55 protein-coding genes (1 of these 55 cut by a window edge) are annotated in these 50,379 nt (G+C 57.3%); 20 read left to right on the forward strand and 35 right to left on the reverse strand.

Features of this window, described 5'->3' with window-relative positions; all coding sequences use genetic code 11:
• The 6 genes from metG to panC form a co-directional block, all read left to right on the forward strand.
• On the forward strand, positions 1–112 hold the final stretch of the coding sequence (gene metG / locus RMR24_RS02460; protein ID WP_310613507.1) for a methionine--tRNA ligase. It extends 1,976 nt beyond the left edge of the window; the window shows 112 of its 2,088 coding nt (coding positions 1,977–2,088); its start codon lies off the left edge, out of view; the stop codon is at positions 110–112.
• Positions 112–1,782 (forward strand): SulP family inorganic anion transporter, encoded by a 1,671-nt coding sequence (locus RMR24_RS02465; protein ID WP_310613508.1) that lies wholly within the window; start codon positions 112–114, stop codon positions 1,780–1,782. The genes metG and RMR24_RS02465 overlap by 1 nt, the downstream gene beginning before the upstream one ends.
• Before the next feature lie 40 nt (positions 1,783–1,822).
• Positions 1,823–2,026: a DUF3460 family protein gene (locus RMR24_RS02470; RefSeq protein WP_310613509.1), complete on the forward strand. Its 204-nt coding sequence runs from the start codon at positions 1,823–1,825 to the stop codon at positions 2,024–2,026.
• Positions 2,027–2,108: 82 nt separating this feature from the next.
• The gene (locus tag RMR24_RS02475; protein WP_310613561.1) at positions 2,109–2,906 is read left to right on the forward strand and encodes a ScpA family protein; all 798 of its coding nucleotides are present in this window, start codon (positions 2,109–2,111) and stop codon (positions 2,904–2,906) included.
• 64 nt (positions 2,907–2,970) lie between these two features.
• Positions 2,971–3,843, forward strand: coding sequence for a 3-methyl-2-oxobutanoate hydroxymethyltransferase (gene panB, locus RMR24_RS02480; RefSeq protein WP_310613510.1), 873 nt, complete (start codon positions 2,971–2,973; stop codon positions 3,841–3,843).
• A 1-nt stretch (position 3,844) separates the two neighbouring features.
• Positions 3,845–4,708, forward strand: coding sequence for a pantoate--beta-alanine ligase (gene panC, locus RMR24_RS02485; protein ID WP_310613511.1), 864 nt, complete (start codon positions 3,845–3,847; stop codon positions 4,706–4,708).
• Between the two features lie 326 nt (positions 4,709–5,034).
• On the opposite strand, the gene RMR24_RS02490 is transcribed toward panC, so the two are convergent.
• From RMR24_RS02490 to RMR24_RS02505, 4 genes are all read right to left on the reverse strand, one after another.
• Positions 5,035–6,084 carry an NAD(P)H-dependent glycerol-3-phosphate dehydrogenase gene (locus tag RMR24_RS02490; RefSeq protein ID WP_310613512.1) on the reverse strand — a complete coding sequence of 350 codons (1,050 nt, stop codon included), beginning with the start codon at positions 6,082–6,084 and terminating at the stop codon, positions 5,035–5,037.
• A gap of 17 nt (positions 6,085–6,101) precedes the next feature.
• Positions 6,102–6,551, reverse strand: coding sequence for a protein-export chaperone SecB (gene secB / locus RMR24_RS02495; protein ID WP_310613513.1), 450 nt, complete (start codon positions 6,549–6,551; stop codon positions 6,102–6,104).
• 80 nt (positions 6,552–6,631) lie between these two features.
• Complete coding sequence (gene grxC, locus RMR24_RS02500) at positions 6,632–6,889, reverse strand: glutaredoxin 3 (protein WP_310613514.1); 258 nt, start codon at positions 6,887–6,889, stop codon at positions 6,632–6,634.
• A gap of 33 nt (positions 6,890–6,922) precedes the next feature.
• Entirely contained in the window at positions 6,923–7,330 is a 408-nt protein-coding gene (locus tag RMR24_RS02505) for a rhodanese-like domain-containing protein (RefSeq protein ID WP_310613515.1), read from the reverse strand.
• Between the two features lie 104 nt (positions 7,331–7,434).
• On the opposite strand from RMR24_RS02505, the gene gpmA reads away from it, so the two are divergent.
• From gpmA to RMR24_RS02520, 3 genes are all read left to right on the forward strand, one after another.
• A complete protein-coding gene (gpmA, locus tag RMR24_RS02510; RefSeq protein WP_310613516.1) occupies positions 7,435–8,178 on the forward strand; it encodes a 2,3-diphosphoglycerate-dependent phosphoglycerate mutase in 744 nt (247 codons plus the stop codon).
• Between the two features lie 76 nt (positions 8,179–8,254).
• On the forward strand, positions 8,255–9,718 hold the full coding sequence (locus tag RMR24_RS02515; RefSeq protein ID WP_310613517.1) for a S41 family peptidase: 1,464 nt from the start codon (positions 8,255–8,257) through the stop codon (positions 9,716–9,718).
• A gap of 18 nt (positions 9,719–9,736) precedes the next feature.
• Positions 9,737–10,498 (forward strand): molybdopterin-synthase adenylyltransferase MoeB, encoded by a 762-nt coding sequence (locus RMR24_RS02520; RefSeq protein WP_310613518.1) that lies wholly within the window; start codon positions 9,737–9,739, stop codon positions 10,496–10,498.
• Here RMR24_RS02520 and RMR24_RS02525 read toward each other — a convergent pair.
• A complete protein-coding gene (locus RMR24_RS02525; RefSeq protein ID WP_310613519.1) occupies positions 10,458–10,919 on the reverse strand; it encodes a thermonuclease family protein in 462 nt (153 codons plus the stop codon). The genes RMR24_RS02520 and RMR24_RS02525 overlap by 41 nt on opposite strands.
• A gap of 194 nt (positions 10,920–11,113) precedes the next feature.
• On the opposite strand from RMR24_RS02525, the gene RMR24_RS02530 reads away from it, so the two are divergent.
• Positions 11,114–12,796 carry a SulP family inorganic anion transporter gene (locus tag RMR24_RS02530; RefSeq protein ID WP_310613520.1) on the forward strand — a complete coding sequence of 561 codons (1,683 nt, stop codon included), beginning with the start codon at positions 11,114–11,116 and terminating at the stop codon, positions 12,794–12,796.
• Here RMR24_RS02530 and RMR24_RS02535 read toward each other — a convergent pair.
• Positions 12,793–13,125 (reverse strand): type II toxin-antitoxin system HicB family antitoxin, encoded by a 333-nt coding sequence (locus RMR24_RS02535; RefSeq protein ID WP_310613521.1) that lies wholly within the window; start codon positions 13,123–13,125, stop codon positions 12,793–12,795. The two genes, RMR24_RS02530 and RMR24_RS02535, sit on opposite strands and share 4 nt — an antisense overlap.
• Positions 13,122–13,406, reverse strand: coding sequence for a type II toxin-antitoxin system HicA family toxin (locus tag RMR24_RS02540; RefSeq protein WP_310613522.1), 285 nt, complete (start codon positions 13,404–13,406; stop codon positions 13,122–13,124). The genes RMR24_RS02535 and RMR24_RS02540 overlap by 4 nt, the downstream gene beginning before the upstream one ends.
• A gap of 44 nt (positions 13,407–13,450) precedes the next feature.
• On the opposite strand from RMR24_RS02540, the gene RMR24_RS02545 reads away from it, so the two are divergent.
• On the forward strand, positions 13,451–14,776 hold the full coding sequence (locus tag RMR24_RS02545; RefSeq protein WP_310613523.1) for a DNA-directed DNA polymerase: 1,326 nt from the start codon (positions 13,451–13,453) through the stop codon (positions 14,774–14,776).
• Between the two features lie 5 nt (positions 14,777–14,781).
• Here the strand turns inward: RMR24_RS02545 and RMR24_RS02550 are convergent, their stop codons facing one another.
• The 6 genes from RMR24_RS02550 to RMR24_RS02575 are packed head-to-tail and all read right to left on the reverse strand — an operon-like array spanning position 14,782 to position 19,617.
• On the reverse strand, positions 14,782–15,648 hold the full coding sequence (locus RMR24_RS02550; protein ID WP_310613524.1) for a DUF429 domain-containing protein: 867 nt from the start codon (positions 15,646–15,648) through the stop codon (positions 14,782–14,784).
• A complete protein-coding gene (locus RMR24_RS02555; protein WP_310613525.1) occupies positions 15,645–16,505 on the reverse strand; it encodes a DMT family transporter in 861 nt (286 codons plus the stop codon). Before RMR24_RS02555 ends, RMR24_RS02550 begins: the two co-directional genes overlap by 4 nt.
• 19 nt (positions 16,506–16,524) lie before the next feature.
• Positions 16,525–16,950, reverse strand: a complete 426-nt coding sequence (locus RMR24_RS02560) for a BLUF domain-containing protein (protein ID WP_310613526.1) — start codon at positions 16,948–16,950, stop codon at positions 16,525–16,527.
• Positions 16,951–16,954: 4 nt separating this feature from the next.
• Positions 16,955–17,653, reverse strand: a complete 699-nt coding sequence (folE, locus tag RMR24_RS02565) for a GTP cyclohydrolase I (RefSeq protein WP_310613527.1) — start codon at positions 17,651–17,653, stop codon at positions 16,955–16,957.
• 45 nt (positions 17,654–17,698) lie between these two features.
• Positions 17,699–18,895: a cardiolipin synthase ClsB gene (gene clsB / locus RMR24_RS02570; protein ID WP_310613528.1), complete on the reverse strand. Its 1,197-nt coding sequence runs from the start codon at positions 18,893–18,895 to the stop codon at positions 17,699–17,701.
• Positions 18,880–19,617: an endonuclease/exonuclease/phosphatase family protein gene (locus RMR24_RS02575; protein ID WP_310613529.1), complete on the reverse strand. Its 738-nt coding sequence runs from the start codon at positions 19,615–19,617 to the stop codon at positions 18,880–18,882. Before RMR24_RS02575 ends, clsB begins: the two co-directional genes overlap by 16 nt.
• A gap of 63 nt (positions 19,618–19,680) precedes the next feature.
• Here RMR24_RS02575 and RMR24_RS02580 point away from each other — a divergent pair, with 63 nt between their 5' ends.
• Positions 19,681–20,808: a class I SAM-dependent methyltransferase gene (locus RMR24_RS02580; protein ID WP_310613530.1), complete on the forward strand. Its 1,128-nt coding sequence runs from the start codon at positions 19,681–19,683 to the stop codon at positions 20,806–20,808.
• Here RMR24_RS02580 and RMR24_RS02585 read toward each other — a convergent pair.
• Entirely contained in the window at positions 20,774–21,865 is a 1,092-nt protein-coding gene (locus tag RMR24_RS02585) for an alpha/beta fold hydrolase (RefSeq protein WP_310613531.1), read from the reverse strand. The genes RMR24_RS02580 and RMR24_RS02585 overlap by 35 nt on opposite strands.
• A 155-nt stretch (positions 21,866–22,020) precedes the next feature.
• Between RMR24_RS02585 and RMR24_RS02590 the strand changes: the two genes are divergently transcribed.
• Positions 22,021–22,329, forward strand: coding sequence for an ATP-binding cassette domain-containing protein (locus tag RMR24_RS02590; protein ID WP_310613532.1), 309 nt, complete (start codon positions 22,021–22,023; stop codon positions 22,327–22,329).
• Here RMR24_RS02590 and katG read toward each other — a convergent pair.
• From katG to RMR24_RS02650, 12 genes are all read right to left on the reverse strand, one after another.
• Positions 22,326–24,494 (reverse strand): catalase/peroxidase HPI, encoded by a 2,169-nt coding sequence (gene katG, locus RMR24_RS02595; RefSeq protein ID WP_310613533.1) that lies wholly within the window; start codon positions 24,492–24,494, stop codon positions 22,326–22,328. The genes RMR24_RS02590 and katG overlap by 4 nt on opposite strands.
• 178 nt (positions 24,495–24,672) lie before the next feature.
• Positions 24,673–26,487, reverse strand: coding sequence for an aspartate--tRNA ligase (aspS, locus tag RMR24_RS02600; RefSeq protein WP_310613534.1), 1,815 nt, complete (start codon positions 26,485–26,487; stop codon positions 24,673–24,675).
• Between the two features lie 2 nt (positions 26,488–26,489).
• On the reverse strand, positions 26,490–27,125 hold the full coding sequence (locus tag RMR24_RS02605; RefSeq protein ID WP_310613535.1) for a DUF502 domain-containing protein: 636 nt from the start codon (positions 27,123–27,125) through the stop codon (positions 26,490–26,492).
• 24 nt (positions 27,126–27,149) lie between these two features.
• The gene (locus RMR24_RS02610) at positions 27,150–27,488 is read right to left on the reverse strand and encodes an FmdB family zinc ribbon protein (protein WP_310613536.1); all 339 of its coding nucleotides are present in this window, start codon (positions 27,486–27,488) and stop codon (positions 27,150–27,152) included.
• A gap of 66 nt (positions 27,489–27,554) precedes the next feature.
• The gene (locus RMR24_RS02615) at positions 27,555–29,000 is read right to left on the reverse strand and encodes a sodium:solute symporter family protein (RefSeq protein WP_310613537.1); all 1,446 of its coding nucleotides are present in this window, start codon (positions 28,998–29,000) and stop codon (positions 27,555–27,557) included.
• A 20-nt stretch (positions 29,001–29,020) separates the two neighbouring features.
• Complete coding sequence (gene ubiB, locus RMR24_RS02620) at positions 29,021–30,589, reverse strand: ubiquinone biosynthesis regulatory protein kinase UbiB (protein WP_310613562.1); 1,569 nt, start codon at positions 30,587–30,589, stop codon at positions 29,021–29,023.
• On the reverse strand, positions 30,589–31,158 hold the full coding sequence (locus RMR24_RS02625; protein ID WP_310613538.1) for a hypothetical protein: 570 nt from the start codon (positions 31,156–31,158) through the stop codon (positions 30,589–30,591). The genes ubiB and RMR24_RS02625 overlap by 1 nt, the downstream gene beginning before the upstream one ends.
• Positions 31,159–31,215: 57 nt before the next feature.
• On the reverse strand, positions 31,216–32,187 hold the full coding sequence (locus tag RMR24_RS02630) for a Tim44-like domain-containing protein (RefSeq protein WP_310613539.1): 972 nt from the start codon (positions 32,185–32,187) through the stop codon (positions 31,216–31,218).
• Positions 32,188–32,214: 27 nt separating this feature from the next.
• The gene (ubiE, locus tag RMR24_RS02635; protein WP_310613540.1) at positions 32,215–32,946 is read right to left on the reverse strand and encodes a bifunctional demethylmenaquinone methyltransferase/2-methoxy-6-polyprenyl-1,4-benzoquinol methylase UbiE; all 732 of its coding nucleotides are present in this window, start codon (positions 32,944–32,946) and stop codon (positions 32,215–32,217) included.
• Between the two features lie 13 nt (positions 32,947–32,959).
• Positions 32,960–33,379: a DUF971 domain-containing protein gene (locus RMR24_RS02640; protein WP_310613541.1), complete on the reverse strand. Its 420-nt coding sequence runs from the start codon at positions 33,377–33,379 to the stop codon at positions 32,960–32,962.
• A 14-nt stretch (positions 33,380–33,393) separates the two neighbouring features.
• Positions 33,394–37,266: an FAD/FMN-binding oxidoreductase gene (locus tag RMR24_RS02645; protein WP_310613542.1), complete on the reverse strand. Its 3,873-nt coding sequence runs from the start codon at positions 37,264–37,266 to the stop codon at positions 33,394–33,396.
• A gap of 248 nt (positions 37,267–37,514) precedes the next feature.
• Positions 37,515–37,799, reverse strand: coding sequence for a hypothetical protein (locus tag RMR24_RS02650; RefSeq protein ID WP_310613543.1), 285 nt, complete (start codon positions 37,797–37,799; stop codon positions 37,515–37,517).
• Positions 37,800–37,824: 25 nt separating this feature from the next.
• Between RMR24_RS02650 and hemA the strand changes: the two genes are divergently transcribed.
• From hemA to grxD, 4 genes are read left to right on the forward strand one after another with little or no spacing between them, the layout of a single operon-like run.
• Positions 37,825–39,084, forward strand: coding sequence for a glutamyl-tRNA reductase (gene hemA, locus RMR24_RS02655; protein WP_310613544.1), 1,260 nt, complete (start codon positions 37,825–37,827; stop codon positions 39,082–39,084).
• Between the two features lie 11 nt (positions 39,085–39,095).
• Entirely contained in the window at positions 39,096–40,202 is a 1,107-nt protein-coding gene (gene prfA / locus RMR24_RS02660) for a peptide chain release factor 1 (protein ID WP_310613545.1), read from the forward strand.
• A complete protein-coding gene (gene prmC, locus RMR24_RS02665; RefSeq protein ID WP_310613546.1) occupies positions 40,199–41,038 on the forward strand; it encodes a peptide chain release factor N(5)-glutamine methyltransferase in 840 nt (279 codons plus the stop codon). Before prfA ends, prmC begins: the two co-directional genes overlap by 4 nt.
• A gap of 24 nt (positions 41,039–41,062) precedes the next feature.
• Positions 41,063–41,380 (forward strand): Grx4 family monothiol glutaredoxin, encoded by a 318-nt coding sequence (grxD, locus tag RMR24_RS02670; protein ID WP_310613547.1) that lies wholly within the window; start codon positions 41,063–41,065, stop codon positions 41,378–41,380.
• A gap of 52 nt (positions 41,381–41,432) precedes the next feature.
• Here the strand turns inward: grxD and RMR24_RS02675 are convergent, their stop codons facing one another.
• From RMR24_RS02675 to RMR24_RS02685, 3 genes are read right to left on the reverse strand one after another with little or no spacing between them, the layout of a single operon-like run.
• Positions 41,433–41,837, reverse strand: a complete 405-nt coding sequence (locus RMR24_RS02675; RefSeq protein ID WP_310613548.1) for a hypothetical protein — start codon at positions 41,835–41,837, stop codon at positions 41,433–41,435.
• Positions 41,834–42,439 carry a transglycosylase SLT domain-containing protein gene (locus RMR24_RS02680; RefSeq protein ID WP_310613549.1) on the reverse strand — a complete coding sequence of 202 codons (606 nt, stop codon included), beginning with the start codon at positions 42,437–42,439 and terminating at the stop codon, positions 41,834–41,836. Before RMR24_RS02680 ends, RMR24_RS02675 begins: the two co-directional genes overlap by 4 nt.
• A 47-nt stretch (positions 42,440–42,486) precedes the next feature.
• The gene (locus RMR24_RS02685) at positions 42,487–44,232 is read right to left on the reverse strand and encodes a proline--tRNA ligase (RefSeq protein WP_310613550.1); all 1,746 of its coding nucleotides are present in this window, start codon (positions 44,230–44,232) and stop codon (positions 42,487–42,489) included.
• Between the two features lie 106 nt (positions 44,233–44,338).
• Between RMR24_RS02685 and RMR24_RS02690 the strand changes: the two genes are divergently transcribed.
• Positions 44,339–44,959, forward strand: coding sequence for an RNA pyrophosphohydrolase (locus RMR24_RS02690; protein ID WP_310613551.1), 621 nt, complete (start codon positions 44,339–44,341; stop codon positions 44,957–44,959).
• 43 nt (positions 44,960–45,002) lie between these two features.
• Here RMR24_RS02690 and proB read toward each other — a convergent pair whose 3' ends face one another.
• The 4 genes from proB to rplU all read right to left on the reverse strand — a co-directional run bounded on the left by proB (position 45,003) and on the right by rplU (position 47,858).
• Positions 45,003–46,136: a glutamate 5-kinase gene (proB, locus tag RMR24_RS02695; protein WP_310613552.1), complete on the reverse strand. Its 1,134-nt coding sequence runs from the start codon at positions 46,134–46,136 to the stop codon at positions 45,003–45,005.
• A 6-nt stretch (positions 46,137–46,142) separates the two neighbouring features.
• A complete protein-coding gene (gene cgtA / locus RMR24_RS02700) occupies positions 46,143–47,213 on the reverse strand; it encodes an Obg family GTPase CgtA (protein ID WP_310613553.1) in 1,071 nt (356 codons plus the stop codon).
• Between the two features lie 63 nt (positions 47,214–47,276).
• The gene (gene rpmA, locus RMR24_RS02705; RefSeq protein ID WP_310613554.1) at positions 47,277–47,534 is read right to left on the reverse strand and encodes a 50S ribosomal protein L27; all 258 of its coding nucleotides are present in this window, start codon (positions 47,532–47,534) and stop codon (positions 47,277–47,279) included.
• Between the two features lie 12 nt (positions 47,535–47,546).
• Positions 47,547–47,858 (reverse strand): 50S ribosomal protein L21, encoded by a 312-nt coding sequence (rplU, locus tag RMR24_RS02710; RefSeq protein ID WP_104796975.1) that lies wholly within the window; start codon positions 47,856–47,858, stop codon positions 47,547–47,549.
• Positions 47,859–48,050: 192 nt separating this feature from the next.
• On the opposite strand from rplU, the gene RMR24_RS02715 reads away from it, so the two are divergent.
• Positions 48,051–48,980, forward strand: coding sequence for a polyprenyl synthetase family protein (locus RMR24_RS02715; RefSeq protein WP_310613555.1), 930 nt, complete (start codon positions 48,051–48,053; stop codon positions 48,978–48,980).
• 17 nt (positions 48,981–48,997) lie between these two features.
• Entirely contained in the window at positions 48,998–49,399 is a 402-nt protein-coding gene (locus RMR24_RS02720; protein WP_310613556.1) for a hypothetical protein, read from the forward strand.
• An 18-nt stretch (positions 49,400–49,417) separates the two neighbouring features.
• On the opposite strand, the gene RMR24_RS02725 is transcribed toward RMR24_RS02720, so the two are convergent.
• Both RMR24_RS02725 and RMR24_RS02730 read right to left on the reverse strand, forming a co-directional pair.
• Positions 49,418–49,744, reverse strand: coding sequence for a hypothetical protein (locus tag RMR24_RS02725; protein WP_310613557.1), 327 nt, complete (start codon positions 49,742–49,744; stop codon positions 49,418–49,420).
• A gap of 24 nt (positions 49,745–49,768) precedes the next feature.
• On the reverse strand, positions 49,769–50,152 hold the full coding sequence (locus tag RMR24_RS02730; protein ID WP_310613558.1) for an H-NS histone family protein: 384 nt from the start codon (positions 50,150–50,152) through the stop codon (positions 49,769–49,771).
• Positions 50,153–50,379: the final 227 nt, after the last annotated feature.

Consider the following 50,379-nt stretch of genomic DNA (forward strand, 5'->3'; position numbering starts at 1 on the left):
TGTGTCTGAAGGCATGGTGCTGGCCGCCAGCCACGCAGACGACAAGGCCGATGCAGGCATTTACGTGCTGCACCCATGGCCCGGTGCTAAACCTGGCATGCGTATCCATTGATGCTTCACTTCTTCCGCCCCCATGTTGTTGATTCGCTGAAGGGCTACACCCGTCAGCGGTTTTACCAAGATGTGGGCGCGGGCATCACGGTGGGTGTAGTGGCTTTGCCACTGGCCATGGCGTTTGCCATTGCGTCGGGACTCAAGCCGGAGGCGGGTTTGTTCACCGCCATCATTGCGGGCTTTTTGATTTCCGCTTTGGGAGGCAGCCGCGTGCAGATTGGCGGGCCAGCCGGTGCGTTCATCGTCATCGTCTATGGCATTTTGGAACGCTACGGCTTGGCCAACCTCATCATCGCCACCGCCATGTCGGGCGTGATCTTGTTTGTCATGGGCTTGCTGCGCTTGGGCACGCTGATTCGCTTCATTCCCGTGGCGGTAGTCATTGGTTTTACCAACGGCATTGCGGTGCTCATCATGGTGTCGCAGCTGAAAGACTTTTTTGGCTTGCAAGTCAAAGCCATGCCAGCGGACTTCTTTGGCATCTTGCGCACACTGAGCGACAGCTTTGGCACGCTCAACGGCGAAGCTTTGGGTTTGGCTGTGGTGTGTTTGGCGGTGTTGGCATTTTGGCAACTGGCCTTGCCGCGCATGGCAAGCGGCATACCCAGCACCAAGAGTTTTTCTACCATCCCCGGCTCCATCGTGGTGTTGGTGGGTGCCACAGTCGCCACAAAAATGATGGGGCTTGAGGTCGACACCATCGCCTCACGCTTTGGCAGCATCCCCAGCAACCTGCCTGCCTTGGCATGGCCCGCCTTCAGCTGGGACACCGCCAAGTTTTTGCTCATCCCCGCCACCACGCTGGCCTTGCTGGGCTCGATTGAATCCTTGCTATGCGCACGCATTGCCGACCAAATGATGGCCGATGGCCCCTATGGCGACCGCCACGATGCCAACCAAGAGCTGATGGCCCAAGGCATTGCCAACATCATCACGCCCTTCTTTGGCGGCATGCCCGCCACGGGCACGATTGCCCGCACCGTGACCAACGTGAAAAACGGTGGCAACAGCCCCGTGGCCGGCATGGTTCACGCTTTGACATTGTTGGTGGTCATGCTGGTGGCCGCGCCCTTGGCAGGTGATGTGCCTCTGGCGGCGCTCTCAGCCATATTGATGTTCGTCGCTTGGAACATGGGCGAGTGGCACGAGTTTGTGCATTTGCGCCAGTTTCGCCTGCCTTACCGCGCTACGCTGCTGTCGGTGTTTTTGCTCACCGTCATTGTCGATTTGACGGTGGCGGTCGAAGTCGGCCTCATTGCGGCCTGCCTGACATTCATCTACCGCATCTCTAGCCTCAGCCGCGCTGAGCATATGCAAGCCAATGCGTTTCCTGAACTGGCAGGCAATGAAGCAGCAGTGCACGCCCACCGCTTGTATGGCGCTTTGTTCTTTGGTGCGGTCAAGCTGGTCGAAGCCATTGAAGAAAGCCTGCCCGCGCAAGCCGTGGTGTTGGATCTGAAAAACCTCATTTATGTGGACTCGTCAGGCGCTGACGCGCTGCTGGCCTTGGCACGCACTTGCAAGAAAAAGCATGTCCGCCTCATCGTCTGTGGCCTGGGCCACCAACCGCTGGACATGGCGCAACGCAGTGGCCTGTTGCACGCCTTACCTGACACAGACCTTGTGCCAGATTTGAGCCACGGTTTGGCCTTGGCCCTCGGTCGTTAAAATCTACGCAATCTCAAGATATCCAATTAGGAAGCCCACCATGTCGATTTTTCAACGTGACAACTACACCTCAGAAGCCACTCAGTTCATCGAGTCGCTCAAGGTCAAAAACCCACTGCTCGAAAAAGCCCAACGCGATGGCCGCGCTTTGCTGTGGGACAAGCAAGTGAACACAGAAATTCAGCAAGACGTGCAAGCTGGCCGCGTGGCGCAAAAGCCTTACCCTTACCAAACGAACGCTTAAAGCGTTCAGTTTGTTTTAAGCGCCCAACGTGCATCCTGCCGACTCCACCCTGCCTAACGACGAGGCACACATCGCCTCTGTCATGCCAGAGGTGATCGACAACGTGGCCGTGGCCCGCCTGTATGGCGAGCCGCTGTTTGCCATGCCGCAGGATTTGTATATCCCGCCAGACGCGCTGGAAGTTTTCTTAGAGGCTTTTCAAGGCCCGCTGGATTTGCTGCTGTACCTCATCCGCAAGCAAAACTTCAACATCCTCGACATCCCCATGGCTGCGCTCACGCGCCAGTATTTGAGCTACGTGGACGAGATTCGCAGCCGCAACCTTGAATTGGCCGCCGAATACCTGCTGATGGCTGCCATGCTGATTGAAATCAAATCACGCATGTTGCTGCCGCCTAAAAAGGTGGCCGAAGGCCAAGAGCCCGAAGACCCACGCGCTGAGCTGGTGCGCCGCTTGCTCGAATACGAGCAAATGAAGTTGGCTGCTGCCAAGCTCAACGAAGTGCCGCAGTTTGGCCGTGACTTTTTACGGGCACAGGTCTACATCGAACAATCGCTGCAGCCCCGCTTCCCCGATGTGCATGTGGTCGAGCTTCAACAAGCTTGGGCCGATATCTTGAAGCGTGCCAAGCTGGTGCAACACCACAAAATCAGCCGCGAAGAACTGTCGGTGCGCGAACACATGAGCATCGTGCTGCGCCGCCTACAAGGTCAACGCTTTGTGGAGTTTGAAAAACTCTTCGAAGCCGAACAAGGCGTGCCTGTGTTGGTGGTGACCTTCATCGCCCTGCTTGAGCTGGCCAAAGAAACGCTGATTGAAATCACGCAGGCCGAGGCTTTCGCACCGATTTATGTGCGTTTGGCCTATACCCCCACATAGAAGACCCGCGTAAACTTCACCTCCTCTTGGCAACACAGGACTGGCTTTGCGCCACACACGTTCTATGAGCAACACACACGCTTCGCCCTACGGCACTTTGCCCCCTGCCTCCCCCGTCGCCGCCCGCAAACCCATCAGCCTGCCAAGGTTGAACGAGCTGCGCGCTCGCGGCGAAAAAATCACCATGCTCACCGCTTACGACGCGACCTTTGCGGCTGTGGCCGATGCGGCGGGTGTGGAATGCATCTTGGTCGGCGACTCGCTGGGCATGGTCTGCCAAGGCCTAGGCAGCACCGTGGGCGTGACACTCGACACCATGCTCTACCACGTGGAAAGCGTGGCGCGTGGCATTCGCCGCGTGCAAGGCACGGCATGGATCATTGGCGACCTACCCTTTGGCAGCTACCAAGAATCCAAAGAGCAAGCCCTCCGCAGTGCAACGGTTCTGATGCAGGCGGGCGCTCACATGGTCAAGCTTGAAGGCGGTGGTTGGACGAGTGACATCGTGCATTTTTTGGTCGAGCGCGGCATTCCTGTCTGCGCCCATTTGGGCCTCACCCCACAAACCGTGCATGCCCTGGGCGGCTACCGCGTGCAAGGCCGTGGCGACTCGGCCACCCAACTGCGCCAAGAAGCCCTGGCCCTGCAAGCCGCAGGCGCCTCCATGCTGGTGCTGGAAATGGTGCCCGAGCCCCTGTCCACCGCCCTGACGCAAGAGTTGCCCACCTGCCACACCATTGGCATTGGCGCGGGCAACGGCACGGCGGGCCAAGTGCTGGTCATGCACGACATGCTGGGCGTCAACTTGGGCAAGAACCCAAAGTTCGTGCATAACTTCATGGAAGGCCAAGCCAGCGTGCAAGCCGCTATGAGCGCCTATGTGGCCGCCGTCAAAGGCGGCACTTTCCCCGACAACGCCAAACACGCGTGGGCCTAATTTGCAAATTGTTCACACCCTCGCGGACCTGCGCAGCGCTTTAAAGCCGGCCGCCCTGCGCGCCTTTGTGCCCACCATGGGCAACTTGCACCAAGGTCACTTAGAGCTGATGCTAATGGCCCGCCAAGAGGTCGATCAGCGCGCCTTAACCGGCGGCATGACCGTGGCCAGCATCTTCGTGAACCGCCTGCAATTTGGCCCCAACGAAGACTTTGACACCTACCCCCGCACCCTAGAAAACGACTGCGCTTTGCTAGAAGCCAACGGCTGCGACGTGGTGTTTGCGCCCAGCGAAAAAGATCTCTATCCCGAGCCCCAAGTGTTCAAGGTGCAACCACCCAACGAGCTGGCTGATATTTTGGAAGGCGCGTTCCGCCCCGGCTTCTTTGTGGGCGTGAGCACAGTGGTGCACAAGCTCTTCAACATCGTGCAGCCAGACTTGGCCGTATTTGGCAAGAAGGACTACCAACAGCTCATGGTCATCCGTCGCATGGTGGAGCAAATGTCGCTGCCCATCGAGATCATCGGAGGCGAAACCCGCCGCGCTGAAGACGGCTTGGCCCTGAGCTCACGCAACGGCTACCTCAGCGTCGAAGAACGCGCCGAAGCCGTGCAACTGTCGATGGCTTTGAAAGGCTTGGCTGCTGCGGCACGTTCTGGCAATACGGCTGGGAAGCTGGATGTGGCCGCTGCCGAGGCCGCTGCGATGGAAGCCCTGCGCCAACGCGGCTGGGCCCCTGACTACATCACCCTGCGCCGTCAACACGACTTGTCACCCGTGAGCGGCCCCTGCGCTGAGCCTCTGGTGGTATTAGGTGCAGCTAAGTTGGGTAAGACGCGGCTGATTGATAACCTCGAAGTTTGAGGTTTTTGTTTGGCTTGGGTTTTGGTGTTTGTGGTGGTTTTCTCCGGCTGAGGTCGTGTGCGTGAGGCACGGCGGCCGCCTCATGCTGGCGTACCAGAAATCGTTGGCCGCCGCACCTCACGCACACGATATCGTTAGATAGAAAAATCTCGGCTCAAAAAACGCAATATCAAAGCAATTGCATTCCGCCAAAAACAGTCAAACCACACGTCTGCAAGCCGCAGTCTTCTTGTCTAGGGATTGAGCGGGTGACGATTTCTGGTACCCCAGCATGAGGAACCCGCTCAATCCCTAGGCGAGAAGCGAGCACAGCAAAAAAGCGACGCTTATTCGCCCTTAGCCCCACGCCCCATCAGCAAGGCCACAGCTTGCGCAGGTGTGATGCTGCCATCAAGCAGCGCCACCACAGCCTGTGCAATCGGCATGTCCACACCCAAGTGCTGCGCACGTTGCACCACGGTGCGGGCGCAATACACACCTTCAGCCACATGACCGAGTGAATCCACCGCTTGTTGCAGCGTCAGGCCTTGCGCCAGGGCTAGGCCCACTCTGCGGTTGCGGCTCAGGTCCCCGGTGGAAGTCAGCACCAAATCGCCCAAGCCCGACAAGCCCATGAAGGTTTCGGTCTTGGCACCCAGCGCCAGACCGAGGCGGGTAATCTCGGCCAAGCCGCGTGTGATGAGTGCGGCGCGGGCATTTAGCCCTAGCTGCAAACCGTCGCACAGACCGGTGGCGATGGCCAGCACGTTTTTGACTGCGCCGCCCACTTCCACGCCAACGATGTCGTCGTTGGCATACACGCGCAGGCTGGTGTTGTGAAAAGCTTGCACCATGGCGTCTCGCGCCGCAGCGTCGCTGCTGGCGGCCACCAAGGCGGTAGGCATGCCGCGTGCGACTTCTTGCGCAAAGCTCGGGCCGCTAAGTGCACCACCACGCAGCTCGGGGGCCACTTGGGCTTTGACTTCGTGGGCCATTAAACCCACGTTGATTTGTGACGCGCCTGCCTGCAACCCGATAGCAGGCAACGCTGCATTCGTTTGAGCTTGGGCCGCTTCAAAGCCTTTGCATAGCCACGCCACTGGCACGCTGCTGCCCAAGATGGGCGCGAGTTGCGTGAGCATGCCGCGCAAGCTGCTCATGGGCGAACCGATGACCACCAAGTCTTGCTCGGCCAACCAAGAACCCAAAGGGGCTGAAGACACGTGCACGCCTGCGGTGAAAGGCAAGCCAGGCAAGTAGCGCGTGTTCACGCGCTCGGCTTGCATGGCTTGAGCCTGTGGCACATCACGTGCCCACAGCGTCACGGTGTGGTGTGTGCCAGCGTTGATCGCCAGCGCTGTGCCCCACGCGCCTGCACCTAAAACGGCAATCTTCATGGCCAAGCCCGTGCGCTTTATTGCTTGGTGGCTTCAGCCGCTTGTTGCTGCTGTTGTTCGTACATGGCTTGGAAGTTGATTTCAGCCAGGTGCACGGGTGGGAAGCCAGCGCGTTGGATCACGTCTGCCACGTTGCCGCGCAGGTAGGGGTAAATGATTTGTGGGCAAGCAATACCGATGATGGGGCCCATTTGATCTTCAGGCAAGTTGCGCACTTCGAAAATGCCAGCTTGTTTGGCTTCGACCAAGAACACCGCTTTGTCTTCAATCTTGGTGGTCACAGTGGCAGTCACCGTCACTTCCACAATGCCGTCAGCCACTTGTTCCATACCCACTGCCAACTGAATGTCAACCGACGGTTGCTGGGTGCTGGTCAGGATGGCGGGGGAGTTGGGTTGCTCCAAAGACAGGTCTTTCAAATAGACGCGTTGAATTTGAAACACGGGTGTTGCTTGTTCTTCTGACATGGGTTTTTCCTAAAACAAAAAATGCCCGCATCGGACACGCCGAAGCGGGCAACAAATCGGGATGGCTGAATTATGTCAGCTCAAGATTGCAACAAAGGCAGCAAACCACCTTTGGCATCCAAGGCCACCAAATCGTCACAACCGCCCACGTGCGTGTCGCCAATGAAGATTTGCGGCACCGTGCGGCGGCCCGTGATTTCCATCATGTGAGCACGCGCTGTGGGGTCGGTGTCGATGCGGATTTCTTCGATCTGCGCCACGCCCTTGGCGTTCAACAATTGTTTGGCGCGAATGCAATACGGGCAAACGGCGGTGGTGTACATCTTGACGGCGGGCATGGCGGGTTCTCCGAAATAATTCAAGCCAAAAAATTAAGCTTTAGCAACAGGCAGGTTAGCTTCTTTCCAAGCTTTCAGCCCGCCGTGCAGCGAATGCACCTTCTCGTAACCCAGTTTTTGCGCGATACCTTGGGCACGCTTAGAGCGCGCACCTGCGGCGCACACCATGATGACCGGTGTGCTTTTGTTTTTCACAGCCTTGTCCAAACGGGCTTCCAGCTCATCCAAAGGCACGTTCACTGCGCCTTTGATGTGGCCTTGGGCGTATTCGTCTGCACCGCACACGTCAATCACCACGCCTTTTTCGCGGTTCATGCATTGCACCGCCTCTGTGGGCGAAATACCGGTGGCTGCGGCGCCTTGCACCACGGGCAGCAGCAAAAAGAAGCCAGTGCTCAGCGCAATGGCAATCAACATCCAGTTGTCGAGAATAAATTTCACAGGGGAATCCAGTTCAAAAAAGCAAAAAGGGAGATTAAAAGTATCGCGTCAGGGCAGCATTCTAAAATCACGATCAATCTTTCACTGACTTTGTTTGAATCACCATGTACAAACTCGTATTAATCCGCCACGGCGAATCCACTTGGAACCTTGAAAACCGCTTCACCGGCTGGACCGATGTGGACCTCACCCCCACCGGCGTGGAGCAAGCCAAAAACGCAGGCAAGTTGCTCAAGGCCGAAGGCTACGAGTTTGACGTGGCCTACACCAGCGTGTTGAAACGCGCCATTCGCACCCTTTACCTCGCCTTGGACGAGATGGACTGCACTTGGTTGCCCGTCATGAAAAGCTGGCGTCTGAACGAACGCCACTACGGTGGCTTACAAGGCTTGAACAAAGCCGACATGGCCAAACAATACGGCGACGACCAAGTGCTGATTTGGCGCCGCAGCTACGACACCCCACCGCCTGAACTCGAAGCACACGACCCCCGCAGCGAACGCGGCGACGCCCGCTACGCCAAACTCGACCCCGCGCAAGTGCCACTGACCGAGTGCCTCAAAGACACTGTGGCTCGCGTGATTCCGTTCTGGAACGAATCCATGGCACCTGCCATCAAAGCAGGCAAACGCATTGTGGTGGCTGCACACGGCAATTCGATCCGCGCCTTGATCAAGTACTTGGACGGCATCAGCGACCAAGACATCGTGGGTTTGAATATTCCCAATGGCATCCCGCTGGTGTATGAGTTGGACGAAAACCTCAAACCCATTCGTCACTACTACTTGGGCGACGCAGAAGCTGCTGCAAAAGCCGCCGCATCAGTAGCCACACAAGGCAAGGCCTAATCGTCCCTTCACAGCGCGCCTTCAGGGCGCGTTGTATATTGAGCTCCTACCAAATTTGTCATTCCTCGAAGGCCACATGCGTCAAAAACTCAAGATTGCAGGCTGGGTCGCCATCGGCGCCCTGACCGGCGCACTGACCACCGTTTCGCTGCAAACTGCCGCACGCGCCAACATGGCGCCTTTGCCGCTGGAAGAGTTGCAACAACTTGCCGCTGTGTTCAGTATGGTCAAGAGCGATTACGTGGAGCCCGTGGACGAGAAAAAACTCATCAGCGACGCCATCACTGGCATGGTGGCCAGCCTTGACCCCCACTCGCAGTACTACGACAAAAAGTCATTCAAAGAATTCCGCGAAGGCACCACCGGCCGCTTTGTGGGTGTGGGCATTGAGATCACCCAAGAAGAGGGGCTGATCAAAATCGTGTCGCCCATCGAAGGCTCGCCCGCTTTTCGTGGCGGCATCAAGTCGGGCGACTTGATCACCAAGATTGATGACACCGCTGTCAAAGGCCTGTCGCTCAACGACGCCGTCAAACGCATGCGTGGCGAACCCGGCACCAAGGTGCTGCTCACGATCTACCGCAAAGACGAAAACCGCACTTTCCCCGTGAACATCGTTCGCGAGGAAATCAAAACCCAAAGCGTCAAGGGCAAAGTGATGGAGTCCGGCTTGGGCTGGATTCGCCTGAGCCAGTTCCAGGACCGCTCGGTGGACGACTTCACCAAGAAGCTCGAAGAAATTTACAAACAAGAACCCAAGCTCAAAGGCTTGGTGTTGGACCTGCGCAACGACCCAGGCGGCTTGCTGGATGCAGCCGTGGCTGTGTCTGCCGTGTTCTTGCCCGAAAACATTGCCGTGGTGTCTACCAACGGCCAATTGGCTGAAAGCAAGTTTGTTTACAAAGCCTCTCCCGAGTTTTACCGCCGCAACGGCAGCAACGACCCCGTGGCTCGTTTGCACCAAAACACCAAAGGCATTTACCGCACCGTGCCCTTGGTGGTGCTGGTGAACGAAGGCTCAGCCTCGGCCAGCGAAATCGTGGCCGGTGCTTTGCAAGACCACAAACGCGCGACCATCATGGGCAGCCAAACCTTTGGCAAAGGCTCGGTGCAAACCGTGCGCCAATTGGGCCCCGATACCGCTTTGAAAATCACCACCGCGCGTTACTACACGCCAAGCGGCCGCAGCATTCAAGCCAAAGGCATCGTGCCTGATGTGTTGCTGGACGACACCGCCGAGGGCAGCCCGTTTGCCATTTTGCGCATGCGTGAAGCCGACCTCGACAAGCACCTAGAAAGCGGCCAAGGCAAAGACGCCAAAGATGCAGCCAAGGAAAAAGAAAAAGAAAAAGCCCGCGAAGAAGCCATGAAGCGTTTGGAAGAAGAATCCAAAAAGCCCAACAGCGAACGCCGTTCGCCCGAATTTGGCAGCGACAAAGACTTCCAACTCGAGCAAGCCTTGAAACGCCTCAAAGGCCAACCCGTGTTGGCCAGCAAGACGCAAAGCGAGCGCCCTGCTGCCGAGAAGAAAGACAAGTAATTCACGGGTAGGCCTGCGGTGAACGACGACCAACTGCTGCGCTATTCGCGCCACATCCTGCTTGACGATGTGGGCATCGAAGGTCAGCAGCGCTTGGTCGACAGCCATGTGCTGGTGGTCGGTGCAGGTGGCTTGGGTTCTCCCGTCGCTTTGTACTTAGCCGCCAGCGGCGTAGGCCACATCACGATTGCCGACCACGATGTGGTGGACCTCACCAACCTGCAACGCCAAATTGCCCACACCACCGCGCGTGTAGGCCACCCCAAGGTCGAGTCAGCTGCGCAGGCCATGTCGGCCCTCAACCCCGAGGTGCGCGTGACCGCGCTGGCCCACAAGCTAGACGTGGCTCAGCTAGACACCCTCGTGCCCACTGTGACAGTGGTGGTGGACTGCTGCGACAACTTTGAAACCCGCCAAGCCGTCAACGCCGCGTGCGTCAAACACCAAGTGCCGCTCGTCTCTGGCGCGGCCATTCGCATGGATGGTCAGCTGGCGGTGTATGACGCGCGTGACGACAAATCGCCCTGCTACGCCTGCATCTTCCCGCCCGACCAAGCGCCCGAAGAAGTGCTGTGCGCCACCATGGGCGTGCTCGCGCCACTGGTAGGCGTGATTGGCACCATGCAAGCCTTGGAAACCGTCAAGCTCATCACAGGCATGGGCTCGCGCCTGACAGGCCGCCTGCAAATGCTGGATGGCCGTGCCATGGAATGGAACGAAGTGCGCTTGCAGCGCAACGCTAGCTGCCCGGTGTGTGGCACGACCCAAAGCGTTTCCTGAACCACCTCGGCTGCAACGCACGCCCATCTGAAAACAAACCCAAGTGCTGCGTTTGCGCTTGCATCTGCAGCGCCTCATACGGACCTGCATTGTGTTTGTAGCTGTACGACCACGCATAACCCTGCCCCACCATCCACGCGCCGACATCGTTGCCTTGGCGGCTGAGCTGCGCCAGCAAACGGCCGTAGGTGTCGCGTGTGCGGGCCGTCACCTCCACCACTTGGCCTTGCAGCGCAGCGTGCAATGCGGCGCGTGACTGTGGGCCCCACGGTTGACAAATTTCGGGGGCGTCGATGCCCAGCAGCCGCACCTTATAAGCCTCACCACCTTGCAGCGGTTGCACCCACACAGTGTCGCCATCACTCACGTGTGTGACCACGCCGGGCCAGGCCAGCGCAGTACTAAGGGTGCTCCAAACCACGACAAAAAAAGCACAGCTGCGCCACAGCCTCCAGCGTTGTAGCGCGTTGCGTTGTTGGAAAAGAAAGGCCACAGTGATTCGAGCTATTGAAGTTATCCAACATTAAACCCCCGACGATCCGACTGCACAGTGAGTCCGACCTACAAGTGGGCTCAGCCTATGCATCGCGCTGATATGTCGACTTAAGATGTGGCATGGCGTTTTTAAAACAGTTTTTTCGTTCGACAACTTGGCCCGTCTTAACCCGTGAGTTTGCCCGCACTGAGTTGCTGGCTGGCTTGACTGTGGCATTGGTCATGGTTCCGCAGGCAGTGGCTTACGCGAGCTTGGCTGGTATGCCTTTGGTGACGGGCCTCTACACCTGCTTGATCCCCGCTTTGTTGGCTTTGCTGTTTGGCAGCGCCAACCGCTTGTCGGTCGGACCTGCCGCTTTGACGTCTGTGCTGATTGCAGCTTCGCTCAATGGTTTAGCAGAGGCCGGAACGCCCGAATGGGTTGCGCTGGCAGTGTGGCTGTCGCTCATGTCGGGCGCCATTCAACTGGCCTTGGGCTTAGGTGGCTACGGCTGGTTGCTCAACCTCATCAGCGCCCCTGTGCTGATGGGCTTCACGCAAGCTGCCGCGCTGCTCATCATGGCCTCGCAAGTACCCGCACTGCTGGGCGTCAAAACTTGGCAATGGGACGTCGCACTTTGGGGTAATTGGCTGCAAGGCTGGCCTGCTTTGTTTGGCTTGGCCAGCTTGGCACTCTTGCTGTTGCTGCGCCGGTTTGCGCCGCGCTGGCCGGGCATCATGCTGGTTGTAGGCTTAGCCTCGTGGTTGGGTTATGTGAGCGACTACAGCCAACACGGCAGTGTGGTCGGCCTGCTGCCAAGCGACTTGCCTGCTTTGTACTGGCCCGAATGGCCAGGCTTGCACGCCCTCAACCAACTTTGGGTGCCCGCCATGGTGATTGCCTTGGTGAGCTTTTTAGAAACCGCGTCCAGCGCACGCATTGAGTGCCAACGCGATGGCAAACGCTGGAACGACAACCTCGAACTGATTGGCCAAGGCTTGGCCAAAATGGCCTCGGGTTTGTGCGGCAGCTTTGCCACCAGCACCTCGTTTTCACGCTCTGCGCTCATGCTGTATGCAGGCGCACGGTCTGGCTGGGCTACCTTATTCAGCATTGGGTGCGTGTTGGTCAGCCTGTTGTTTTTGATGCCCGCGCTGCAATTTGTGCCCCGCGCGGTGCTGTCAGCCGCAGTCATCGTGGCTGTGCTCAACCTGTTTCAACCCAAGCACTTTCGAGCGCTGTGGCAAGTTTCACGCGCTGAGGCCATCACGGCTGGGCTGACCTTTGTCATCACCCTCATCAATGCCCCCGCCATTTACTGGGGCGTGCTCGCAGGTGTGCTGATGACCTTGGCTCACTTTTTGTACCAACGCCTGCACCCCCGCATCATCGAAATTGGCCTGCACGCCGACGGCAGCCTGCGCGATCGCCACCTTTGGAAACTACCGCCCTTGGCCCCCAACCTTTACGCCCTGCGCATGGATGCCGAGCTAGACTTTGCCGCAGCCAGCAGCTTAGAGCGCGCCGTGGTCGAGTACGTCAGCCTGCACCCACAGACCCAACATGTGTGCCTGTTTGCCATCCCCATCAACCGCATCGATGCCACCGGCGTGGAGATGGTCAGCAAACTCGAAGCCATGCTGCGCGAGCGCGGCATCAGCCTGCACATCAGCGGCATGAAACTACCGGTAGAAACCGTGCTGCGCCGCGCAGGCTGCCTACAAGTCCGTTCAGGGCTGTACATGTATCGCACGGATGCGGAGGCAATTGCGCAATTGAGGCAGTTGGAGACGCTGCCTGCGGATATGGGGTGGTGTATTTAACTGTGAGCTGCAGAGCGAAGCACTTCGCCGGCCCACTGGTTCAAACTCTTCCCCGCTGCCTGCGCAGCCACCAAAGCCGCGCCATGTGTTTCAGGGGGAACCCGCAGCATAAGCTTGCCTGATGCAGGCTTCTCGGGCGTGATCCCTTGCGCTTTGCAGTCGTTCAAAAAATCATCAATGGTCACTTCAAATTCGTGACGAAGTTCAGACACGGTTTCGCCATGAAAACTGATGATGCTGCGCAGCCCCAGAACGCGACCAACAAAGATGTTGTCGCGCTCATCAAACTCAATGCGAGCAATGTAGTTTTTGTAGGTCATGGTGCTCATGGCTTCACTCCGATTCGTTCTAACAACTCGCGCACTTCTTCCACCTGATACCGCTTGGCTTCTTTGCCTGGGTGCGGGCGGTGACAGCGCCATTGCTCGCTCTTGAGGATGATCTTGACGCGTGAGCCCTCTCGCTCATGCACCTCACCACCTTGGGCCACCAGCAGCGACTCAATGTCTGCAAACACCAACGAGGCCGAGGTGGGTTTGGCAAACACAGCGCGCAGCGTTTTGCGGTGTTTGGTGTTGACGCGGACAATGCTATCAAAAAGTGCAATCATAGACAACACTCTCTTAAGAATTACTGTGTTTAAATACAGCATTTATGCTCCGCTCCCTCTTCGTCGACTTCAACAGCTACTTCGCTTCGGTGGAACAGCAGCTCAACCCCGCGCTGCGCGGGCGGCCTGTGGGCGTGGTGCCAGTGCTGGCCGAAACGTCGTGCTGCATTGCTGCCAGTTACGAGGCCAAGGCGCTGGGCATTGGCACGGGAACGGGAGTGGCCGAGGCGCGGCGGCTGTGCCCCGACATTGCCATCGTGCTGGCAGACCACGCCAAGTATGTCGAGATGCACCACCGCGCCGTGGCGGTGGTGGACACGCTGGCCCCCGTGCGCCAAGTGCTGTCGATTGACGAGATGGAGTGCGAGCTAACCGGCCGCTGGCAACAGCGCGAGCTTGCGGTGGGGCTGGCCGAACGCGTCAAGGCCGAGGTGGTGGCGCAGCTGGGCGAGTGCATGCGCACGTCGGTGGGCATTGCGCCCAACACGCTGCTGGCCAAACTCGCGTCGAACATGCAAAAGCCCGATGGGCTGACGGTGATTGAGGCACACGAGCTGCCACAGCGTTTGTATGGGCTCAAGCCTAAGGCGATCAACGGCATTGGCCCACGCATGGTGCAGCGGCTAGAGCGCTGCGGCATTCACACGATGGAGCAGCTCTATGCCGCGCCACGCGAGCTGCTGCGCACGGCATGGGGCGGCGTGGCGGGCGCCGAGATGTACGACAAGCTGCGCGGCCAGTGGTATAGCCCGCGTGAGACGGTGGCCAAGTCGCTGGGCCACTCGCATGTGTTGCCGCCCGACCTGCGCAACCCCGCGGGCGCGTTTGCGGTGCTCAACCGCCTGACGCAAAAAGCCGCCATGCGCCTGCGCAAGCAAAACGTCTACGCCACCAGCATGAGTGTGCATGTGCGCTGCCGCCACGGCTATGGCGGCAACCGTGGGCTGATGGGTGATGACCGCGCCGCGCATGTGGGCGAAACCCAAGACACCGCTTTTTTGCTGCACACGCTAGAACAGCTGTGGCACAGCGGCCTGCACCTGCTGCGCCAGCCTGTCAGCGTGGGTGTGCAGCTGCATGGCCTGATTGAAGCGGGTCAGCACACGGGCGATTTGTTTGGGTTTGATGAAGCTGCGGCGGATGGGGCAATAGATGGGTTGGCGGCAGGCATTGCGCCAAGCATTTCAGGCTCGTTGTCTGCCCGCATCGCCCCTGTAAAAGACCGCCGCAAACTGCTGGCAGCGATAGACACACTTAACAATAAGCACGGCAAAAACACCGTGTACTTTGCCAGCGCACACGCAGGGCTAGACCACGCGCCGATGCGGATTGCGTTCAATCGAATTCCTGATTTGGAGTCGGAGCGTTAGGCGTTTCAAGCCGTCACGATCCAGCCTTCCAACGGGTCACACGCAGGCAGTCCGTATTGCGCATGCCCTGCCTCGTGCTGGGCTTGCGCCCATGCAGCTTGCACCATGCAAAGCACAGCGTCCAAACAGTCGCCGCTGGCATCGTCCACCAGCGTGTCGTGTTGGGCATGGCTGAGTTTGAGGCGCAGACCCAAACGAGTTTGCCCCACCTCCAAAGCTTGCAGCTGCTGTTTGCGGGCAATCAAACGCTCGGGCGTTTGTTTGGCTTTGTCGTCGCTTTTGTAACTGGTGTTGCCAATCAGCTCACGCGCCAGCAAGCCGGGGTAGGCCTCGAGCGCAATGCGCCTCGGTGTGGATAACGCAGGCGTTGACGACTCGTCGATCAACGCGCCAGGGGTGTACAACGCTGGCAGCGTCACGCCCGCCTCAATCAACAACGGCACACCTGCGTGCAGCATGTAGGCCACAGGCGGGTTGACCCACTTCATCGACGGGCTCGAGCCCGCAGGTGTGTCGGTGGCGCGGTGGGCAAACTTGCCGCCGACAGGGCGCGCATCGCAAAAAGCTTTGAAGGTGGCGCGGATGTCAGCGCGGCTGAGTGCGGTGTAGTGCTGCATGCAGGACAGCCAGTCGTTGGGCCAGCCCAGCGTTTCGACCAATTCACGTGGTAGACCAAAAGGCAAATCGAAACCACCCACCCACGTTTGCGGAAGTTTCAGCCAATCGGCAAATGAAGCAAGGGTGTCAAACCTCAACAGGCTTTGCAACTGCACGCGGCCAGACTTGGCGTGGCCGACCGCCACGACGATGGGCTTGCGTTTGGAGGGGCTGCTGCTGAAGTCGCAGCCAATGAGAATAGGTGAAGCAGTCATGCAATTCCCAACATGGTCACACCACCTGCAATGAGCAGAGCCCCCAGCACACGAAGCCCACGATCACCCTCACCTAACAAATGACCACCAATGAGCGCAGCAAACAACATAGAAACTTCACGCGCAGGCGCGACCAAAGACAAAGGTGCAGTCTGCATGGCATACAACACCAACACATACGAAATAGGCGTCACCGTACCCACGATGAGTGCGTATTTCCATTGTTGATGCCACAACACCCAAGCGGCAGGTCGATCGCGCAACACCACAGGCATCAAAAGCACCCCACGCACCACGTTCTCAACATAGTGCATCAATATCGGGGACAGCAGCAGCACCTTCACTGCATAGCCGTCGACCACGGTGTAACTGGCAATCAATACACCCGTCAAAAGTCCATAACGCAAGCCTACGCTACGAAGACGTTGAATAGTCAGATTGGGGCCACCTGCAATTAAAAACACACCGCCAATCACGCAAGCAATGCCGAGCGCCCCCATGAAGGAGATAGTTTCGCCGAACCACACAACGGCAGCGAACGATGAAAGCAAAGGGCCAGTTCCACGTGCCAAGGGATACACCACAGTCAAGTCTGCAAAACGATAGCCACGCAGCAGAACAACGAAATACAAGATACGCAACAGCGCGCTGCCAACGACAAAACACCACACCCCAACACTCCACTGTGGCACGACATCCCAGCCTAACCATATCCCTACAGGCGCCCAAACGACGGCACCTGTGACTGCGGCGAAACAAGCGAAACGTGCGTCAGCGCCAGCTTTTTTGGCCAGAATATTCCACAAGGCATGCAGCAGCCCTGCGAGCAAAACAATAGAAAGAGCGTTGGCGCTCAAGCGCTAACTAACTGGCGCGTCAGGCGCGGCCGACGATGGACGCAGTGGCCATCAGTTCTTCTAGCAACGCGAACGACACTTGGCCCGACACACCGTAAGGGTCGAGCTCGGGCGTTTCGGAGTACTTCAACACGATGGACGGGTTCAGTTTGTCCAAGCGCACATGGCCCATGGTCCAACCGCCAAAGCGGCGTTCGGAAATTTCTTCGTAGGCCAAGATCACCACGTCTTTGTGCCGCGGGTCTTTGACGATGTGGGTGTACAACGCGTTGACCTGGTTGCGACCGCCTTCGATGGCTTGCAAATAAATGCCGCCACCAAAGCACAGCACGCCGGTAATGCCGTTGCTGATGTTGTGCTCGCGTGAGCTGGCCAAGATGGATTCAGTTTCTTCGGGCGTTTCGGGTTTGACGGAACGGCTCACATACAACAGACGAACGAGCATGGCATCAACCTTTAGGAATGAGAGACAAAAATTCGCGGCGCAAGTTGGGGTCTTTCAAGAAAGCACCGCGCATGACCGAGTTGATCATCTTGCTGTCCATGTCTTTCACGCCGCGCCAAGACATGCAGAAGTGGCTGGCTTCCATGACGATGGCTAAGCCGTCAGGCTGTGTTTTGGATTGGATCAGATCGGCCAGTTGGACCACAGCCTCTTCTTGAATTTGGGGGCGACCCATGACCCACTCGGCCAAGCGGGCGTACTTGGACAGGCCAATCACGTTGGTGCGTTCGTTGGGCAACACACCAATCCAAATCTTGCCGATCACGGGGCAAAAGTGGTGGCTACACGCGCTGCGCACAGTGATGGGGCCGACGATCATCAGCTCATTCAAATGTTCGGCGTTGGGAAATTCGGTGATGGCGGGTGCCTGCACATAGCGGCCTTTGAAGACCTCTTGCAAATACATCTTGGCCACGCGACGGGCGGTGTCGCCAGTGTTGTGGTCGTGATCGGTGTCAATCACCAAGCTGTCAAGCACGCCCTGCATCTTGACTTCGACTTCGTCGAGCAAGGCCTCTAGTTCGCCGGGTTGGATGAAGTCGGCAATGTTGTCGTTGGAGTGAAAACGCTTGCGTGCGGCGGCAATACGCTCGCGGATCTTCACAGAAACCGGCGTGCCTTCGAAGTTGTCTTTTGCAGTCATGGGGATGATGGTATCAGCGAAGCAAAAACCTTATTAACGCCCCGTTCAGTAACGTTTGCCGGTCAAAAACACGCCAAAGCGGAGCACTGCCGAGGCAAAGGCATCCACCGTGCGCTCGCGCCAGCCACGGCTGAGGTAAGTGTGCGGGTCAACGCGGTCAGCGCTGCGCTCCATCGCATCGACCAAACTGGCCTGCAATGCCAGCGCCATCGGCGGGTCGTGCGCCACCACATTGGCCTCACGCGCCAGCATCAGGCTGAAGGGGTCAAGGTTGGATGAGCCCACCGTCAGCCACTTGCCATCCACCACCGCCACTTTGGCGTGCAAAAAGCTGGCGTGGTATTCGTAAATTTCAACGCCCGCCGTCATCAGCTGGCCATACATCTGGCGTGCAGCGCGGTAGGGCAAGAAGTATTCGTACTTGCCTTGCAGCAGCAAACGCACACGCACACCACGCCGTGCCGCCATGATCAGCGCACGGCGCAAGCGCAAGCTCGGAAAGAAATACGCATTGGCCACAATGATGTCGTGACGCGCCGCACCAATGGCTTTGCGGTAGGTGCGCTCAATGTGCGCACGGTGGCGCACGTTGTCGCGCAGCACCAGTTGGATTTCGCCCCGTGCAGGCAAATGCAAACTCTGCTTGGCGCCGCGCAGCGCGTCTAGCGCACTGCCCAAATCTTGGCTGCGCAATTCGCGCACCGCCTCGATGCGCGACCACAGCTGCGCCATGGTCGTGCGCACCGCGCCCACCAGCGGGCCTTGCAGGCTGACGGCATAGTCCAGCCTTGGCGCCTTCAACAAGCCTTGTACATGCGGGTCTAAATAATCGTCCAAGATATTGATGCCGCCGCAAAACGCCACCGTGTTGTCCACCACGCACAACTTGCGGTGCAAACGCCGCCAGCGGCTAGGCAACCAAAAGCCAAGGCCTACGGCAGGCGCAAATACACGCATTTGCACGCCTGCCTGCTCAAACTGCGATGCCCACTCAGCAGACAACTCGCCGGTACCAACGCCATCCACCACCACATGCACCTGCACGCCACGCGTTGCGGCACGCATCAAAGCGTGCGCCACATCAGCACCCGCACCTGCAAAGTCAAAGATATAGGTTTCTAGCAACACCTCATGTTGCGCAGCATCCATGGCTGCGACCATGGCCGCAAACAAATCTACACCGCCTGTCAGTAAGCGCATGTTGTGCGAATGTGCATGCGGTCGTTTCAAGGCGCGTCCCACGCAAACTCCACCAACAGTGGCAAGTGGTCAGACATGCGGCCCCAAATAGGCCCACGCGGCACCTGCGTGGCCACACGATGTACGCCACGCGCGTAGACATGGTCCAGCTGCACCAGTGGCAAGCGCGATGGGTAAGTGGGGTATTGCTTACCCATGTTGGTGTGCAGGCCCACGGTGGCCATCATGCGCAACACAGCGCTGCCCCAATCGTTGAAGTCACCCGCCACCAGCAGCGGTGTATGGGCAGGCACTTCGCGCTCAATAAAGTCGTGCAGCTGCTGTGTTTGACGCAAGCGGCTGCCAGGCAACAACCCCAAGTGAATGACGATCACATGCAGTTCGCGCTCTTGCACTTGCAGCGTCACATGCAACAAACCGCGTTGTTCAAGGCGGTGGTCCGACATATCTTCGTGGCGCTCCTCCAGCACCGGCCAACGGCTGAGCAACGCATTGCCATGCTCGCCGTGTTTGGTGATGGCGTTGGTGCGGTACACCGGCGTGTAACCCTCGGGTGCCAAAAAGTTGGCTTGGCCTTGATCGGGCCAGTGCTTAAAGCGGCGGGCTTGCTGGCGATTAAACGCACGCACTTCTTGCAGGCACACCACATCGGCATCAAACTGCTCCACCGCATGACCGAGGTTATGAATTTCCAAACGACGCGCGGGCCCTAAGCCTTGGACGCCTTTGTGAATGTTGTAAGTAGCGACTTTGAATGTTTTCATGTTCTGCGCTGAAGTGTGCCTGAATGCAGCGAGGCTAAGGAGGCTGGCCTCTATGATGCCGCCATGCTCACACCCCTAGACAACTTACCTACTTGGCGCGCCGAAAGCGGCGCTGCCGCCCCGCGCCGCGTAGTAGCCGCTGACGACACCATGTCGGCCGACACAGCCTACCGCTTGGCCTGCGAGGGCACGGGCCTGTTGTGGCGGGGTGACTTTCACAACGCACGCCAACTGCTTCAAGCCTTGGCACGCCGCACCGAGCGCAAGCCTAAAAAAAGCAAAAAGCCAGAACTCGAAGTTGCGCCCTTGCAAGCCTTCAATGCGCACCGCCAAGCGCTGGGCCAACGCGCACGCATCTTGGCCATGGTCATCGTGCCCATGGACGGCGACTACACCATTCCTCTGCGCCGCGCACCCGACATGAAGCTGGCCTGCACCGAAGCCTGGGGCCCTGCAAGCGGCGAAGCCTGCATGGTGTCGATGCGCGAATTGCTAGGTGTGGTGGGCGCACACGAGTGGCGCAAAAACGGTGTCGAAATAGCCGCCTTGGGCGACGCGCCTCACAACCGCATTCACCCGCACTACGGCGTGTTCTCGCCAGTACGCGGCGAGTATGTGGACCTCGTGGCCAACGCTCCCATCCAAAACAAAGCCCTCGCGTTTGACATTGGCGTGGGCACGGGCGTGTTGTCGGCCGTGCTGGCCAAGCGCGGGGTGCAACGCATCGTCGCCACCGACCAAGACCCACGCGCCCTCGCCTGCGCGCGCGAGAACTTGAAGCGTTTGCAACGCATCGACAAAGTAGAACTCGTGCAAACCGATTTATTTCCTGAGGGGCAAGCGCCGCTGATTGTGTGCAACCCACCGTGGGTGCCTGCCCGCCCCAGCTCGCCCATCGAGCATGCGGTGTACGACGAAGGTAGCCGTATGCTGCGTGGTTTTCTCAGTGGCTTGCGTGCGCACTTGGCACCTGGGGGCGAAGGCTGGCTCATCTTGTCGGACTTGGCCGAACACTTGGGGCTGCGCAGCAGAGACGAGCTAATGGGTTGGATCAGCGAAGCAAGCTTGCAAGTGCTGGGCCGCACCGACATCAAGCCGCGTCACGGCAAAGCCACCGACGACACAGACCCACTGCACGACGCGCGTGCCAAAGAAGTTACTTCTTTGTGGCGCCTAGCAGCTGCCGCTTGAGCCACGACAACCAGCCAGTTGAAAGAGCGCGACTAGGCTGCTGAATATTCACGGGCTGCTCAGCTGACTGGGTAAGCTGCTGTGCTTCAGGTGGTGCGACAGGCAGCTGCGTTGGTGCCATCACTTCCACCGACTGCATCACCTCCACAGGCACATCGGTCACCACCGACGGCTGTTGCCAAACTGGCGCAGCTTCTAGCACCATGTCCATTGGCTCATAAGCCTTGGTTGGCTCGGCTTTGGGCGCTGACGCGTCAGGAAAATCTAAACACTTCAACACAAACTTATTCACTGCCGCGTTGAACGGCACAGGGTGCGCTGCCCCCGCCACCTCTAGCACTTTGGCTCTGGGAAATTCGCGTTGCACGTCTTTCACCTGCTGCGCGGTGCACACGCCTGATTCGCTGCCGTGGATCAAGCGCAACGGGCCTTTGAAATCGCTCAGCAAATGGCCAAACTTCATGCCCTTCCAGTCTTTGCGGTACGACAAGTCAAAGTGCGAAGGCGACTGCACCGCCAGCACCGCACCCAAGCTCACGTTGAACTTGACAGCCATCTCTTCTGGCGTAGGCAAGCGGCCAAATTTTTTCAAGCCGTCGTACAAGCCGTAAATCGACATCCACGGCAAGTCCAAACCAATGTCGTTCAAGTACAAACCGCTCACTTGGTTGTGCGTGTCGCAGGCCAGGTACATGCCCAAGATGCCACCCATGCTGGTGCCCAACACCTCAATGCGTGGCACGGGCTTGCCCTCGGGCATCAGCTCGGCGCGAATGAAATGCTCAATGTCTTCTAAATACACCTGCATGGTGTAGCCCTTGTCACCAGGCAAGAGGCTAGAGTCGCCACGCCCGCACAAATCAAGGCTCACCACGCGCAGGCCATGCACGCCCTCGGCGTCTTGCAACAGCGAATCAAAGGTGGCACGGGTTTCTAACAAGCCCGGCAAACACAGCAACACATGTGGGCTATTGGCCGCACCTATCGTGCTGTAGGCCAAATGACGGTGAGCCTTGGGCAGATGAAATTGGAGCGCAGGAAATTTTGAGATGGTCATAACTGTGAAGCATCCTAGTTCATGGCTATGAAAGAACTGCAACCACCTGGGCATGACAATCTAAGGCAGCGCGTTCACCACGATGACACCATGCCAACGACCACCACATTGCTAAAAGTCGAAGCCCTCATCCATGGCTCCATTCACAATTTGTGGTGCGCAACTGGAACGATGCGCTGCTTCAAGACTTGGGCGACGCGCTTGACATGCACACACATCGAGACAAGCGCCTCAACATGCTGTCCACTGGCAGTCGCCGCAAGGTGATGGTGATGGCAGCCCTTGCGTCGGGCGCAGCGGTCACCTTGTTAGACCAACCTTTTGCCGCGCTCGACTTGATGTCGATTCGCATCATCCAAGAGTTTTTGCACGAAGCCGCCAATCACCCCAGCCGCGCGTGGATCGTGGCTGACTACGAAGTGCCTGCGAGTTTTCAGAGCACGCGCGTGCTTCAGCTGACTTAAAAGCGATCCGCGTTCATCACCTGGGTCCAAGCGGCCACAAAGTCGCGGGCCAACTTTTCGCGGTTGTCGTCTTGCGCATACACCTCGGCGTAAGCTCGCAAAATGGCGTTGGAGCCAAACACCAAGTCCACCCGTGAGGCCGTCCACTTGGGCTTACCTGTTTTGCGGTCGCACACGTCGTACGAGTTTTTACCGGTGGGCTTCCACTGGTAGGCCATGTCGGTGAGGTGCACAAAGAAGTCGTTGCTCAATACGCCCACGCGCTCGGTGAACACACCGCACTTGGACATGCCGTGGTTGGTACCCAAAACACGCATGCCGCCCACCAAGGCTGTCATTTCAGGCGCAGTGAGTCCCATAAGTTGTGCGCGGTCCAACAGCAGTTCTTCGGGGCTGAGGGTGTCGTGTGTGCCAACCCAATTGCGAAAACCGTCGTGCACGGGTTCGAGCACGGCAAACGATTCAGCATCGGTCATGGCTGCCGTGGCATCGCCGCGGCCTGGCTTGAACGGCACAAGTATGTCAAAACCAGCCGCTTTGATGGCTTGCGCTACGCCCAGGTTGCCAGCCAACACAATCACGTCGGCCATGCTGGCCCCTGTGTCTTTGGCGATTGACTCAAGCACAACCAGCACCTGGGCTAAGCGAGCGGGCTCGTTACCTGCCCAGTCTTTTTGCGGAGCTAAGCGAATGCGCGCACCGTTGGCACCGCCGCGTTTGTCGGAGTGGCGGAAGGTGCGGGCACTGTCCCACGCGGTGGCCACCATGTCGCTCACGCTCAAACCGCTGGTCGCAATTTTGGCGGCGACCGCAGCTACGTCGTAGTTGGTGTTACCCACAGGCACCGGGTCTTGCCAGATGAGGTCTTCTTGCGGCACTTCAGGGCCGATGTAGCGGGCCTTGGGGCCTAAGTCGCGGTGGGTGAGCTTGAACCACGCGCGGGCAAACACGTCAGCAAAATAGGCTGGATCTTTGGCAAAGCGCTCCAAGATCACGCGGTACGCTGGGTCCATCTTCAAAGCCATGTCGGCGTCGGTCATCATGGGTTGCACGCAAATGGAAGGGTCTTCCACACCCACCGGCATGTCTTCGGGTTTGAGATTGATGGCTTTCCATTGCGAAGCACCTGCGGGGCTGCGTGTGAGCTCCCACTCGTAGTCAAGGAGCATGTGGAAGTACCCGTGATCCCACTGCGTGGGGTGTGTTGTCCATGCGCCTTCGAGGCCGCTAGACACGGTGTTGCGGCCCACAGCGCGGGTGGTGTGGTTGATCCAACCCAAGCCTTGCTCAGCCACATCAGCAGCTTCAGGCACAGGCCCCAAGTTGAGTGCGCTGCCGTTGCCGTGTGCTTTGCCCACGGTGTGGCCGCCTGCGGTGAGGGCCACGGTTTCTTCGTCGTTCATGGCCATGCGCTTGAACGTGAGGCGCACGTCTTGCGCGGTTTTTAAAGGGTCGGACTTGCCGTTGACGCCTTCGGGGTTCACGTAAATCAAACCCATTTGCACAGCGGCCAAAGGGTTTTCAAGCGACTCACGGCTGTCGCTGTCGTAGCGCGTGGCGCCCAGCCACTCTTTTTCAGCGCCCCAGTTGATCTCTTGCTCTGGGTGCCAAATGTCTTCACGGCCAAACGCGAAACCAAAGGTTTTGAGGCCCATCGATTCGTAGGCCACATTGCCCGCCAGCACGATGAGGTCAGCCCAGCTGAGCCGGTTGCCGTATTTTTTCTTGATGGGCCACAGCAGGCGACGGGCTTTGTCGAGGTTGACGTTGTCGGGCCAAGAGTTGAGCGGCGCAAAGCGCTGGTTGCCGGTGCCCGCACCGCCACGGCCATCGGCAATGCGGTAAGACCCAGCTGAGTGCCACGCCATGCGAATCATCAAACCGCCGTAGTGGCCCCAGTCAGCGGGCCACCAATCTTGGCTGTCGGTCATGAGTGTGGTGAGGTCTTGCTTGAGCGCGGGCACGTCGAGCTTTTTAACTTCTTCGCGGTAGTCAAAGCCCGCATCCATCGGGTTGGTGTTGGCGTCGTGCTGAGCCAAGATGTCCAAGTTCAGGGCATTGGGCCACCACGCCATCGGCGTGTTGGCGACTTGCGTATTGGCGCCGTGCAAGACGGGGCATTGCCCAGCCTCTGGGGTGGGGGCTGGTTTATGCGTGTTGCTCATGTCACTGATCTTTCGTGGCGCTGTTGGTTAAAAGATCAGTGTAGGAACAAGCATCACGCCGTGGGCGATATTTGCCCAAGAATGAAAATTGAGTTTTTTGTGTTCGGCAGCACACAGACAAACGCCACCCGAAGGTGGCGTTGACGAAGCGGCTTGCGACGCGAAGCGCTACAAAAAATTAAGCAGTTTTGGGTGCATCCAGATTGCGCAAGCGAATGTGCAATTCGCGCAATTGCTTTTCGTCCACAGGGCTCGGTGCTTGGGTGAGCAAACACTGAGCGCGTTGTGTCTTGGGGAAAGCAATCACGTCGCGGATGGATTCAGCACCGGTCATCAACGTGACGATGCGGTCCAAACCAAAGGCCAAACCGCCGTGTGGCGGCGCGCCGTATTGCAGCGCGTCGAGCAAGAAGCCGAACTTGAGCTGGGCTTCTTCGGGCGTGATCTTCAAAGCGTCAAACACTTTTTGTTGCACGTCAGCGCGGTGAATACGCACCGAGCCGCCGCCCATTTCCCAGCCGTTCAACACCATGTCGTAGCCCTTGGAGATGCACTTCTCGGGGGCGGTGACCATCCAGTCTTCGTGGCCGTCTTTGGGCGCGGTGAAGGGGTGGTGCACAGCGGTGTAGCGCTGGCTTTCGTCGTCGAACTCGAACATCGGGAAGTCGACCACCCACATCGGCGCCCAACGGTTTTCGAACAAACCGTTTTTCTTACCGAACTCGCTGTGGCCAATCTTGATGCGCAACGCACCGATGGCGTCGTTCACGATCTTGGCTTTGTCTGCGCCGAAGAAAATCAAATCGCCGTCTTGTGCACCTGTGCGCTCGAGCACGGCAGCCAAAGCTGCATCGTGGATGTTTTTCACGATGGGGCTTTGCAGACCATCACGACCTTTGGCCAACTCATTCACGCGGATGTAGGCCAAGCCCTTGGCGCCGTAAATCTTGACGAACTCGGTGTAGGCGTCAATCTCGCCACGGCTGATACCGCCGCCTTCAACCGATCCGTTGGGCACGCGCAGGGCCACCACACGGCCGCCCTTCATATTGGCAGCGCCTGAGAACACTTTGAAGTCCACATCGCCCATGACGTCGGTCAGTTCGGTGAACTGCAATTTCACGCGAAGGTCTGGCTTGTCTGAGCCATAGATGTGCATGGCGTCTTGGTAGGTCATGACAGGGAATTCGCCCAAGTCCACGCCGATGGTGTTGGTGAACACCCGCTTGATCATGCCTTGGAACATGTCGCGGATTTCTTCCTCGCTCAAGAACGAGGTTTCGATATCAATCTGGGTAAATTCAGGCTGACGGTCAGCGCGCAAGTCTTCGTCGCGGAAGCACTTGGTGATTTGGTAGTAACGGTCGTAGCCTGCCACCATCAACAACTGTTTGAACAACTGAGGTGACTGGGGCAACGCAAAGAAGTGACCATCGTGTACGCGGCTAGGCACGAGGTAATCGCGCGCGCCTTCGGGTGTGCTCTTGGTGAGCATCGGTGTTTCGATGTCGACAAAACCGTTTTCGTCCAAGTACTTGCGCACTTCCATCGACACTTTGTAGCGCAGCATCAGGTTGTTTTGCATGTACGGGCGACGCAGGTCGAGCACACGGTGTGTGAGGCGCGTGGTCTCAGACAAGTTGTCGTCATCAATTTGGAACGGAGGCGTGACGGACTCGTTCAACACGATGAGTTCGTGGCACAGCACTTCTATCTTGCCGCTCTTCAAACCTTCGTTGGTCGTGCCATCTGGACGGGCGCGCACCAAGCCTTTGACTTGGATACAAAACTCATTGCGCACGTTCTCGGCCACGTTGAACATGTCAGCGCGGTCTGGGTCGCACACCACTTGGACGTAGCCTTCGCGGTCACGCAAGTCAATGAAAATCACGCCGCCGTGGTCACGGCGACGGTTGACCCAGCCGCACAGGCTCACGGTTTCGCCAATCAAAGCTTCGGTCACCAGACCGCAATAGTGGGAACGCATTGCCATTTTTATTTTCTCTTTTCGTTGAGTGCTGGGGCGCTAGGAGACACAGCGCCCATGGAGATGACATACGTCAGCGCTTCGTCGACGCTCAAATCGAGCTCGATGACATCGCTGCGTGGCACCAGCAAAAAAAATCCGCTGGTGGGGTTGGGGGTGGTAGGCACATACACGCTCAGGTGTTCGCCCGTCAATTTGCTGGCCACTTCGCCTACGGGCGTGCCGGTTTGAAACGCGATGGTCCACATGCCTGCGTGCGGGTATTGCACCAACAAGGCTTGGCGAAACGCATTGCCGCTACTGGAGAACAAGGTGTCAGACACCTTCTTCACGCTGGCGTAAATTGACTTGACGATGGGGATGTTGGTGAACAACTTGTCCCACTGACGCACCAGCCATTTACCCAACACATTGGAAGCCAATGCGCCGGTGACCAGCAGCACCAGCAACACCAAGATCACGCCCAAGCCCGTCATGTCACGCATGGACGTTACCGTGTCTTGCGACACCAAGGGACGGAACTTGGAGAGGGTGTCGATGAAGATGCCATCCATGATGCCCACGAGCCATGTGAGCACCCAGACCGTGATGGCCAAAGGCGTCCAGACCAAGAGGCCTGCGAGCAGGTATTTTTTAATCGGCATGCGGTGCTTTGTGGTTTTGAAAAATCAGTGGCACGCGCAGCCCGTGGCGCAACCGCCCGAAGCGGTTGGCGTGGCGGGGCTGCTAGAGGCGGTGTCGGTGCTGCTGGCGGCAGGGCTGTCGCTGGTCGTCGAAGCGGCGGCTGTGCCCGCAGCTGCTGCGGGGGCAGAGGTGCCGCCCGTGCCGCCCTTGAAATCGGTGGCGTACCAACCCGAGCCTTTGAGCTGAAAGCCCGCAGCGGTGAGTTGTTTGGAAAATGTGGGCTTGCCGCACTCAGGGCAATCTGTCAGCGGTGCATCCGCAATTTTTTGCAAGACGTCCTTGGCATGGCCGCAGGAACCGCATTTGTAGGCGTAAATTGGCATGGCGAGGAGGGTTCGGTAAAACCCTGAATTATAGGCGCCCAACCCCTATTTCAAGGGCTGAGTTGGTCAGGCCAAGCCCACCAGCTTGTGGTGGGCGCTGTGGGCGTTGCGAATGGCTTGCGGCCCCAAAGAGCCCAGCACCATGCCCGTCAAACTGGCCAACACGCCCGCCAACTGGGCCGGGAACTCGTCGCCTGCGGGTGTGGCCAAGAACAGCCCCCAAGTCAGCAAACCCAAAGCCAGAGCAAAAATAGCGCCCTGTGTGGTGGCACGCTTCCAATACAGGCCAAAGGTCAGCGGCACAAAGGCACCCACCAAGGGCACCTGATACGCGCCCGACACCATTTCGTAAATCGACGTGCCCTGCATGCGAATGGCGTAGCCCAGCACCAGCATGCTGAACACCAACACCGTCACGCGCATGGCACGCAACTCTTGCTGGTCGCTTTGGTGAGGAAAGAACTGACGCCAAATGTTTTCGGTAAACGTCACGCTAGGCGCCAGCAAGGTGGCCGAGGCACAGGACTTGATGGCCGAGAGTAAGGCGCCAAAAAACAGCACTTGCATGACAAACGGCATTTGCGTCATCACCAAAGTGGGCAAGACTTTTTGTGGGTCATCGGCAATCAAGGTCGTGGCCTGCTCGGGCATGATGATCATGGCACTGACCACTAAAAACATGGGCACAAACGCAAACAAGATGTAGCACACGCCACCAATCACAGGTCCATGCGTGGCAGCCTTAATGCTGTTGGCCGACATGACGCGCTGAAACACGTCTTGCTGCGGAATGGACCCCAACATGATGGTGATGGCCGAGGCAAAGAAAAACAAAACGTCTTTGGTGTTGGGTTCGGGCCAAAACTTGAACATGTCTTGGCTGATCGCCAGCGCCAGTACCTTGTCCGCACCACCGGCCTGCCCTGCGGCAAAGAAAGCCAAGATAGAAAGGCCCACCACCAAAATGATCATCTGAATGAAGTCGGTGATGGCCACTGACCACATGCCACCAAACAAGGTGTAGGCCAAGATCGACACCACGCCAATGACCATGCCCAGCTCCATGCTGACCACGCCATCAGACAGCAGGTTGAACACCAAGCCCAAAGCCGTGACCTGCGCCGACACCCAGCCAAGATAGCTGACCATGATGATGAGCGAGCACACCACCTCCACCACGCGGCCATAGCGCTCGCGAAAGTAGTCGCTGATGGTGAGCAGCGTCATGCGGTAGAGCTTGCCTGCGAAGAACAGACCTACAAAGATGAGGCAAAAGCCCGCGCCGAAGGGGTCTTCCACCACGCCGTGCAAGCCACCGTTCACAAACTTGGCAGGAATGCCCAACACGGTTTCAGAACCAAACCACGTCGCAAACGTGGTGGTGATGACCATGGCCATGGGCAGGTGGCGACCAGCAATGGCAAAGTCAGCCGAGTTTTGAACGCGCTTGGCCGCCATCAAACCAATGGCGATGGTGACCAGCAAATAGACGATGACGAGTGTGAGCAGCACGGGTCAACTCCGCAAAGGGGTTAAAAAATGTGGTGCAAGCGCACAAACACTTGCATGGCAACGAGACCACCCAAGAAGCCACCGCCCACCCACATGAGACGTTGCAACATGCGGTTGGTACGGCGTTGCTCTTCGATGAGCTGTTGCAACTGGGCGTTGTCGTTGTTTTGGCGATGCTTCAAAAAGTCATGCACCAAGCGTGGCAACTCGGGCAAGAGCTTGGCGTAGCGCGGGGCTTCGGCTACCAGCTGCTTCCATAGCTTTTTGGGGCCGACTTGGTCGAGCATCCACGTTTCCAAAAACGGTTTGGCGGTGTTCCACAAATCCAGATCCGGATCGAGCTGGCGACCTAGGCCTTCGATGTTGAGCAGCGTTTTTTGCAGCAACACGAGTTGCGGCTGAATCTCAACATTGAAGCGGCGCGAGGTTTGGAACAAGCGCATGAGCACCATGCCAAGTGAAATTTCTTTCAGCGGACGGTCAAAGTACGGCTCGCAAACGGCTCGCACCGCTGACTCTAATTCGTCCACACGCGTGTCAGCGGGCACCCAGCCCGACTCCACATGCAGCTCGGCCACGCGCTTGTAGTCGCGGCGGAAGAAGGCCGTGAAGTTTTGCGCCAAATACTCTTTGTCGTGCTCGGTGAGCGTGCCCACGATGCCAAAGTCCAGCGAGATGTAGCGGCCAAAAGTGGCTGGATCGAGGCTGACTTGGATGTTGCCCGGATGCATATCGGCATGAAAAAAACCATCGCGAAACACTTGCGTGAAGAAGATGGTCACGCCGTCGCGTGCGAGCTTAGAAATATCCACACCTGCCGCACGCAAACGGTCCACTTGGCTGATGGGCACGCCCTTCATGCGCTCCATCACAATCACGTCGTCGCGGCAGAAGTCCCAAATCATCTCGGGAATCAACACCAAGTTGAGGCCCTCCATGTTGCGGCGAAGTTGCGCGGCATTAGAGGCCTCGCGCATGAAGTCGAGTTCGTCGTGGAGGTATTTGTCAAACTCGGCCACCACTTCGCGGGGCTTCAGGCGTTTGCCATCGGCAGAGAGACGATCCACCCAGCCGGCCATCATGCGCATGAGGCTCAGATCTTTGTCGATCACGGTCAACATGCCAGGGCGCAACACCTTGACGGCCACTTCACGGATCACGCCGCTGCGGTCTTGGATGACGGCAAAGTGCACCTGTGCAATGGACGCGCTGGCCACAGGTTGGTGCGTGAACTCGACAAAAATCTCATTCAACGGACGACCAAACGCACGCTCAATGGTGCCCACGGCAACGGCAGACGAGAAAGGCGGCACGCGGTCTTGCAAAAAGGCCAACTCATCGGCGATGTCTGGCGGCAGCAAATCGCGGCGGGTAGATAACACTTGGCCGAACTTCACAAAGATGGGGCCCAGGTGCTCTAACGCTTCACGCAAACGCTGACCGCGCGGTGCAGACAAATCGCGGCCCACCGACACAATACGGGCCAACAATCGCAAGCCCGGCTTTTGGAAACTGGTGAGCACCAGCTCGTCCAAGCCGTAACGCAAAACGATGAGAACGATGTAAATACCACGCAGCAAACGGGTCATCATGGCGCGGCCTTTTTGCTTTGTTGTTGCACAAAGCTGCGCAGGGCATCAACCGCACGCTTGGCGGTTTGCACCAAGGTGTGAGCGGGAGCGTCACCAATGAGTCGGGCCATATCTTCTTCGGGGTCCCAACGCACATGATCGATCAGCCAATTGACTTCAGCGGCCAACTGCACATCGCCTTCGATGCGAATGGCGGGCTTCTCGCCTTGCAACACGGTCTTGACCAACTCAAACGGTGAAGGCTCGTTCACACGCAGCACGAGGTCGGCAGTTTTGGTGCTGACATCAGGGCTGATGAACTCAATCAAACCTGCTGGGGTGAAGGCGCATTGAAACACTTGATCGCGCCAGCACACCTGCACTTGTCGGCCACGTTGGCGTTGCAAGCGGTCGCGTGCGGCGGGCTCTTGCATGAGCACGTGGTTCAACAAAAGGACCACGCGCTGCTGCACTTCCGCTACCGCCCATGGAGGTGGGGCGAAGGATTGCGGAAAATCTGCGGGGAGTTTGGCGCGCAACGTGTCTGCTGCATCGGCCAACCAAGAAAAAGGGGACTGTGTTGCCATAGTCCCCAATTATTCCTTGTTTGGGCGCTCTTCTCGGTGCGCCCTGATTTATCCGGTTTATTGCAAGGCTTGAACGCCTGCCACCAACCAGCCCAAGCTGCCGTCTTTGGGCTTGGTCATGTTCCACACTTCGCGGAACGGTGTGGGGCCAGAGGATGGCTCCTCACGGATCAGGCCCGAGAACTCCACGCTGGCCATGTAAGTGTTGCCCACCTCTTCGATGCCCAGGAGGTGCGCATCGAGCATGACCACTTCGGTGTGGTTCAGTTGGCCATTGGCTGTGGCTTCACGCTCAGCCAATTGGGCTTTGATTTCGTCCAACATGCTGTCGGTCATCATCACACGCAGGGCAGAGATATCAGAGCGGTCCCAGGCGTTTTGCAAGGTCATGAAGTTTTGCTTGGCCGCGTTGACAAAGCCTGCGGTATCAAAGTCAGCAGGGATGCCCCAAGTTTGGCTGCCACCCAAGGCAGAACCAATCATGGAGCCGCCGGCTGCAGGGGAAAAGTTGGCTTGCGTGTCCGTTGGACGAGCTGACGAATCGTTACCCACGTTCTTGGGGTTGTACTGCGGCAATGTGCTGGGGTTGGCGGGAGCGCCAGCGCCTTCGAAGGCGTAAGGGCTGGTGTTGCTGGCTTCAGGCTGTTGGCGGCGACGCATGATGGCACCAATGACCATCATCACGACCAAGGCCAACACGCCAAACATCAAGAACTGACCAAACTCAGCACCAAAGCCCATGGAGTGAGCCAGCCAAGCGAGGCCCAAACCGGCAGCCAAACCACCGAGCATGCCGCCCATGCCACCAAAGCGGCTAGGCGCAGCAGCAGGAGCTGCAGGCGCGTGCGGTGCGGCAGCTGGAGCCGCATTGGGCGTGGCAGCAGGTGCAGGCTTGGCAGCTTCACGCTGCGTCACGTTGCTGGACTGCTGGCCCATCGATTTGCCACCGCCCAAGCGCTTAGCAGCTTCGGCATGCATGGTGGCAAAAGCCATGGCCACCACAAAAATAGCTGTGAAAATTTTCTTCATCGCGTCGTCTCCTGTTGTCTCAATCGTTCAGCACTTGATTCCAACATGAAGTGCGACCACGCCGGCGCTCATGTTGTGAAAGTCCACATGGCCAAAGCCATTTTGTTTCATGAGGGATTTCAATTCCTCTTGGCCGGGATGCATGCGAATAGATTCGGCCAAATATTGGTAGCTCGATGCGTCGCCCGCAATCATCTGACCCAGCTTGGGCAAGATGTTGAAGGAATACCAGTCATAGGCCTTCTCCAGTGGCTTAGCCACCTTGGAGAACTCCAACACCAAAAGCTTGCCTTGGGGTTTGAGCACGCGGCACATTTCGCGCAAAGCGGCGTCTTTGTGCGTCATGTTGCGCAGGCCAAAGGCCACACTGACCACGTCAAAGTGGTTGTCGGGGAAAGGCAGTTTTTCGGCATCGCACACCAAGGTGGGCAAGACCATGCCGTGGTCAAGCAAACGGTCACGGCCGGTACGCAGCATGGCTTCGTTGATGTCGGTGTGCACCACGCGGCCGGTTGTTCCCACTTTTTTGGCAAAGGCCATGGCCAAATCACCCGTGCCACCTGCGATGTCGAGCACTTGCGAGCCCTCGCGCAAGTCAGCCACCATGACGGTGTAGCGCTTCCATATGCGGTGCAGGCCGGCGGACATGAGGTCATTCATCACATCGTATTTGGACGCGACCGAATCAAACACGCCACGGACGTGTTTGGCTTTTTCTTTTTCGTCGACGGTTTTGAAACCGAAATGGGTGCTGCTCATATTTGTAATGGTATCAATGCGCGTGTGTGCTACAGCCTGCGCCAGCTTTTTCAGGCATGGCGGCGTCGCGGTCCGTGCCGGCTAGCTGCAAGCGACGTTCATAGTCGGCCCAGAGTTGGTCTTGCTCAGAGCCCAAGAAATACAGGTATTCCCAAGTGAACAAGCCGCTGTCGTGGCCGTCGCTGAAGGTCGGCTTGATGGCGTAGTTACCAATGGGCTCTAGGCCTTCGAGCTCGACCAAGCGCTTGCCCGTTTGCAACACCTCTTGACCTGGGCCGTGGCCCTGCACTTCAGCCGAGGGGCTGTAGACGCGCATCAACTCAAACGGAATGCGAAACGCTGCGCCATCTGCAAAGCTAACTTCCAACACACGCGATGCGCCATGCACCGTGATGTCTTGGGGTGTAGGCGTGTGTTTTTCTAAGCCGGCCATAGGTGTCTTTCTGATTAAACCAACACGCGCTCAATGCCACCGGCATTGGCTTGGGCTACGTACTCGGGCATCCACTGCTCGCCCAGCATCTTGCGCGCCATTTCGACCACGATGTAGTCGGCTTCTAGCAAACCGTTTTGCAAGTCGTCGCCGTAGCGGCTCAAGCCTTGCAAGCAGCTGGGGCAGCTGGTGAGAATTTTCATGTCGCCCTTGGCTTCGCCTGTCATGGCGCGCAAAGCAGCTTCGTCTTTTTGCAACTCTTCTTCTTTGCGGAAACGCACTTGGGTAGAGATGTCCGGACGCGTCACACCCAAGGTGCCAGACTCGCCACAGCATCGGTCGCTCTTGCGCACTTGGTCGCCCAACAAAGCCTTGACCGTTTTCATTGGGTCTTGCTGCTTCATGGGGCTGTGGCATGGGTCGTGGAACAAATAGCCAGCTTGGTCAGCCGCGCTCAGCTTAATGTCCTTCTCGAGCAAGTATTCGTGGATGTCGACGATACGGCAACCTGGGAAAATTTTGTCGAACTCATAGCCTTGCAACTGGTCAAAGCACGTGCCGCAGCTCACCACCACGGTTTTGATGTCAAGGTAATTGAGCGTGTTGGCCACGCGGTGGAACAACACGCGGTTGTCCGTGATGATTTTGTCGGCCTTGTCAAACTGGCCCGAGCCTTTTTGCGGATAGCCGCAGCACAGGTAGCCGGGTGGCAGCACGGTTTGCACGCCCGCGTGCCACAACATGGCTTGCGTGGCGAGACCCACTTGACTAAACAAACGCTCAGAGCCGCAACCGGGGAAATAGAACACCGCCTCTGTTTCAGACGTGGTGGTTTTCGGGTCTCGGATGATGGGCACGTAATCGTTGTTTTCGATGTCGAGCAAGGCGCGCGCCGTTTTCTTGGGCAGATTGCCCGGCATTTTCTTGTTGATGAAGTGAATCACCTGCTCTTTGATGGGCGCGGTCCCTACGGTGGCGGGCGGTGCGCTGGTTTGTTTGCGCGCCACTACTTTGAGCAGGTCGTGCGCAAAACGTTGCAGCTTCATGCCCACACCCACCATGGCCGTTCGAGCGAACTTGATGGTTTCAGGATTGGTGGCATTGAGCATGAACATCGCTGCCGCATTGCCGGGACGGAAGGTTTTTTGGCCCATCTTGCGCAAAAGATTGCGCATGTTCATGGTCACGTCGCCAAAGTCAATCTTGACAGGACAAGGCGTCAAACACTTGTGGCAAACCGTGCAGTGGTCGGCCACATCTTCAAACTCTTGCCAGTGTTTGATAGACACGCCACGACGGGTTTGCTCTTCGTACAAGAAGGCTTCGACCAACAACGAAGTGGCCAAAATTTTGTTGCGGGGGCTGTACAGCAAGTTGGCGCGTGGCACATGGGTGGCGCACACGGGCTTGCACTTGCCGCAACGCAAACAGTCTTTCACGCTGGCGGCAATGGCGCCAATGTCTGACTGTTGCATGATGAGCGATTCGTGGCTCATCAAACCAAAGCTCGGCGTATACGCTTGACTTAAGTCAGCGTGACGCAAGGACGCATCTGTGTCTTGGTTGCGCAGCAAGTGGCCTTTGTTGAAGCGTCCTTGTGGGTCTACCTTGGCCTTGTAGTCTGCAAAAGGTTGCAACTCAGCATCGGTTAGAAACGACATCTTGGTGATGCCAATGCCGTGCTCGCCTGAAATCACGCCATTGAGCGAGCGCGCCAAGACCATGATGCGTGCCACAACTTCATGCGCGGTTTGCAGCATGGCGTAGTTATCACTGTTCACAGGAATGTTGGTGTGCACGTTGCCGTCGCCCGCGTGCATGTGCAGCGCCACCCACACACGACCTTTGAGCACGCGTTGGTGAATGGCATTGCACTCATCCAAGATGGGTGCGAGTTGTGCGCCCGTGAAGATGTTTTGCAACACTGCACGGATTTGTGTTTTCCAGCTGGCACGAAGGCTGTGGTCTTGCAGCTGTGGGAACAGTGCATCGCACTCATTGAGCCACTGCTGCCACAGACCACGAACTTCGCCAACGAGTGAGCGGGCCTGTTGCACGCGGTCTTCCAGCAACTCGGGTGTTGAAATATCAGCTGCATCATCCGACTTACCCAAAGGTAAATTGCCTTTGGCAAAAAAGTCGTCCAAGGCATCGCACAGCTCAATCTTGTTGCGCAGACTCAGCTCAATGTTGATGCGCTCAATGCCGTCGGTGTACTCGGCCATGCGTGGCAAAGGAATCACCACGTCTTCGTTGATCTTGAACGCATTGGTATGACGACTGATGGCAGCGGTTCGTTTGCGATCGAGCCAAAACTTTTTACGGGCTTCTGGACTCACGGCCACAAAGCACTCACCGCTGCGGGTGTTGGCCATGCGTGAGACTTCCGAAGTGACACGTGCCACTTCGTCCGCATCGTCACCCGCGATGTCCCCCACCAGCAGCATCTTGGGCAGGCCACCGCGCTTGCTCTTGGTGGCATAACCCACGGCGCGCAAGTAGCGATCGTCCAAATGTTCAAGGCCAGCCAACAATACGCCGCTGCGCTTTTGTTCGGCAAACATGTAGTCTTTGATTTCCACGATGCTGGGCACCGCGTCTTTGGCGTTACCGAAGAACTCCATGCACACGGTGCGTGTGTGGGCGGGCATGCGGTGCAAAATCCATCGTGCGCTGGTGATCAAACCATCACAGCCTTCTTTTTGGATGCCTGGTAGGCCGCTCAAGAACTTGTCGGTCACATCTTTGCCCAAGCCCTCTTTGCGAAAGGACTTGCCGGGAATGTCGAGGCGCTCTTGGCGAATGAAGGTTTTGCCGTCGGCTTGGTAGTACTTCAACTCGAAGCTGGCCATTTCGGCATCATGGATCTTGCCAAGGTTGTGGTCCACGCGAATGACGTCAAGCCACTCAGCATCAGGCGTGACCATGCGCCAGCTGGCCAAGTTGTCGAGGGCCGTGCCCCACAAAACAGCTTTTTTACCGCCTGCGTTCATGGCGATATTGCCGCCAATGCACGAGGCCTCGGCAGACGTGGGGTCGACGGCAAACACGAAACCACCGCGCTCAGCCGCATCGGCCACGCGCTGGGTGACCACACCCGCTTCGGTGTAAATCGTGGGCACTTTGTGGGCAATACCGGGCAGGTCGACCATTTCGACCTCGGTCATGGCTTCGAGCTTTTCAGTGTTGATGACTGCACTCTTCCAAGTCAGCGGAATCGCACCACCGGTGTAGCCCGTGCCGCCGCCGCGTGGGACGATGGTGAGTCCAAGGTCAATACAACCTTTGACCAAGCCCGCCATTTCTTCTTCGGTGTCCGGGGTCAGCACAACAAAGGGGTACTCTACGCGCCAGTCGGTGGCGTCAGTGACGTGGCTCACGCGCGAGAGACCGTCAAATTTGATGTTGTCATTGGCCGTGTGCTTTTTAAGCTGGCGTGCTGCTTTCTTGCGCAAAGCGGCAATGGCATCAAATTCAATCCTGAAGTCTTCCACAGCAGCACTTGCCGCTTGCAACAACTGGCCCACCATGGCATCGCGCTCGATGTCGGCATCAGGTGTGCGGCGCTGTTGCACTTCGCCCAAGCGGTGGTGCAAAGCATCGACCAACTGGTGACGGCGCTTTGGGTTGTCGAGCAAATCGTCTTGCAAATAGGGGTTGCGTTGCACCACCCAAATGTCACCCAGCACTTCGTACAACATACGGGCCGATCGGCCGGTGCGGCGCTCTTGGCGCAAACGCAACAGCAATTCCCATGCGTCGGCGCCGAGCAAGCGCAACACGATTTCTCGGTCAGAGAACGAGGTGTAGTTGTAGGGAATTTCGCGCAGTCGCGGGCTTTCTTCAGCCGTGGCGAGCAAGTGGTTCAGCGAGGTGGGAGCATTCATGGTGTGATGTGCGCGCTAAGGCGCATTGAGGCGCGAATTAAGGCCCGATTTTACTGCAGGGGTTTAGGTTCACTGAGGGGAGGGCCTTAGTGCACTTACTGGGGCTGGGGGTGTACGACATCAGCTTTTAAGGTTATTCGACAAGCCAAAGCTCAAGGCGAGTTGTCTGCGTGCGCGGTGAGCAAGATTCTGAGCGCAGCAAAGAAGAGCCAACGTGCACACAGGAAGCGCGCCTTGGGCGTCTTACATCAGCGCTGCCAGCCTTTGCACATCAGCCATTGAGCAGTACCGCAGACGATGACGAGGGCCGAGTAAGTGGCCATTTTCCCGTCAACACCCCACAAAACCAAGCCGCCAGCTAGGACGACCGTGCCTAAGACGCCACTCACCACGGCCTGTTTCATCAGGCTCCACCTGGCCAAGGGCAGCCACCAGCGTGCGCTCAGGCGGGTCAGCAGCACGCAAAACAGGGCCACACCCCATGCCGGGGCAATGAGGTTAAAAGTGTGAATGATTTGTTCTAAGGGGCCCATGTGAGTAAATTTTATAATGTGCGTTATGGCAGTCTGGGCTTTAGGCCTCAATCACACGACAGCCCCGCTTGATTTGCGGGGCCGTTTCGCTTTTGCGGTCGAACAAATGGGTCCGACCATCGCCACCCTGCGCCATTCTTTTGAGCCTGACAGCGAGGTGGCCATTCTCTCCACCTGCAACCGCACCGAGATTTATTGCGCGGGCGGCGAGGCCCAAATGCAACAGACTTTGACGTGGTTGGCCAAGTCCGGTGGCGTGTCTACCGACGATTTGAAAGGCCACACCTACGCCCTGCTCGAAGCCGATGCCGCTCGCCACGCCTTCCGCGTGGCAAGTGGCCTCGACTCCATGGTGCTGGGCGAGCCACAAATCTTGGGCCAGATGAAAGACGCGGTGCGTGCCGCGTCGGAAGCTGGAGCCTTGGGCACCACGCTCAATCAACTGTTCCAACGCTCGTTCGCTGTCGCCAAAGAGGTGCGCAGCTCGACCGAGATTGGCGCGCACTCCATCAGCATGGCAGCCGCTGCGGTGCGCTTGGCCAGTCAACTGTTTGAAGACCTCAGCGAAACCCGCGTGCTGTTTGTGGGTGCGGGCGAAATGATTGAGCTGTGCGCCACGCACTTCGCCGCCAAGAACCCCAGGGCGATTGCCATTGCCAACCGCACACTGGAGCGAGGCGAGAAGCTAGCCACCCAATTCAGCGGTGACGTCATGCGCTTAGCCGACTTGCCGGATCGACTGCATGAGTTTGATGTGGTCATCAGCTGCACCGCTAGCACCCTGCCCTTGATTGGTTTGGGTGCGGTTGAGCGCGCACTCAAACAACGCAAACACCGCCCCATGTTCATGGTCGACTTGGCCGTGCCGCGTGACATTGAACCCGAGGTGAAGTCGCTTGAAGACGTTTACCTGTACACCGTGGACGATTTGTCTGACGTGGTGCAAACCGGCCAAGCCAACCGCCAAGCCGCGGTGGCGCAAGCCGAAGCCATCATCGACGCAGGTGTGCAAAGTTTTGAACACTGGATGGACCAGCGCAGCAACGTACCGCTGATTCAGCAACTCAACGCCCAAGCCGAAGACTGGCGCAGCGCGGAAGTTGCGCGCGCCCGTAAGTCAATAGCCAAAGGCGACGATGTGGATGCGGTGCTAGAAGCCCTGTCACGCGGCCTGACACAAAAAATGATGCATGGCGCCATGGCCGAGTTGCATGCGGGTGACGCCGAGTCACGCGAACGCGCACGCCACGCGATTGAGCATTTCTTTTTGCGCGGCAACCGTTAGGCGCTGACCCCATGAAAGACTTTCTGCGCGCTCAGCTTGAGCGCCACACCCAACGTTTACATGAACTCGATTTCTTGCTGTCTCGCGAAGACATCATGAAGGACATGACGCAGTTCTTGGCTTTGTCACGCGAACACACCGACGTGACCGCCACAGCAGGCCGCTACGCTCGCTACCAACAACGCGAAGCCGATGTGCAAGCCGCGCAACAGATGCTGCAAGACGTGGGCGATGACGCCGACATGCGCACTATGGCGGAAGAAGAAATTGCCAGCGCCGAGGCAGAACTGCTGCAACTTGAAACCGAACTGCAACGCATGTTGCTGCCTAAAGACCCAGACGATGCACGCCCAGCGTTCATCGAAATTCGCGCTGGGACGGGCGGCGATGAGTCTGCTTTGTTTGCCGCCGACTTGTTGCGCATGTACATGCGCTATGCCGAGCGCCAAGGCTGGCGCAGCGAGATCGTGAGCGAATCACAAAGCGAACTGGGTGGTTACAAAGAAGTGGTGGTGCGCATGGACGGCGGCTCAAGCGGCGACGGCGTGTATGGCTGGCTCAAGTTTGAATCGGGTGGCCACCGCGTGCAGCGGGTGCCGGCCACCGAAACCCAAGGCCGCATCCACACCAGCGCGTGCACGGTGGCGGTGCTGCCCGAGCCAGACGAAGCCGAGGCCATCAAGATCAACCCGTCTGATTTGCGCATCGACACCTACCGCGCCAGCGGTGCGGGTGGCCAGCACATCAACAAAACCGACTCTGCGGTGCGCATCACCCACTTGCCCACGGGCATCGTGGCCGAATGCCAAGATGGTCGAAGCCAGCACAGCAACAAAGCGCAAGCGTTGAAAGTGCTGACCGCCCGCATTCAAGAAAAAGACCGCGCAGAGCGCGCTGCCAAAGATGCAGCCATGCGCAAAGGCCTGATTGGCAGCGGCGACCGCAGCGACCGTATTCGCACCTACAACTTCCCGCAAGGGCGTTGGAGCGACCACCGCATCAACCTCACTCTGTACAAACTCAACTTCATCATGGAAGGTGATTTGGGCGAGGCCATGCAAGCTTTGAAACACGCACATGAGGCTGAACAGCTGGCCGCGCTCGAAGGCAAAACATGAGTGTGTTGACCGTGACGCAAGCCGTAGCTTGGGCACAAACCTTGGGTTTGCCACGCCTAGAAGCGCAAGTGTTGCTGCTGCACAGCTTAGGCCGCGCACCACACGACCGCGCTTGGCTATTGGCGCACAGCGATGACGCGCTAGACGCTGCTGTGCAAGCCACCTTTGAAACCCATACTCAACGCCGCCTCAACACCGAACCCGTGGCCTACATCACCGGCCAAAAAGAGTTCTTTGGCTTGACGCTGCAGGTGGACCAGCGCGTGCTCGACCCACGCGCTGACACCGAAACCTTGGTGGAGTGGGCGCTGTCTTGCTTGGCCGACACGCCTTCACCGGATGTGGTGGACTTAGGAACAGGCAGCGGCGCGATTGCCTTGGCCATCAAACACACACGCCCTGATGCCCAAGTGAGCGCGGTGGATGCCAGCGCCGACGCCCTAGCAGTGGCCAGTGCAAACGCTGAACGTTTGGCATTGCCTGTGGACTTCCACCACGGTTCGTGGTTTGCCCCCCTGAACAATCGCGCCTTTGACGCGATTGTGTCCAACCCGCCTTACGTAGCCAGCGATGACGAACACTTGGCAGCATTGAAGCACGAGCCCTTGTCGGCGCTGGCTTCGGGCGTGGATGGTCTGGACGACGTTCGCACCATCGTGCGCGAAGCGACACAGCACCTCAAATCCAACGGCTGGCTGTTGCTCGAACACGGCTACGACCAAGCCCACGCCGTGCAAACCTTGCTGGGCAACCAAGGTTTTGTGAACGTACAAAGCCGTCCTGACCTTGCGGGCATCTTGCGCTGCACGGGTGGACAATGGCCAACAGTGAAATAATTAACTTTTATTTGGAGAGAACCCATGAGCGACACACAACAACGCATTGACGAACTCGTAAAAGGCAACGAGGTGTTGCTGTTCATGAAAGGCAGCGCAAGCTTTCCCATGTGTGGTTTTTCGGGTCGTGCGATTCAAGTGCTCAAAGCTTGCGGCGTGGAACCCAAAGCCATCAAAACCGTGAATGTGCTGGACGACGCCGAAATTCGTCACGGCATCAAGGAGTACAGCAACTGGCCCACCATCCCTCAGCTCTACATCAAGGGTGAGTTCATTGGCGGCTCCGACATCATGATGGAAATGTATGAGTCGGGTGAGTTGCAAAAAGTTATCAACGGCTAAGCAGCACTCGAGCTGGCTCAGACCAAAGAAAAGCCCGCAGCAGCGGGCTTTTTTATTGCGCAGGAATAGCCTGGGGCAGAGGAATGAGCAGCTCATCCGTTTTGCATCTGGCGTTGCCGTAACGCTGCGCACACAAATTAGCCGAACACGACGCAATGGCCATCTTGCGCACCGCTTCGTTTTGGTCGATCACCACGGTTTCTTGGTACGGGATGTATTCAGGGCGGGTGATGTCGTTGCAAATGGTGTGCACTTGGTCGCCGTCTCTGCGGCTGAAACAGTTGCGCATACCTGTGGCCACATGGATCACGCGCTGGCGCGTCTGCACCACTTGCATTTTGTTCTCTGGGTAGTCGGCCCAAGCTTGCGGCGCACACTCGCTCTCTACCGCGCGATAGGCTTTGGTGGCGCAGCCTGTCAACAGCAGGGTGACCAACACGAGTACCCACGTTTTCATTGCCACCCCTTTTGCGCTGCAAACACAGCATTTGGATATTGCATCTGACCACGGCTGCCGTTGTAGCGGCCAAGTGCCAAGGCCAGGTCTCCATTCTCAACGTTCAAGTAATGTCGCAAGATGACGCAACCAAAGCGTAAATTGGTTTGCGCTTGAAACAGCACGCTTGCATCGCCCTCGGCCAACACCCGCGTCCAAAACGGCATCACTTGCATGAAGCCCCTCGCCCCTGCGCTACTAATGGCAAATTTACGAAAACCACTCTCCACTTGAATCAAGCCCATCACCAAAGATGGCTCTAAGCCTGCACGCTGGCTTTCGTACCAAACGGTTTGCAAAAACTCGCGGCGCAAATGTGTGTTGGCTAATTCATGGGTCAGTAAATCAGGGGCGCCGTTTAGACCTGAAAAGCCAGCCTTGCGACGTTGCAGTTGCTTTTCTAAGCGAGCTTCAGTTTGTGTGAGCCAAAGCTGGAACGTGTTGACCGCTTTTTCGTCGGTATGAACCAAAGTCGGTGGTCCCGACTGATGCACCGCTGCGCTAAGTGACGTGCGGACCGAATCGATCAGAGGCACTTCTCGCTGAGGGCCCGCATGTGCCATGAATGCACATACAAGGCAAAACCACAGAGCAGCAGTGCGCGGCAGCATCACAAACCGAGTTTGGCCTTCACATGTACCAACACGTCGGCCACTGCTACTTTGGTCGATTCGCTATCGCGGCGGTGTTGGTACTCGACCACGCCCTCTTTCAAGCCCTTGTCACCAATAGTCACGCGATGGGGCACACCAATCAGTTCCCAGTCGGCAAACATGGCGCCGGGACGCTCACCACGGTCGTCCAAAATGACGTCCACGCCTAAGGCCAACAGTTCCTCATAAAGCTTAAAGGCTGCTGCTTTGACGTCTTCACTACGGTCCATGTTCACTGGGCAAATCACGGCTGTGAATGGTGCGATCGCGTCGGGCCAAATGATGCCGCGATCGTCGTGGTTTTGCTCAATGGCGGCCGCGGGCAGGCGTGTGACGCCGATGCCGTAGCAACCCATTTCCATGAATTGCGGTTTGCCGTTCACGTCTAAGAAGGTCGCGTTCATGGCTTGGCTGTATTTGGTGCCGAGGTAGAACACATGGCCCACTTCAATGCCGCGCTCAATAGCGAGCAGGCCTTGACCGTCTGGCGAGGCGTCGCCCGCCACCACGTTGCGAATGTCGGCGACCAAATCGGGCTCAGACACGTCGCGACCAAAGTTGACGCCGGTCATATGGAAGTCTGCTTCATTGGCGCCGCAAATCCAATCGGCCATCACAGCCACATCACGGTCAGCGACGATTTTCAAAGGTTGCTTCATCTTGACGGGGCCGAGGTAGCCGGGCTTGCAAGCAAAGTGGTCATCAATCTCAGAGGTGGTGGCAAAGCGGAAGCCGCCTTCAAAGCCAGGCAGCTTGCCCACTTTGACTTCGTTCATGTCGTGATCTCCGCGCAAGAGCAAGAGCCACACTTGCGACTTGACGACTTCGCCTGTGTCGTTGAGCGTGTCGGTGGCCAGCACCAATGACTTGACGGTGGTTTTCAACGGCACGTTCAACAAAGCAGCCACGTCTTCGCAGGTGCTTTTGCCAGGCGTGGCAGTTTTAGCCATCGCTTGTGTGGCTGCGTCGCGAGCGTGCGCTGGGGCCAAGGCCTCGGCCTTTTCCATGTTGGCGGCGTAGGTGCTGGTGGGACAATAGACGATAGCGTCTTCGCCCGTGGCGGCAATCACTTGGAACTCTTCGCTCAAGTCGCCACCAATGGCGCCGCTGTCTGCGGCCACGGCACGGTAGGTCAAACCGAAGCGGTCAAAAATCTTGCGATACGCATCGGCCATGACTTGGTAACTTTGCTTGGCCGAGACTTGGTCACGGTCAAAGCTGTAAGCGTCTTTCATGATGAATTCGCGGCCGCGCATCAAACCAAAACGAGGACGACGCTCGTCACGGAATTTGGTTTGAATTTGGTAGAAGTTTTTGGGCAGCTGCTTGTAGCTGCGAATTTCTTGGCGGGCGATGTCGGTCACCACTTCTTCGCTGGTGGGCTGCACCACAAAGTCGCGGCCGTGGCGGTCTTTGATGCGCAAGAGTTCTGGGCCCATCTTGTCGAAGCGGCCAGTTTCTTGCCAAAGCTCTGCAGGCTGCACCACGGGCATGCTGAGCTCAATCGCGCCAGCTTTGTTCATCTCTTCGCGCACGATGGCTTCGACTTTGCGAATCACGCGCAAGCCCATAGGCATGTAGTTGTAAATGCCAGCGCCCAGCTTTTTAATCAAGCCCGCGCGCATCATCAATTTGTGGCTCACTACCTCGGCATCAGCAGGGGCGTCTTTGAGGGTGGAAATGAGGAACTGGGAAGCTTTCATGCGTGCAATCGAATCGTCAATTTAATAGGGAAATTAGGGCAAATTCTGAGTGAAATGCTGCAGCTCTGTGCATAATCGACTCAGTTTAAAAATTTGAGGTTCGATTATGCTTGACCGAGAAGGGTTCAGACCCAACGTCGGCATCATCTTGCTCAACCAGAAAAATCAGGTTTTTTGGGGCAAGCGCATTCGCACCCACAGCTGGCAATTCCCACAGGGCGGCATTGATCGAGGAGAGACTCCCGAGCAAGCCATGATCCGTGAATTGCACGAAGAAGTGGGGCTCAAGCAAGAGCATGTGCGCATCGTTGCCCGTACCCGTGATTGGTTGCGCTATGAGGTGCCAGACCGGTTCATCCGCCGTGACGCGCGCGGTTTTTACAAAGGCCAAAAGCAGATTTGGTTTTTGCTGCAGATGGTGGCACCAGACCACCATTTGAATTTACGCGCCACCGACCATCCCGAGTTTGACGCTTGGCGTTGGAACGACTACTGGGTGCCACTGGACGCGGTGGTTGAATTCAAACGCGGTGTTTACGAAATGGCGCTGACCGAGCTGTCACGCTTTTTGCCGCGCAACGATATGCGCAGCCGTTATTTACGCGGTGGTGCACATCACCCCGCACAAGACAATGGCGGTATGCCCAAGCAATTTGGCGCCATCATGCACATGGAGTTGCCACCAGGCGCCACGTTTGATCCAGACCCGCAAGCTGGGTTGCGATAAAACCAACGCACACGTAAAAAAAGCCCATGTAAGTGGGCTTTTTTTATTTAGAGAGCACCATATTGTCTCGGTGCACCATCTCAGGCTCGGCAGCATAGCCAAGCAACTCAGCCATTTGCCCTGAAGGTTTACGGCACAACAAACGCGCTTCGGCCGCTGCATAGTTGGCCAAACCGCGAGCCACTTCTTGGCCTTGAGCATCCAGAATGGCAATCACTTCCCCACGCGAGAAATCGCCGTCCACGTGAGTCATGCCAATCGGCAAAAGACTAGAACCATCGCTCTTGAGCTTGTGGATTGCACCATCGTCGATGGTGACGGAGCCGCGCAGTTGCAAATGGTCAGCCATCCACTGCTTGCGGGCTTGTTGTTTTTGGGTTTGTGCCACCAGCAATGTGCCAATGGCTTCGCCTTGGGTCAAGCGCACCAAGGCATCTGGCTCTCGGCCCCACGCAATGACGGTGGATGCGCCCGAACCTGCAGCACGCTTGGCTGCCAAAATTTTCGTGATCATGCCGCCCTTGCCGATGCTCGAACCTGCGCCACCCGCCATGTCTTCGAGCTTGGCGTCACCCGCGCGGGCTTCGTGCACAAAAGTGGCTGATGGATCACGGCGTGGATCGGCGGTGTACAAACCTTTTTGGTCGGTCAAGATGATGAGGGCATCGGCCTCAACCAAGTTGGCCACCAGAGCACCCAAGGTGTCGTTGTCGCCAAACTTGATTTCGTCATTCACCACCGTGTCGTTCTCGTTGATCACAGGCAACACGCCATGCGTGAGCAAAGTCAACAAGGTAGAACGGGCATTGAGGTAACGCTCGCGGTCAGCGAGGTCGGCGTGCGTGAGCAAGACTTGGGCTGAGCCCAAACCGTTTTCGCGCAGCTTGGTTTCGTACATCTGGGCCAAGCCCATTTGGCCCACAGCTGCTGCGGCTTGTAACTCGTGTAGCTCTTGCGGACGCGTGGTCCAACCCAAGCGCTTCATGCCTTCGGCAATTGCACCGCTAGACACCATGATGACTTCGCGGCCATCGCGAACCAAGGCGCTGAGTTGGCGACACCATTCGCCAATGGCTTGTTCGTCCAAGCCTCGGCCTTCGTTTGTGACCAAGCTAGAGCCGACCTTGACCACGATGCGGCGAGCATCGCGCAACACGGTGGAGGTGGAAAGCGTCATGGCTGCTTATTCGGGGGTGGGCTCAGCAAAGCGTGGGTCAACATACTCGGGCGGCTGCTCAGCCACCTGTTGCGCTTTGATGTGTTTGTAGATGTCTTTGATCAAATGCTCGCAACCCTCACGCGTCAGCGCAGAGATTTGGAACACCGGACCTTTGTATTTCATGCGCTTGACAAAGTCGGCAACCAAGGCTTCGCGCTCATCGGCTGCGACCATGTCGAGCTTGTTGAGCACAATCCAACGCGGCTTGTCGTACAAGGCTTTGTCGTATTTTTTAAGTTCGTTAACGATGGCCTTAGCTTGCGCCACAGGGTCGACACCTTCGTCGAACGGTGCAATGTCCACAAGATGCAGCAACAAACGTGTGCGCTGCAAGTGACGCAAGAACTGATGACCCAAGCCCGCACCGTCAGACGCGCCTTCAATCAAACCCGGCACATCGGCCACCACAAAGCTTTGCTCTGCGGCCACACGCACCACGCCCAAGTTGGGGTGCAAAGTGGTGAAGGGATAGTCAGCAATCTTGGGGCGCGCATTGGAAATGGCAGAAATCAAGGTGGACTTGCCCGCGTTGGGCATGCCCAGCAAACCCACGTCGGCCAGCACCTTCAACTCAAGTTTGAGCTCGCGCTTTTCACCGGGCCAGCCTGGTGTTTTTTGGCGAGGTGCACGGTTGATCGCGCTCTTGAAACGCATGTTGCCAAAGCCACCGTCACCGCCCTTGGCGATGGTGATGACCTCACCCGGCACGAGCAACTCAAACAACACGTCGCCGGTTTCGACGTCGGTGATGATGGTGCCAACGGGCATTTTCAAAAGGATGTCGTCGCCTGCATGGCCGAACATGTCGGAGCCCATGCCGTGTTGGCCGCGTTTGGCCTCGTGGCGGCGTGAGTAACGGAAGTCGACCAGAGTGTTGAGGTTGGGGTCTGCCACGGCAAACACATGGCCGCCGCGCCCGCCGTCGCCACCGTTGGGGCCGCCGAACTCTTTGTATTTTTCATGACGGAACGAGACGCAACCGTTCCCCCCATCACCAGCGGCGATGTCGATATAGGCTTCGTCTACGAATTTCATGGGTGTCTTAAAGTAGTAAAGCCCCGACAAGTCGGGGCTTTGTCACAAATCAGTTTGAAAAAATCAAACCGGTGTGATGTTGACCATGTGCTTGTTCAAAGCGCCTTTAACGCCGAACGAGACGTGGCCATCAACCAATGCGAACAAAGTGTGGTCTTTGCCCAAGCCAACGTTAACGCCGGGATGGAACTTGGTACCACGTTGACGCACGATGATGGCGCCAGCGGAGATCAACTCACCGCCGAAAGCCTTCACACCGAGCATTTTGGGCTTGGAATCGCGCCCGTTTCGCGTAGAGCCGCCGCCTTTTTTCTGTGCCATGTCAAATGCTCCTTAGCCGTTGATGGAAGCAATCTGCAATTCAGTGAATTGCTGACGATGCCCTTGGCGTTTTTGATAGTGCTTACGACGACGCATTTTGAAAATGCGAACTTTGTCGTGTTTGCCATGAGACAAAACTGTCACTGTGACAGTTGCACCGGACACCAAGGGTGTGCCGACCTTGAGTTCAGCGCCGTTACCGACTGCCAAAACTTGATCGATCACAATCTCTTGGCCTACGTCCGCAGCAATCTGTTCTACTTTAATTTTTTCACCAGCAGCAACACGATACTGTTTGCCACCGGTTTTTATGACCGCGTACATGTGAGACCTCTAGATAAGAATCTATTTGGATATCTACGGACGGATTTCCGCAGAGCCCGAAATTATAGCAGTGATTAGTGCAAAACGCCAATCCCTATAATCCGACAGCGGTTCAACGCCTTTTGTCTCCTTTTTCCTAGTCACGCTTTGTCCACTACAACTGCAAACCCCTTAGCCCTGATCGCTGCCGATATGGCAGAAGTTGACCGCGTCATCGCGCAACGCTTGGACTCGGGCGTGCCATTGGTGGGCACCGTGTCGCAGTACATCATCTCGGCGGGCGGTAAGCGCATTCGCCCTGCCCTGCTTTTGCTCATGACCGGCGCCTTGGGCTACACCGACGCTCAGCGCCACAATTTGGCCGCCGTGGTGGAGTTCATCCACACCGCGACCTTGCTGCACGACGACGTGGTGGACGAATCCACCTTGCGTCGTGGCCGCCCTACTGCCAATGAATCGTTTGGCAACCCAGCCAGCGTGCTAGTGGGTGACTTTTTATATTCCCGCGCCTTCCAAATGATGGTCGATTCCGGCGAAATGCGCGTCATGGAAGTGCTGGCAGAAGCCACCAACGTGATTGCGGAAGGCGAAGTGCTGCAGTTGATGAACATGCACGATGCATCGCTTGACGAAGCTGGCTATTTGCGCGTGATTCGATCAAAAACCGCCAAACTCTTTGAAGCCAGCACCCGCTTAGCTGCCATCTTGGCGAAAAGCACGCCCGAAGTGGAAACCGCTTGCGCTCACTACGGCCAGGCCTTAGGCACCGCTTTTCAAGTGATCGACGACGTGCTTGATTACGACGGCGACGCCAAAGAACTGGGCAAGAACTTGGGTGACGATTTGCGCGAAGGCAAAAACACCTTACCGCTCATCATTGCCATGCAGCGCGGCACGTCCGCACAACGTCAAACCATCCAAAGCGCCATTGAAAACGGCGAAATGGATGCCTTGGCTGAAATTGTTGCAATCGTTCGCAGCACAGGCGCACTGGATGCCACACGCTCAGCCGCCAATGCAGAAGCGGAACGCGCCATTGCGGCATTGAGTATCTTGCCCGTTAGCCCTTACCGCGATGCCATGCACGCCCTAGCTGCACAACTGCTCGACCGTCGCAATTAACCTTTCAAACCCACAGAATGCACGATTTAGACAAACCCTATACCGACAGCATTCAGCAATGGGATATTGCCTGCGATTGCTTTAAATCAGAATTTAAATTCGACCCAAACGAAATTGTCACCATCGACACGATTCGTGAAATGTTTGCCGAAATAGTCGACGGACATGCGCTGTCACAAAACGCGTCCATCTCTTTGATGTTTGCTTTGTATTTCTTAGGCTATATCACGCTGCTAGAAATTATGAAAGCCAAAGACGAGGGCTTTGAAATTGGCGATATGAGCGATTTTTATTTGATACTGGACCGTGCAGACCAGTGGGCACACCAATCGGCAGATACCATCAAATTAGCGGAAGCAGCTGCGCCGATTATTCAAGCCACACAACAGATCATGCATAAGCTAAATCTGACGCGTTAAGTTGCGCGCGTCGGGTATTTATTCTTCGACCAATTTGCAGGGCATTCGGATGCCCTTTTCGACGCGCTTTTCTTCGCAATAACGCATGGCGCGACGCTCGCCCTCAGCCGACATTTTAATATGAATTGAGCAGCGAAACGCCATCTTTTCGCCATCAGAATGGCTATCAAAGGCGGTGGCGCAATGGCTGTTCTCATTCATTTCGGGCTTTAACTCTTTCCAGACGGACCGCAAAGAATCTGGTAACTCACTCAAATGAATTGAGGGATAGTTACCGATTGGTTTTGCCGCTGCCGCAAAACCAATCAGTGCCAAGGCACAAACCAAGTATTTAAAAGAATGCATGATTAAGTCTCGGCAATCAGTGAATTAAGCAGCCACTGCAGCGGGTGCAATCAAAGCACTGTCAAGCGTGCCAGCAGCCTTCAACGCTTGCACCCAAGTTGGGGAAACGCCACGGCCTGTCCAGGTTTGTTCTGGGTTTGCGGGGTTACGGTATTTAGGTGCCACTTTCTTACCCGCCAAGACGCCTTTTTTGGCTGCCTTGGGGGCCTTCGCTGCTTTAGCAGGCTTGCCTGAACTCAAGGCCTTGGCTATGTCAGCCGCTGTCAAACCAGCTTCTTTGGCCATGTTGACGATTTGAGCCAATACTTTTTCATGCGACTTTGATTTCAAAGCCTGCTCTTTTTTATCCAAAAGCTCGCGCTGTTTACGAATAGACGCGAGTTGATTTGCGACGGTGTTACGTGCCATGAGAGATATTCCTAGTTAATATTTTTAAAAGAACTTATTTTAAACACACTCTAGAAAACTAAAAAGCCCGCAGTGCGGGCTTTTATTAAGGCGGATTCAAGGACGAAGTGCAACAAAGATGAACTGGTTATAGGTGGCTGAGGATGCGAGAGCATCATGGCCGCTTTAACCGCCAAGTCGAAGTTGCCCAATGTACAAGCACCTCAGCCGAGAAGAACGATACCAAA

This window comes from Limnohabitans sp. (assembly GCF_031539105.1).
Taxonomy (GTDB): Bacteria; Pseudomonadota; Gammaproteobacteria; order Burkholderiales; family Burkholderiaceae_C; genus Limnohabitans.

Coding starts and splice junctions, on each gene's coding strand:
- RMR24_RS02465 (WP_310613508.1), top strand. CDS start 112: ATGCTTCACTTCTTCCGCCCCCATGTTGTTGATTCGCTGAAGGGCTAC.
- RMR24_RS02470 (WP_310613509.1), top strand. CDS start 1,823: ATGTCGATTTTTCAACGTGACAACTACACCTCAGAAGCCACTCAGTTC.
- RMR24_RS02475 (WP_310613561.1), top strand. CDS start 2,109: ATGCCAGAGGTGATCGACAACGTGGCCGTGGCCCGCCTGTATGGCGAG.
- panB (WP_310613510.1), top strand. CDS start 2,971: ATGAGCAACACACACGCTTCGCCCTACGGCACTTTGCCCCCTGCCTCC.
- RMR24_RS02490 (WP_310613512.1), bottom strand. CDS start 6,084: ATGAAGATTGCCGTTTTAGGTGCAGGCGCGTGGGGCACAGCGCTGGCG.
- secB (WP_310613513.1), bottom strand. CDS start 6,551: ATGTCAGAAGAACAAGCAACACCCGTGTTTCAAATTCAACGCGTCTAT.
- grxC (WP_310613514.1), bottom strand. CDS start 6,889: ATGCCCGCCGTCAAGATGTACACCACCGCCGTTTGCCCGTATTGCATT.
- gpmA (WP_310613516.1), top strand. CDS start 7,435: ATGTACAAACTCGTATTAATCCGCCACGGCGAATCCACTTGGAACCTT.
- RMR24_RS02515 (WP_310613517.1), top strand. CDS start 8,255: ATGCGTCAAAAACTCAAGATTGCAGGCTGGGTCGCCATCGGCGCCCTG.
- RMR24_RS02530 (WP_310613520.1), top strand. CDS start 11,114: ATGGCGTTTTTAAAACAGTTTTTTCGTTCGACAACTTGGCCCGTCTTA.
- RMR24_RS02535 (WP_310613521.1), bottom strand. CDS start 13,125: ATGAGCACCATGACCTACAAAAACTACATTGCTCGCATTGAGTTTGAT.
- RMR24_RS02540 (WP_310613522.1), bottom strand. CDS start 13,406: ATGATTGCACTTTTTGATAGCATTGTCCGCGTCAACACCAAACACCGC.
- RMR24_RS02545 (WP_310613523.1), top strand. CDS start 13,451: ATGCTCCGCTCCCTCTTCGTCGACTTCAACAGCTACTTCGCTTCGGTG.
- RMR24_RS02550 (WP_310613524.1), bottom strand. CDS start 15,648: ATGACTGCTTCACCTATTCTCATTGGCTGCGACTTCAGCAGCAGCCCC.
- RMR24_RS02560 (WP_310613526.1), bottom strand. CDS start 16,950: ATGCTCGTTCGTCTGTTGTATGTGAGCCGTTCCGTCAAACCCGAAACG.
- folE (WP_310613527.1), bottom strand. CDS start 17,653: ATGACTGCAAAAGACAACTTCGAAGGCACGCCGGTTTCTGTGAAGATC.
- RMR24_RS02575 (WP_310613529.1), bottom strand. CDS start 19,617: ATGAAAACATTCAAAGTCGCTACTTACAACATTCACAAAGGCGTCCAA.
- RMR24_RS02580 (WP_310613530.1), top strand. CDS start 19,681: ATGCTCACACCCCTAGACAACTTACCTACTTGGCGCGCCGAAAGCGGC.
- RMR24_RS02585 (WP_310613531.1), bottom strand. CDS start 21,865: ATGACCATCTCAAAATTTCCTGCGCTCCAATTTCATCTGCCCAAGGCT.
- katG (WP_310613533.1), bottom strand. CDS start 24,494: ATGAGCAACACGCATAAACCAGCCCCCACCCCAGAGGCTGGGCAATGC.
- aspS (WP_310613534.1), bottom strand. CDS start 26,487: ATGGCAATGCGTTCCCACTATTGCGGTCTGGTGACCGAAGCTTTGATT.
- RMR24_RS02605 (WP_310613535.1), bottom strand. CDS start 27,125: ATGCCGATTAAAAAATACCTGCTCGCAGGCCTCTTGGTCTGGACGCCT.
- RMR24_RS02610 (WP_310613536.1), bottom strand. CDS start 27,488: ATGCCAATTTACGCCTACAAATGCGGTTCCTGCGGCCATGCCAAGGAC.
- ubiB (WP_310613562.1), bottom strand. CDS start 30,589: ATGACCCGTTTGCTGCGTGGTATTTACATCGTTCTCATCGTTTTGCGT.
- RMR24_RS02625 (WP_310613538.1), bottom strand. CDS start 31,158: ATGGCAACACAGTCCCCTTTTTCTTGGTTGGCCGATGCAGCAGACACG.
- RMR24_RS02630 (WP_310613539.1), bottom strand. CDS start 32,187: ATGAAGAAAATTTTCACAGCTATTTTTGTGGTGGCCATGGCTTTTGCC.
- ubiE (WP_310613540.1), bottom strand. CDS start 32,946: ATGAGCAGCACCCATTTCGGTTTCAAAACCGTCGACGAAAAAGAAAAA.
- RMR24_RS02640 (WP_310613541.1), bottom strand. CDS start 33,379: ATGGCCGGCTTAGAAAAACACACGCCTACACCCCAAGACATCACGGTG.
- RMR24_RS02645 (WP_310613542.1), bottom strand. CDS start 37,266: ATGAATGCTCCCACCTCGCTGAACCACTTGCTCGCCACGGCTGAAGAA.
- RMR24_RS02650 (WP_310613543.1), bottom strand. CDS start 37,799: ATGGGCCCCTTAGAACAAATCATTCACACTTTTAACCTCATTGCCCCG.
- hemA (WP_310613544.1), top strand. CDS start 37,825: ATGGCAGTCTGGGCTTTAGGCCTCAATCACACGACAGCCCCGCTTGAT.
- prfA (WP_310613545.1), top strand. CDS start 39,096: ATGAAAGACTTTCTGCGCGCTCAGCTTGAGCGCCACACCCAACGTTTA.
- prmC (WP_310613546.1), top strand. CDS start 40,199: ATGAGTGTGTTGACCGTGACGCAAGCCGTAGCTTGGGCACAAACCTTG.
- grxD (WP_310613547.1), top strand. CDS start 41,063: ATGAGCGACACACAACAACGCATTGACGAACTCGTAAAAGGCAACGAG.
- RMR24_RS02675 (WP_310613548.1), bottom strand. CDS start 41,837: ATGAAAACGTGGGTACTCGTGTTGGTCACCCTGCTGTTGACAGGCTGC.
- RMR24_RS02680 (WP_310613549.1), bottom strand. CDS start 42,439: ATGGCACATGCGGGCCCTCAGCGAGAAGTGCCTCTGATCGATTCGGTC.
- RMR24_RS02685 (WP_310613550.1), bottom strand. CDS start 44,232: ATGAAAGCTTCCCAGTTCCTCATTTCCACCCTCAAAGACGCCCCTGCT.
- RMR24_RS02690 (WP_310613551.1), top strand. CDS start 44,339: ATGCTTGACCGAGAAGGGTTCAGACCCAACGTCGGCATCATCTTGCTC.
- proB (WP_310613552.1), bottom strand. CDS start 46,136: ATGACGCTTTCCACCTCCACCGTGTTGCGCGATGCTCGCCGCATCGTG.
- cgtA (WP_310613553.1), bottom strand. CDS start 47,213: ATGAAATTCGTAGACGAAGCCTATATCGACATCGCCGCTGGTGATGGG.
- rpmA (WP_310613554.1), bottom strand. CDS start 47,534: ATGGCACAGAAAAAAGGCGGCGGCTCTACGCGAAACGGGCGCGATTCC.
- rplU (WP_104796975.1), bottom strand. CDS start 47,858: ATGTACGCGGTCATAAAAACCGGTGGCAAACAGTATCGTGTTGCTGCT.
- RMR24_RS02715 (WP_310613555.1), top strand. CDS start 48,051: ATGGCAGAAGTTGACCGCGTCATCGCGCAACGCTTGGACTCGGGCGTG.
- RMR24_RS02720 (WP_310613556.1), top strand. CDS start 48,998: ATGCACGATTTAGACAAACCCTATACCGACAGCATTCAGCAATGGGAT.
- RMR24_RS02725 (WP_310613557.1), bottom strand. CDS start 49,744: ATGCATTCTTTTAAATACTTGGTTTGTGCCTTGGCACTGATTGGTTTT.
- RMR24_RS02730 (WP_310613558.1), bottom strand. CDS start 50,152: ATGGCACGTAACACCGTCGCAAATCAACTCGCGTCTATTCGTAAACAG.